At 45.5% G+C, this 57,671-nt stretch carries 52 protein-coding genes and 3 tRNA genes; 23 read left to right on the top strand and 32 right to left on the bottom strand.

All coding sequences use genetic code 11. From position 1 onward, the window contains the following. Positions 1 to 3: 3 nt before the first annotated feature. The 3 genes from ACTXGJ_RS09815 to ACTXGJ_RS09805 form a co-directional block, all read right to left on the bottom strand. Positions 4 to 387: a DUF2147 domain-containing protein gene (locus tag ACTXGJ_RS09815; RefSeq protein WP_439240547.1), complete on the bottom strand. Its 384-nt coding sequence runs from the start codon at positions 385 to 387 to the stop codon at positions 4 to 6. Positions 388 to 664: 277 nt separating this feature from the next. Then, positions 665 to 928 carry a hypothetical protein gene (locus ACTXGJ_RS09810; RefSeq protein ID WP_439240549.1) on the bottom strand — a complete coding sequence of 88 codons (264 nt, stop codon included), beginning with the start codon at positions 926 to 928 and terminating at the stop codon, positions 665 to 667. 128 nt (positions 929 to 1,056) lie between these two features. Next, complete coding sequence (locus tag ACTXGJ_RS09805) at positions 1,057 to 1,941, bottom strand: DNA/RNA non-specific endonuclease (RefSeq protein WP_439240551.1); 885 nt, start codon at positions 1,939 to 1,941, stop codon at positions 1,057 to 1,059. Positions 1,942 to 2,117: 176 nt separating this feature from the next. Here ACTXGJ_RS09805 and ACTXGJ_RS09800 point away from each other — a divergent pair. Next, positions 2,118 to 2,208, top strand: a tRNA-Ser gene (locus ACTXGJ_RS09800). 89 nt (positions 2,209 to 2,297) lie between these two features. Here ACTXGJ_RS09800 and ACTXGJ_RS09795 read toward each other — a convergent pair. Both ACTXGJ_RS09795 and ACTXGJ_RS09790 read right to left on the bottom strand, forming a co-directional pair. Beyond that, positions 2,298 to 2,720, bottom strand: a complete 423-nt coding sequence (locus tag ACTXGJ_RS09795; RefSeq protein WP_439240554.1) for a PaaI family thioesterase — start codon at positions 2,718 to 2,720, stop codon at positions 2,298 to 2,300. Between the two features lie 234 nt (positions 2,721 to 2,954). After that, entirely contained in the window at positions 2,955 to 3,812 is an 858-nt protein-coding gene (locus tag ACTXGJ_RS09790; protein ID WP_439240556.1) for a sterol desaturase family protein, read from the bottom strand. A gap of 242 nt (positions 3,813 to 4,054) precedes the next feature. Between ACTXGJ_RS09790 and ACTXGJ_RS09785 the strand changes: the two genes are divergently transcribed. From ACTXGJ_RS09785 to ACTXGJ_RS09770, 4 genes are all read left to right on the top strand, one after another. Next, on the top strand, positions 4,055 to 4,759 hold the full coding sequence (locus ACTXGJ_RS09785) for a hypothetical protein (RefSeq protein ID WP_443565815.1): 705 nt from the start codon (positions 4,055 to 4,057) through the stop codon (positions 4,757 to 4,759). 214 nt (positions 4,760 to 4,973) lie between these two features. Next, positions 4,974 to 6,746: a potassium/proton antiporter gene (locus tag ACTXGJ_RS09780; protein WP_443565814.1), complete on the top strand. Its 1,773-nt coding sequence runs from the start codon at positions 4,974 to 4,976 to the stop codon at positions 6,744 to 6,746. Positions 6,747 to 6,765: 19 nt separating this feature from the next. After that, positions 6,766 to 7,449, top strand: coding sequence for a DUF421 domain-containing protein (locus ACTXGJ_RS09775; protein WP_439240562.1), 684 nt, complete (start codon positions 6,766 to 6,768; stop codon positions 7,447 to 7,449). Positions 7,450 to 7,694: 245 nt separating this feature from the next. Next, on the top strand, positions 7,695 to 8,111 hold the full coding sequence (locus ACTXGJ_RS09770; RefSeq protein ID WP_443565812.1) for a hypothetical protein: 417 nt from the start codon (positions 7,695 to 7,697) through the stop codon (positions 8,109 to 8,111). Positions 8,112 to 8,212: 101 nt separating this feature from the next. On the opposite strand, the gene ACTXGJ_RS09765 is transcribed toward ACTXGJ_RS09770, so the two are convergent. Continuing rightward, the gene (locus ACTXGJ_RS09765; protein ID WP_439240566.1) at positions 8,213 to 8,764 is read right to left on the bottom strand and encodes a DUF3124 domain-containing protein; all 552 of its coding nucleotides are present in this window, start codon (positions 8,762 to 8,764) and stop codon (positions 8,213 to 8,215) included. 345 nt (positions 8,765 to 9,109) lie between these two features. On the opposite strand from ACTXGJ_RS09765, the gene cls reads away from it, so the two are divergent. Beyond that, positions 9,110 to 10,609: a cardiolipin synthase gene (gene cls / locus ACTXGJ_RS09760; protein ID WP_439240568.1), complete on the top strand. Its 1,500-nt coding sequence runs from the start codon at positions 9,110 to 9,112 to the stop codon at positions 10,607 to 10,609. A gap of 4 nt (positions 10,610 to 10,613) precedes the next feature. On the opposite strand, the gene ACTXGJ_RS09755 is transcribed toward cls, so the two are convergent. From ACTXGJ_RS09755 to rsmH, 7 genes are all read right to left on the bottom strand, one after another. Continuing rightward, the gene (locus ACTXGJ_RS09755; RefSeq protein WP_443565841.1) at positions 10,614 to 11,552 is read right to left on the bottom strand and encodes a putative RNA methyltransferase; all 939 of its coding nucleotides are present in this window, start codon (positions 11,550 to 11,552) and stop codon (positions 10,614 to 10,616) included. A gap of 150 nt (positions 11,553 to 11,702) precedes the next feature. After that, entirely contained in the window at positions 11,703 to 12,821 is a 1,119-nt protein-coding gene (gene mraY / locus ACTXGJ_RS09750; RefSeq protein WP_443565810.1) for a phospho-N-acetylmuramoyl-pentapeptide-transferase, read from the bottom strand. A gap of 3 nt (positions 12,822 to 12,824) precedes the next feature. Next, entirely contained in the window at positions 12,825 to 14,264 is a 1,440-nt protein-coding gene (locus ACTXGJ_RS09745) for a UDP-N-acetylmuramoyl-tripeptide--D-alanyl-D-alanine ligase (protein ID WP_439240573.1), read from the bottom strand. 104 nt (positions 14,265 to 14,368) lie between these two features. Continuing rightward, positions 14,369 to 16,066: a UDP-N-acetylmuramoyl-L-alanyl-D-glutamate--2,6-diaminopimelate ligase gene (locus ACTXGJ_RS09740; RefSeq protein ID WP_443565809.1), complete on the bottom strand. Its 1,698-nt coding sequence runs from the start codon at positions 16,064 to 16,066 to the stop codon at positions 14,369 to 14,371. A gap of 59 nt (positions 16,067 to 16,125) precedes the next feature. Next, positions 16,126 to 18,189, bottom strand: coding sequence for a peptidoglycan D,D-transpeptidase FtsI family protein (locus tag ACTXGJ_RS09735; protein ID WP_439240579.1), 2,064 nt, complete (start codon positions 18,187 to 18,189; stop codon positions 16,126 to 16,128). After that, a complete protein-coding gene (gene ftsL, locus ACTXGJ_RS09730; protein WP_439240581.1) occupies positions 18,186 to 18,671 on the bottom strand; it encodes a cell division protein FtsL in 486 nt (161 codons plus the stop codon). The genes ACTXGJ_RS09735 and ftsL overlap by 4 nt, the downstream gene beginning before the upstream one ends. 283 nt (positions 18,672 to 18,954) lie before the next feature. After that, a complete protein-coding gene (gene rsmH, locus ACTXGJ_RS09725; protein WP_439240684.1) occupies positions 18,955 to 19,944 on the bottom strand; it encodes a 16S rRNA (cytosine(1402)-N(4))-methyltransferase RsmH in 990 nt (329 codons plus the stop codon). Positions 19,945 to 20,283: 339 nt separating this feature from the next. Here rsmH and gltX point away from each other — a divergent pair, with 339 nt between their 5' ends. The 4 genes from gltX (at position 20,284) to ACTXGJ_RS09705 (ending at position 23,829) form a co-directional block, all read left to right on the top strand. Beyond that, positions 20,284 to 21,822, top strand: coding sequence for a glutamate--tRNA ligase (gltX, locus tag ACTXGJ_RS09720; protein WP_443565839.1), 1,539 nt, complete (start codon positions 20,284 to 20,286; stop codon positions 21,820 to 21,822). 183 nt (positions 21,823 to 22,005) lie between these two features. Continuing rightward, positions 22,006 to 22,081, top strand: a tRNA-Ala gene (locus ACTXGJ_RS09715). Between the two features lie 148 nt (positions 22,082 to 22,229). Further along, positions 22,230 to 22,305, top strand: a tRNA-Glu gene (locus tag ACTXGJ_RS09710). Positions 22,306 to 22,767: 462 nt separating this feature from the next. Then, positions 22,768 to 23,829, top strand: coding sequence for a hypothetical protein (locus tag ACTXGJ_RS09705; protein ID WP_439240584.1), 1,062 nt, complete (start codon positions 22,768 to 22,770; stop codon positions 23,827 to 23,829). Positions 23,830 to 23,955: 126 nt separating this feature from the next. On the opposite strand, the gene ACTXGJ_RS09700 is transcribed toward ACTXGJ_RS09705, so the two are convergent. Then, positions 23,956 to 24,876 carry a DMT family transporter gene (locus tag ACTXGJ_RS09700; protein ID WP_439240586.1) on the bottom strand — a complete coding sequence of 307 codons (921 nt, stop codon included), beginning with the start codon at positions 24,874 to 24,876 and terminating at the stop codon, positions 23,956 to 23,958. A gap of 297 nt (positions 24,877 to 25,173) precedes the next feature. On the opposite strand from ACTXGJ_RS09700, the gene ACTXGJ_RS09695 reads away from it, so the two are divergent. Beyond that, positions 25,174 to 25,827, top strand: a complete 654-nt coding sequence (locus ACTXGJ_RS09695; protein WP_439240588.1) for a LysE family translocator — start codon at positions 25,174 to 25,176, stop codon at positions 25,825 to 25,827. Positions 25,828 to 25,924: 97 nt separating this feature from the next. Here ACTXGJ_RS09695 and acnA read toward each other — a convergent pair whose 3' ends face one another. Together acnA and ACTXGJ_RS09685 are read right to left on the bottom strand one after the other, a co-directional pair. Then, positions 25,925 to 28,711: an aconitate hydratase AcnA gene (acnA, locus tag ACTXGJ_RS09690; RefSeq protein WP_443565806.1), complete on the bottom strand. Its 2,787-nt coding sequence runs from the start codon at positions 28,709 to 28,711 to the stop codon at positions 25,925 to 25,927. Between the two features lie 327 nt (positions 28,712 to 29,038). Next, entirely contained in the window at positions 29,039 to 30,049 is a 1,011-nt protein-coding gene (locus ACTXGJ_RS09685) for a DUF3025 domain-containing protein (RefSeq protein WP_443565804.1), read from the bottom strand. 139 nt (positions 30,050 to 30,188) lie between these two features. Here ACTXGJ_RS09685 and ACTXGJ_RS09680 point away from each other — a divergent pair, with 139 nt between their 5' ends. Both ACTXGJ_RS09680 and ACTXGJ_RS09675 read left to right on the top strand, forming a co-directional pair. Then, on the top strand, positions 30,189 to 30,905 hold the full coding sequence (locus ACTXGJ_RS09680; RefSeq protein WP_443565802.1) for a metal-dependent hydrolase: 717 nt from the start codon (positions 30,189 to 30,191) through the stop codon (positions 30,903 to 30,905). 28 nt (positions 30,906 to 30,933) lie between these two features. Beyond that, complete coding sequence (locus tag ACTXGJ_RS09675) at positions 30,934 to 31,473, top strand: YchJ family protein (protein ID WP_443565801.1); 540 nt, start codon at positions 30,934 to 30,936, stop codon at positions 31,471 to 31,473. Between the two features lie 3 nt (positions 31,474 to 31,476). On the opposite strand, the gene ACTXGJ_RS09670 is transcribed toward ACTXGJ_RS09675, so the two are convergent. The 3 genes from ACTXGJ_RS09670 to ACTXGJ_RS09660 all read right to left on the bottom strand — a co-directional run bounded on the left by ACTXGJ_RS09670 (position 31,477) and on the right by ACTXGJ_RS09660 (position 34,136). Further along, positions 31,477 to 32,373: a class II glutamine amidotransferase gene (locus ACTXGJ_RS09670; RefSeq protein ID WP_439240599.1), complete on the bottom strand. Its 897-nt coding sequence runs from the start codon at positions 32,371 to 32,373 to the stop codon at positions 31,477 to 31,479. Next, positions 32,374 to 32,694, bottom strand: a complete 321-nt coding sequence (locus ACTXGJ_RS09665) for a hypothetical protein (RefSeq protein WP_443565800.1) — start codon at positions 32,692 to 32,694, stop codon at positions 32,374 to 32,376. Between the two features lie 203 nt (positions 32,695 to 32,897). Next, on the bottom strand, positions 32,898 to 34,136 hold the full coding sequence (locus ACTXGJ_RS09660; protein WP_443565798.1) for a homoserine kinase: 1,239 nt from the start codon (positions 34,134 to 34,136) through the stop codon (positions 32,898 to 32,900). A gap of 175 nt (positions 34,137 to 34,311) precedes the next feature. Here ACTXGJ_RS09660 and hisF point away from each other — a divergent pair, with 175 nt between their 5' ends. From hisF to ACTXGJ_RS09610, 10 genes are all read left to right on the top strand, one after another. Next, a complete protein-coding gene (gene hisF, locus ACTXGJ_RS09655; RefSeq protein WP_439240605.1) occupies positions 34,312 to 35,094 on the top strand; it encodes an imidazole glycerol phosphate synthase subunit HisF in 783 nt (260 codons plus the stop codon). Between the two features lie 140 nt (positions 35,095 to 35,234). Continuing rightward, positions 35,235 to 35,756 (top strand): 6,7-dimethyl-8-ribityllumazine synthase, encoded by a 522-nt coding sequence (gene ribH, locus ACTXGJ_RS09650; protein WP_439240607.1) that lies wholly within the window; start codon positions 35,235 to 35,237, stop codon positions 35,754 to 35,756. Positions 35,757 to 35,941: 185 nt separating this feature from the next. Beyond that, positions 35,942 to 36,802: a transcription antitermination factor NusB gene (gene nusB / locus ACTXGJ_RS09645; RefSeq protein WP_439240609.1), complete on the top strand. Its 861-nt coding sequence runs from the start codon at positions 35,942 to 35,944 to the stop codon at positions 36,800 to 36,802. A 2-nt stretch (positions 36,803 to 36,804) separates the two neighbouring features. Continuing rightward, positions 36,805 to 37,815, top strand: a complete 1,011-nt coding sequence (gene thiL / locus ACTXGJ_RS09640; protein WP_443565795.1) for a thiamine-phosphate kinase — start codon at positions 36,805 to 36,807, stop codon at positions 37,813 to 37,815. A 3-nt stretch (positions 37,816 to 37,818) separates the two neighbouring features. Beyond that, positions 37,819 to 38,412, top strand: a complete 594-nt coding sequence (locus tag ACTXGJ_RS09635; protein WP_443565794.1) for a phosphatidylglycerophosphatase A family protein — start codon at positions 37,819 to 37,821, stop codon at positions 38,410 to 38,412. A gap of 117 nt (positions 38,413 to 38,529) precedes the next feature. Beyond that, entirely contained in the window at positions 38,530 to 39,894 is a 1,365-nt protein-coding gene (gene glmU / locus ACTXGJ_RS09630) for a bifunctional UDP-N-acetylglucosamine diphosphorylase/glucosamine-1-phosphate N-acetyltransferase GlmU (RefSeq protein ID WP_443565793.1), read from the top strand. Positions 39,895 to 40,065: 171 nt separating this feature from the next. Further along, positions 40,066 to 41,943: a glutamine--fructose-6-phosphate transaminase (isomerizing) gene (gene glmS, locus ACTXGJ_RS09625; RefSeq protein ID WP_439240618.1), complete on the top strand. Its 1,878-nt coding sequence runs from the start codon at positions 40,066 to 40,068 to the stop codon at positions 41,941 to 41,943. Between the two features lie 144 nt (positions 41,944 to 42,087). Further along, on the top strand, positions 42,088 to 42,630 hold the full coding sequence (locus ACTXGJ_RS09620) for a PaaI family thioesterase (protein WP_439240620.1): 543 nt from the start codon (positions 42,088 to 42,090) through the stop codon (positions 42,628 to 42,630). 46 nt (positions 42,631 to 42,676) lie between these two features. Beyond that, on the top strand, positions 42,677 to 43,444 hold the full coding sequence (gene truC, locus ACTXGJ_RS09615; protein ID WP_443565838.1) for a tRNA pseudouridine(65) synthase TruC: 768 nt from the start codon (positions 42,677 to 42,679) through the stop codon (positions 43,442 to 43,444). Between the two features lie 157 nt (positions 43,445 to 43,601). Beyond that, positions 43,602 to 43,934, top strand: coding sequence for a YnfA family protein (locus ACTXGJ_RS09610; protein WP_439240623.1), 333 nt, complete (start codon positions 43,602 to 43,604; stop codon positions 43,932 to 43,934). A gap of 132 nt (positions 43,935 to 44,066) precedes the next feature. On the opposite strand, the gene ACTXGJ_RS09605 is transcribed toward ACTXGJ_RS09610, so the two are convergent. The 13 genes from ACTXGJ_RS09605 to ACTXGJ_RS09545 form a co-directional block, all read right to left on the bottom strand. After that, positions 44,067 to 44,900 (bottom strand): sulfite exporter TauE/SafE family protein, encoded by an 834-nt coding sequence (locus tag ACTXGJ_RS09605; protein ID WP_443565790.1) that lies wholly within the window; start codon positions 44,898 to 44,900, stop codon positions 44,067 to 44,069. Between the two features lie 148 nt (positions 44,901 to 45,048). Beyond that, complete coding sequence (locus ACTXGJ_RS09600; protein WP_443565836.1) at positions 45,049 to 45,561, bottom strand: flavin reductase; 513 nt, start codon at positions 45,559 to 45,561, stop codon at positions 45,049 to 45,051. Positions 45,562 to 45,666: 105 nt separating this feature from the next. After that, positions 45,667 to 46,695, bottom strand: a complete 1,029-nt coding sequence (locus tag ACTXGJ_RS09595; RefSeq protein WP_443565789.1) for a methionine synthase — start codon at positions 46,693 to 46,695, stop codon at positions 45,667 to 45,669. Between the two features lie 36 nt (positions 46,696 to 46,731). After that, on the bottom strand, positions 46,732 to 47,739 hold the full coding sequence (locus ACTXGJ_RS09590) for a DUF1852 domain-containing protein (protein ID WP_443565788.1): 1,008 nt from the start codon (positions 47,737 to 47,739) through the stop codon (positions 46,732 to 46,734). Between the two features lie 333 nt (positions 47,740 to 48,072). Further along, on the bottom strand, positions 48,073 to 48,684 hold the full coding sequence (locus ACTXGJ_RS09585) for a nitroreductase family protein (RefSeq protein ID WP_439240631.1): 612 nt from the start codon (positions 48,682 to 48,684) through the stop codon (positions 48,073 to 48,075). Between the two features lie 167 nt (positions 48,685 to 48,851). After that, on the bottom strand, positions 48,852 to 49,790 hold the full coding sequence (locus ACTXGJ_RS09580; RefSeq protein ID WP_439240633.1) for a pirin family protein: 939 nt from the start codon (positions 49,788 to 49,790) through the stop codon (positions 48,852 to 48,854). A gap of 170 nt (positions 49,791 to 49,960) precedes the next feature. Next, entirely contained in the window at positions 49,961 to 50,668 is a 708-nt protein-coding gene (locus tag ACTXGJ_RS09575; RefSeq protein ID WP_439240635.1) for a pirin family protein, read from the bottom strand. Between the two features lie 197 nt (positions 50,669 to 50,865). Continuing rightward, positions 50,866 to 51,252, bottom strand: coding sequence for a DoxX family protein (locus ACTXGJ_RS09570; RefSeq protein WP_439240637.1), 387 nt, complete (start codon positions 51,250 to 51,252; stop codon positions 50,866 to 50,868). A 268-nt stretch (positions 51,253 to 51,520) separates the two neighbouring features. Then, complete coding sequence (locus ACTXGJ_RS09565) at positions 51,521 to 51,919, bottom strand: roadblock/LC7 domain-containing protein (RefSeq protein WP_443565786.1); 399 nt, start codon at positions 51,917 to 51,919, stop codon at positions 51,521 to 51,523. A gap of 14 nt (positions 51,920 to 51,933) precedes the next feature. Further along, on the bottom strand, positions 51,934 to 52,467 hold the full coding sequence (locus ACTXGJ_RS09560) for a GTP-binding protein (RefSeq protein WP_439240641.1): 534 nt from the start codon (positions 52,465 to 52,467) through the stop codon (positions 51,934 to 51,936). Between the two features lie 3 nt (positions 52,468 to 52,470). After that, entirely contained in the window at positions 52,471 to 53,241 is a 771-nt protein-coding gene (locus ACTXGJ_RS09555) for a BLUF domain-containing protein (protein WP_443565785.1), read from the bottom strand. Positions 53,242 to 53,509: 268 nt separating this feature from the next. After that, entirely contained in the window at positions 53,510 to 53,869 is a 360-nt protein-coding gene (locus tag ACTXGJ_RS09550; protein WP_439240645.1) for a roadblock/LC7 domain-containing protein, read from the bottom strand. A gap of 715 nt (positions 53,870 to 54,584) precedes the next feature. Next, positions 54,585 to 57,671 (bottom strand): YadA-like family protein (locus tag ACTXGJ_RS09545; protein ID WP_443565783.1); only part of this gene is annotated, 3,087 nt, incomplete at its 5' end.

The raw sequence follows: 57,671 nt of genomic DNA, 5'->3' as shown, positions 1-57,671 counted from the left end.
ACCTTATTTCTTTTTCCACTGCTGGCTGCGTGAAAACGGACCAATATAACCTTTTAGGTTTAAAGTGTCGCCGCTCAAGCTAGCTGTCATGCGATAGTCTTTACCTTTTTCTGGATCAGTAATCGTACCACCGCTATATTTACCACCGCCGTCAGCTTTTAGACCAGAGATAATGGTCATGCCAACGTGCTTTTTGCCTTTGGCTGAGTTGGTACCAATAAGCTTACCAGTCAATACGCCGTTAGACTCAGTGATTTTGACCGTGCCTTTAGGCTTGCCATCATCATAAGTTTGCCAAGTAGTATTATGCAATGGGTCAGCGGCAAATGCCATAGTTGCCATGCTAATACCAGCGGCTGCTAAAGCGGTTTTTGTAAATAATTTCATATATCGACTCCCTTCAATGATTGTGCAATAAACTGCGTGTATTGCGCTTGTCCTTAAAAAATCTCTACGACTAGAACTGTTTGTATCCAACATAAATAAAAAAGAAGTTATTTCTGTGAGTTATCTTTTCCACTTATTATTCAGATTAATAACGACTAAAATAGTCTTTATCAAAACAGTACAAGCGCTGTCTGATTACATTATAGGCAAAAAAAACATTTTGCCTAGTAATTTTTTATAAAGATTTCTTTCTCTAATTCATAACTATATCAAATAGTTACAAAAACGGATTATCAATATTGTCATCTGACCAGTCATCATTTGATTTTGACACTTCATCTATATATGTGTACTGACCAGTTCTTTCAAATTGCTTTAATATCTTATTGGTAAGCTCGTGTAGCTGCTTTGCCTGCTCAAATCCAGCTTCAGTCAAGTATAAATCCAAATCACCGTAGATAATAATCTTGTCTTGTTGATTTTCGATAACCAATTCACCAATTTGCATACTTTGATGATTATTTGCAAAAGGATCGATCATAAGTTACTCCAATTATCAAAAATAGTGATCAGCAACGATCATTTATATTCATTAAGCAATCTATACCACCAGTATATTCTTATAGTGCCTGTTAATGCCTATGATTTAGATCGTACGACTTATCGTAATTACGCTTGCAGCTGTGTCAACAGCCAATCCACTAAAGCTAAAACGAATATTAGCCATAATGGCTCTTCGCTAGGCTCAGTAGGGGCATCTATCTTTTCTCCCGCTTTTAATGGCAATGCCAAAACTTGCTGCTTTACCGCGCTATCTAACACAGGGAGCACTTCCACCCCTACCTGTTCGCTAAGCTCATCAAGGCTAATCACCTCAACGCGTTCGGACTCATCATTAGGCGCGTAGTAGACGCCGGCTTGATTGAGAGCTGGAATATAAACCGCTTTAAAAAAATGACTAGGTACGAGCACTTGCCTATTTAAGCGCTTCGTTTTTTTATCCGTAAAGGCCACTCCTGTCACGGTATAAACTTCGCCATATTGCTGCGTGAGATAGCGCGTAGCGGATTCGATATTGCGCCAAATGTAGCGGTTATTGCGCGGCGACTGCGGCGCGATATTAGCGAGACTAAAGCTATCGTACTGCTGCGAGCGCGTGGCCATGTCGGCATTGGGCGCAAGATGTCCTCTATCATAGCCTGAGCCTGAATAATCGTCTAATGACGCTCTAGCAGATTCTGGCAGACGGCTCTCTTCATGAAAGCTGTCTTCACGATCAATCGTTTTGGCCTGATTGAGACGGGTTCGAGTCAGATGTTCTGCGGACCATAAAGGTGTGCGCGTCACCCCTGAGTACATGACCGCAAAGCCATCCATACATAGCGCTTGGGTGTTAGCTCTGAGCTTATCATTGATAAATTCAGGATAAACCCCGCCATAAAATGACTCATTACACTGGCTTAAGTCATCGGCATAAGCAGGCGCTATCGCGAGTAGCCATACCGTTATCATCGCTCCTGCACTGGCTGTTATGCTATGTTTGACACGACTCATCGCCCTACTATTTATTATTGCAAAACTCATCACGTTATTTTGTACCCTTCGTCGATATAATCGATGCTGCTGTCCTCACTAATGCGCTATCCTAGCAGGCACTTATTAATAAAGAAAGATAAAGCGCAAACCGTGACAATTCAAATCGTATCCGTTATACTAAGCCGTCTAAAAAAGGTGACGTGGGTGAGTGGCTGAAACCGCACGCCTGGAAAGTGTGTATACGTTCATAGCGTATCGAGGGTTCGAATCCCTCCGTCACCGCCATTTCTCTTCTGTTAAATCAAGCTTCCTTGATTGGCACTTTTTCTAGCCTTTTTAAACATTCCTGCACTACTCTTCAAGCAAAGCCTTTTTCATTTTAGCTCGTCACGCTTAGGCGGCACCGAATAAGTCCCAACCACATGGGCCACCATATCCTCAGAGCCTTTGGAATAGAGAGATACTTCGCCTACGATTAATGCGCGTCCTACTTTTATTAAGCTGCACTCAGCAATGATGCTCGCCTCTGCTACTGGTCTGCGCAAAAAGTTAATGGTTAGGCTAGTGGTTACCGCTAAGGGTACGATACCGATTTCACCCAGTATCGCTATATAAATCGCGACATCTGCAATACTCATCAATACCGGGCCGGAAACGGTGCCGCCAGGTCGCAGCTCGTCGCTACCAACAGCGAGTGACAAAGTGGCTTTGCTATCCCCTACTGACTCAATCTTATATCTAGATTTCGGAAACTCTGAGTGTATAAAGGCAACGATTTCTTCTTTAGTGGCTGACATAATTCTCTCCATGTTTTCATTATTATCGTTGTAAGCTTCCTGCTTTTTTATTGAAAATGTATTAGGGTCTGTTGAAATTTAGCTTATGCTTATATAGTCGATTCACTTTAAAAATGACATAGCGCTGTTGGGATGAATTTTACGCAGCATCGAAGGAACGCAGCACGCAAGTAAAACTTATACCAGTAGCGCACTTAGTCTCATAACAATTTTACTTTAAACTGACTATAGCAGCTAACCCCGCGCCTGCCGTTTAAGCGCCTGAGCCTGTCGTTTTGCCAGCTTCGTACTCTCCTCAATCTCAACGGGTGTCAGACCTTTCTTCTTTTCTTTTAGATAATTCAAATAGGCCGGAATATGAGTCTTGCCTAAATATTTATCCAAATACGGCAAAAATCCCGCGTAGTTGCCTTTGAATTTGGCATGATGAAAATCGTGATACACCGGCCCTTCGTAAACTGGCAGTAGATGGGCAGGATTCCACGGGATATCATAGCCGATATGACCATCCGCGCCTTCAATTTGCCGTAGTATCACCCATAGATAGACCACGTAAATGTGCGCGCCAAGCACGATAGGCCCGACCAAGGTGAGCGTCGCGGTGAGCGAGTACTCGACCCAATGCATGTAGTTACCGTTGATGCCGCAAGTATTATGAATCCGGTGATGGACGCTATGGATGTGCTTGAGTAGCCACTTATTCTCATGCATATAGCGGTGCATCCAGTAGTACAAAAAGTCATCGAGCAGCACAAAGAACACCAGCTGCGCGATAATAATGTACCACGCAGGTAGCGCGCCATTATGTACGCCGGTGAGCTTAAGGAGTGGCCAAACCAGCACTAATAAGGCCGCTAAGATAATATTATTGATGATGATACGGCCAATGGACGGCAGTAAGAACTTCTGCATCTCAAAGGGCTTGGATTGTATTTTATATTTACGCAGCGCAATAGGATCACGCCAAGCGATAATCGTCCACGGAATCGCCACCACCAAAAACGCTGTCATGCTGATGGCTAGCGTCGCCATCGGAAACTGCCAAAACCAAGGATCGTTGTAGAAGCCTTGCCAGTAAGAGAACACATCCATATGTCACCTATTGCACTTACCATGAAATTTATGAAACTTAGTCTAGTAGAGTAATAAAACTTGTACAGATTAGCCAGACATTAACTATTCAGTCATCACTATAGCGCTGATGATGCTAGTCTTATAGCTGTAGCGCTATAAATAACGAATGTCAGACGCGAGCGCTACAAAATTCGATTATAGTAGATAGCAGCGGTCGATATCGGCTGAACGTCAACGCAAAATAATAGCAAGGATGAACGATGAAAAACTTAGCCTTAGCAGGACTAGTAGGACTGAGCTTAAGCGCTTGTGTAACCATCAACGCGCCGATGGATGGCATGGATAACGCTAATGATAGCGTCGTCACTCAATATCCGATTGAGACCGCATTGCTCAATATCTATACTCGCGAGCGTACTGAGACTCTATATGCCGTCGATGAGACAAAACCTTTAGTGTCACAGATCAAGGTTGTGCCTAAGGGCTTTATGAGCTTTGAGGGTAGACAATTGCAGACGGCGCAGATGACGACTCTGACCACGACAGAGGGAAAAGTGGTAGGCAATGCGATAAATCTAAATTATTATAGCTTGAACCCTTTGAAGTTCTACGGATTTACCAATAATTTAGGCCAGTATTCAGTAGCGACGCAAACGGCTACCTTGCCTAAACGAGCGCAAACGGGCGCTGCTAGCGAGCTACTCACTGAGACGGTCTACACCGATAGCAGTAAGCGTCAGCAAGTGAGCCAATTCACTCAAGCATGGACACTATCGCAAGCTAGTAACCATACCGCTTGGTTCTGTCTAAATACCTCTGAAAACCAGCTGACCAATGGTAAGCATAAAGGTAGCTCGTCACACTGTTATAACATCGATGCCAAAGGTGACATACTAGATAGCAAACTGACCGTCAACCAGCCAACTATCGACGGAACTAAGACCATTCATTATCTTAGTAAATAACTATTATCACCAGTGCCTTGTCCCTACTACTTCAGCACAAAACAGGCTCTTTTACTCCAAAATAAAAGAGGTCGTCAACAGCACTCTATTTATTGACAGAGCTAATTATTGATCTTGTTAATTATTAGCAAAGTTAAGTTTGACGCTGAGGCTACTGTTGTGAATAATGACGCAGACGAGCCTTTTGACGCTCAGTATAAATAGGATAAAAAAGATGGATACTTTAAACGTCCTATATTTAGTAGGGGCATTATTGATCTTTGCTAGCATTATGGCTAGCACCTTATCGGCACGTTTAGGCGTGCCTTTGCTGCTGCTGTTCTTAATAGTAGGAATGCTCGCGGGTGAAGAAGGTGTGCTGGGTATTGAATTTTCACAGTACAATATTGCCAACTTCATCGGTCAAGCTGCCTTAGCTTGTATTTTGCTCGATGGCGGCCTGCGTACCTCCTTTCAGTCGTTTCGAGTCGGACTAAAGCCGGCAGTCACCCTAGCCACTTGGGGCGTTTTTGCGACGGTAGTAGTTTTAGGACTCTTCGTTACTTGGCTCCTCGATGTCGACTGGCGCGTGGGTATGTTGATGGCGGCTATCGTAGGCTCGACCGATGCGGCGGCGGTGTTTTCGCTACTTCGTAATGGCGGCGTCAAGCTCAACGATCGGGTGCAAGCGACACTGGAGCTTGAGTCTGGCGCGAACGATCCTTTTGCTATTTTGTTAGTCACCGGCCTGATCGCGCTAAACGTCGATCCCAAAGGTCAGACGGTGCTTGGCTTTTTGGGTTTACTCGTTCAGCAGTTGGGTTTTGGCTTACTATTAGGCCTGCTTGCCGGCTATCTATTATCCAAGCTACTGCCCAAGATCAATCTAGCGGCAGGGATGTACGCTATTTTGATCCTCTCTGCGGGGCTGGCGGTATTTGCCGCTACTAACCTTATTGGTGGTAGCGGGTTTTTGGCAGTCTATCTGGCAGGGGTCATCATTGGTAATAATAAAGTGCGCTCCACCGAGCATGTGCTGCGGGTGATGGATAGCTTTGCTTGGTTATCGCAAGCGGTGCTGTTTGTGGTTTTAGGGCTATTAGTCACGCCCTCCAACGTGCTCAATGTTTGGTACTATTCGGTCGCGATTACCGCCTTTATGATCTTGGTTGCGCGCCCTATCGCCGTCTATTCTAGTGTCAAACCCTTCAAATTTAAAGATAAGGAGATTGGTTTTATCTCTTGGGTTGGCCTGCGCGGCGCGGTGCCGATTACCTTAGCTATTTTACCGGTCATAGCCTTGGTCGAGGATGCGTTCTTATTGTTCGATATCGCCTTTGGCGTGGTGGTGTTATCGCTGATTTTGCAAGGCAGCACTATTCCTATTATGGCTAATCTATTTAGGGTGCGTATTCCCAATAACAAAGAGCCCAAAGAGCAGCACGAGGTTTGGGTCTCTGATAGGGCCAAAATCACGCTCTATGAGTTTGAGGTCAATGACGGCGCCTTCGCGATAGGTCGCCATCCGCAAACCATCTCTACTAATATTAATGCTAACGAGATAAAAATTTTTGCGCTTGTGCGGCGCCAGTATTTGGTCGTGGTCGATGACAATACTGAGCTCAAACGAGGCGATCATGTCTGGTATGCGCTTAGAGGCAAACATGCCAGCAAAATTGCGCAAATATTCAATGATACTAGCCTCAATAATAAAGAGATGGATGACTTTTATGGCGACTGGCTATTATCGCCTAGCGCTAAACTTGGCAGCCTGCCTTTTTTCGATGAACTGATGCAAACAGAGACCGTCAACACTAAACCTAAAACGAAAAGAGAGACGCCTGCTGTAGATATGTGGCAGCAAACCGTGGCCGAGTATATCATCGAGAATTTAGAAACGGCTCCGGTCTCAGGCGATACCGTGGCGATCAATAATGACTGGTCTTTGGTGGTGAAAGAGATAGATGAAAAAGGCGCTTTTAGAACGATTGGCCTAAAATACAAATAGTAAAAGTTAAGGTTATAAAATGGATTGGGCGAGCATTTTTATTCACGATACCACTTGGAGTTTTGCGCTTGAGGTCGCCCTGCGCGCGGCGATCATGTTTATCATGATTATTGTGTTTTTGCGCTTCACCGGTAAGCGTGGCGTGCGTCAGCTGTCTATCTTTGAGCTGACTATTATCCTATCGCTTGGCTCTATCGCAGGCGATCCGATGTTCACTGAGGATTTACCCATTATCCAAGCGGTGATCATTATGAGCGTGGTCATCGGCCTGTACCGCTTATGCACTTGGTTTATGATGAAGTATCAGCCTTTTGAATATCTGTTAGAGGGCAAGCCGGTTTATATCGTCGAAAATGGGCGCTTGGTACTAGAGAAAATCAAAGAAGGCAAGATGTCGCACGATGAGTTTTTCTCTGAGATGCGCCGGCAAGGCGTTGAGCACTTAGGGCAAGTGCGTATTGGTCTGTTAGAGGTCGATGGCAATTTCAGTCTCGTGCTCTATCCACTCGATGATACCCGTTATGGTTTGCCGCTATTTCCTAAGCCTTATCAAGCGGTGCAGCAAGTCGAGCCCAATTATCACTACGCCTGCATGTACTGCGGTAATGTCGCTTATCTGACGCAGGCGCATGAGCTCTGCAATCGCTGCCATAATAAAAGTCGGCGTTGGGCGAAAGCCATCAATAATGAGATTGTGACTTAAGCTATCGATAGAATATAAAACACCTAGTTATAAGCAATTCATAATACCCTTATTCTAACAAGGATTTACTAAAAGGCTCATTAGTATACAATTCATGGATATTGATTACCTTTATTAAAGTCTTCTAAACATTAGTGACGGCAATATCCTTTACACTGTAGATAATTTCAATATTTATAGAGTATTTAAGAATATAATATAAATTTTTACTAAAACTAATTTATTACTAAAAATAGGAAGCTTTTATGAAAAAGCTATTGATAAGCGCCACGCTAGCACTATCAAGCCTAACAGCGATTAGCGCTTGTGCCAATACGAACGCTCGTAACACTATGCCTCATAACAATATGCAGCAAATACATCATAATAACAGCGGTCAACATATGCGTAACAGCATGAACACTATGATGGCTGAGCTGGACTTGACAGCCCAACAAAAAGCGCAAATTCAAGCGTTTAAACAGAACAAGCGTGGTGATCACATGCAAACCCGTGAAGCCATGATGAATATATTAACCCCAGAGCAACGCCAGAAGCTTGCGACAATGCGCGCGCAGCACATGAAACAAGGCGGTCATATGATGAAACGAGGTCATATGAATCAAGAGGGCCACATGATGAACAAAGGCCACATGAATCAAAACAGTCATATGAACCAATGAGGCTCACTTTAGCTTTAACCATAGAAGCGCAGCCGATATAGCTCGGCTGCGCTTCTTTTAGTTCAGTGTCTTTTAAGCTCAGTGATAAAAACAAGCAAATGCTAATGAGTCACGGGCGTGCCTTGAGTACTAAAAGCAAAGCCTTTATTACTAAAATTACCCACCATCACCGCTTCAATAACTGGCGTGAGCGTATCATTAATGCCTTCAACCTCAATGATAAAATTCGCTCCAGAGCCCCCTTTATCTTCTTCTTTTTCGACGATATAGTTCAGCGTGCCCATCGCTGGCAGCTCGATAGGACTATTAACGTATGATTTTACAAAGGTGCCATCCGTACTATAATAATCAATTTTATTGATATAAAGAGAGTTTTTTAGCGCGGTATTACGGACGCTCAAAGTCGCTGAGAGCAACACTTTACGGTTGTCTTTATCAGTATAGATATCCGAATAGATGGGCACATAGAAGGTTTGTTTATAAGTGAATTGACTGCGATCCACCTCTGAGCTCATCTCCAAGTTTTCGATTGGATCTAGATGCTCTTCTGAATAGACGATGTTCGGATCTTGGGCCTCATTATTACAGCCGGACAATGACATTGATAAGGCCACACTAGTAAGCAACAGCATAGATAAATGACAATTATTCATAACCTTCTCCTATGTTAGACGCCGTGGTAGGTCTATCTAGGCGCTGCGTACGACCAAAGTTATCTTTATCATACTCATAGTGCAGGGTATTAAGCAATCAAATCGCTCGCAATAAAGCCTTAGCAAGCAGCAGCAAACTCTGACTTACGTTTTGATATATCTAACGCTATAAAATACGGTATAGTCAACGGATATCTACAAACGAAACGAGCTTTTATTTGCTCGGAGGCTATACAGATTCTATGTAAAAGTTAATTAGACACTAAGTAGAACCTGTGTAGATACTTATGTAGAAATAGAGTAAAAGACTCGCTACCAACGATAAAAATAACAACGGACCGCTTTATGTTTCTAGACATTCTCCTGACTATTCACTTTTTACTGCTGCTGCTGATCTCGGTTCGAGTGCTCGCCCGCCATGACTTGACCGCTCCAGCTCGATTGGCGTGGATAGTTATCCTCTTCGTCTTGCCTTATATTGGCGTTGTGGTTTACTGGTTATTTGGCGAGATTCACTTGGGGCGCAAATTTACACAGAACTATGAGCGCATCAAACATGAGCTGTATCATAATCATCCTGAAGTTCTTGGTCATGACGTCGACTTAGTAAAAGCGGTCAAACCTGAATACCAAGCGGCTTTTGCTTACTCTGCTGAGGTTACCGGCTTCCATACTACTGTCGGTAATAGCGCTGAGCTGATGGCGGATGCTGCTGAAACCGAAGCGCGAATGATTGCTGATTTCGATGCGGCGACCGATCATATCCATGTGCTTTACTATATTTGGTTGATCGATGGTATGGGGATAGATACCGCGCAAGCACTCATGCGTGCAGCCAAGCGCGGGGTGAGATGCCGGGCGATGGTCGATGGCATGGGCTCGCGTAAGATGGTACGCTCCAAAATATGGCGCGAGATGAGAGAGGCTGGCGTGGAAGTCAGTGTGGCGCTGCCCATTCGCAATATCATTAAGGTGCTGCTCTTTAGCCGTATCGACTTACGTAATCACCGAAAAATCACTGTCATCGATGGTAAGATTAGCTACAACGGTAGTCGCAACTGCGCTGATCCTGAGTTTCGAGTCAAGCCTCGATTTGCGCCTTGGGTTGATATTATGCTGCGCTTTGAGGGGCCTATCGTCGCGCAAAACCAGATGTTATTCGCTAGCGACTGGCTAATGAAAAACCCAGAGACCCCGTTAGACAGCTTTCCTTATTTTGTTGAACCAAAGAATCAGGCTCAAAGCAATTCTCAAAATCAGCAGCAGCACCAGCCTAAAAATATTGCTGCAGCATACGGCATAGCGGCGCAAGTTTTCGCTGACGGGCCGACTCAGCGCCGCGGCACGACGCCACAGTTTTTAAACACTTTGATTGGCCAGACCAAGCGCACTCTAACGATCTCTACTCCCTACTTCGTCCCTGACTACTCTTTAGTTAGCGCCTTATGCGCGGCTTCCTATCGAGGTGTCGAGGTGACGATGATATTCCCTAGACATAACGATTCTTTGATCGTGGCGGCCACTTCTCGCAGCTACTATTGGGAGCTATTACAGGCAGGAGTGAATATTTATGAGTATAAGCCGGGCTTGCTACATGCTAAGACTTTGACCGTCGATGGTGAAATCAGCTTGATCGGCTCAACTAACTTAGATCTGCGTAGCTTTGATTTAAACTATGAAAATAACGTAGTGTTCAGCGATAGAGAATTGACTGAGCAAATTATCGAGCGTCAACAGCAGTATATTACTGATTCTGATCATGTCAGTCTTGAACAGGTAGAAAATTGGCCGTTATATTATCGAATTTGGCATAATATTGTCGCGACAATGGGGCCCGTACTATAATAGGCTATAACGGGCGTTTTTTTAAGACATAAACCACAAATTTTGCCTCCGTATTAAAGCTCGCCGCTGCCGCTTTTGCCAATAGCGCTTGCCGCTTTTCTGGCTGAGCTCGATAAGCATAAGGGGTCATGGTTAATAAATCCGCTAAGTCTGCTGCTGGTAAAGTCAACTCAGTACTTATTCGCTGAGTATCTAATACTTCAAAAAGGGGCGCAAGCTCGGTCAAAAACTTATCCGAATTATGCTCACGTACTTCATCAAATAAGGCCTCGCGCACGCTAGTCAAATGTCCTATATCGGGTTTAGCTATCACTAAATAGCCACCCTCTTGCAAGACATCTGCAAACGCTGTCGGCAATATCGGGCTAAAAATACTAGTAATGCCAGTCAAACTATTGGCGCTCAGTGGTAGATGAGCGGCGCTAGTGACGATAGGATAAATAGCTTCCTTGTTGTCATCTTGCTTATCAATATCTAACCATAAGCGCTTAGCCGCTTTGCTAGCCTTAGCGACTTCTATAACCGCAGGCTTGCTAATATCCGCGGCGATTAAGCTATTAATGCCCTTAGTTTGCGCAATTGCCCCAGTATAATACCCCTCGCCGCAGCCGATATCTAACCAATCGACGGATGATTTGTCTGTTTGTCCAGTACTGTGCTTTGCTGATAGTAAAGCGTTGATTTGCGCACAAACTAGATCACGCAGCGGCTGGTAGTGAGCGTTTGCTAAAAACCGTTGCCGGGCAAGGATAGAGTTGCTACTGTCGCCGGGGGATTTGGATTTTTTTTGATTGACCGGTAATAGGTTGACATAGCCTTGACGCGCCACATCAAAAGGATGAGAAACATTTTTAGGGTTTAAGCTACCATCACAGCGCCAAGTGTCTGCTGCTGGAAATAGTGGTGATTGGCAAATAGGACATATAAATAGTGACACAAGTATCTTAACCTCTTCTAAATTTGCTCATTATTTTGACATTAGCATCTTAACAAAAGTTACTACGGATAAGCGATAAAAAAGCCACTCTAAAATTATCTAGAGTGGCTTTTTGGCTTTGTTATTAAGGGGTGTTGAACCTTGTAAAGCTAGCATTTAACGCAGTTTTAAAGTCATCAAGCCAAGCACTACTAGCACAATAGCAATAATCCAAAATCTTGCCACCACTTTTGTCTCTTTCCAGCCGATCTCTTCAAAATGATGATGCAAGGGTGCCATGCGAAAGATACGTTTTTTGCGTAGTTTATAAGAGCCCACCTGCAATATCACTGATACCGCTTCAGCGACAAATAAGCCGCCCATAATCGCAAAGGCAATCTCTTGCCGCGTCATCACCGCGATCGTACCAAGCATCGCGCCTAGTGCTAACGCGCCAACATCGCCCATAAACACTTGCGCGGGATGAGCGTTAAACCACAAAAATCCAAGTCCTGCACCCACCATCGCCCCGCAGACGATAATGACTTCAGAGTTATAGGGAATATAAGGTACATGCAAGTATTCTGAGAAGCGCACGTCACCTGAGACATAAGCCATAGCGCCAAGGCCTGCGGCGACTAATACTACCGGTAATATCGCTAAGCCATCTAAGCCGTCGGTCAAGTTGACCGCGTTAGAAGCGCCATTAATCACAAAATACGTAAAGACAATAAAGGCAATGCCAAAAGGCACCGCAGAAAAAGGAATGTACCAATCTTTAAATATAGGCAGCAGTAGATCCTGCATCATACGAGTGGTTGCGATATCAGACTGTAAAGTGGCAATATAGTATAAAGAGACCCCGACGAAGATAGCACCGACCGATAGCCAAAAATACTTCTTACGCGCAATCAGCCCTTTGGGATCTTTGTATTTAATCTTCAACCAGTCATCTGCCCAACCGACCGCGCCAAAAATAACCATGACAATAAGTAAAATCCAAACATAAGGATTATCTAAGCGCGCCCATAATAAGCTTGCCACACCGATAGAAGTGAGGATAAGCACCCCGCCCATCGTTGGCGTGCCAGTCTTGGCCAAATGCGACTGCGGACCATCATCACGAATAGCCTGTCCATATCGAAGCGTACGCAAATGACGTATCACCCGCCCGCCCAAGAGCAGACTAAACCCTAAGGCAGTAATGACGGCTAATAGTGCGCGCAGCGTCAAGGATGAGACCGCGGAAAACGGAGAATAATACTGGCTAAGCCATTCAAATAACCAAACTAACACCGCTTACTCCTCGATTAGCGCATTGATGAGGGTTTCCATTTCCATAAAACGAGACCCTTTGAATAGCACAGTACAAGGATGTGCTTGCTGCGCTTGTAAATACTGCTGTAAATACTGTAATAAGCTGTCTTTATCTTCAAAATCATGCGCAGTAATACCGCCGATCTCTTCTGCTCCGGCAACAGTGTATTGAGCGTATTCACCAACGCAAAGTAGCACATCGATACCGCTAGCCGCAATGGTACGACCTAAGCTTTGATGCTCGCTAACCGCGGCGTCGCCTAGCTCACCGATGTCCCCGAGTACCATCACTTGCGTACCCGTTTGCGCGGCTAGTACTTTGGCAGCGGCACGTACGGCATGCGGATTGGCATTGTAAGTATCATCGATCAAGCGATGATTGCCTAATAACTGACTATCAAGGCGGCCTTTCGCCGGACGGGCGTTTTCTAGGCCGATGACAATATCTTCAATATCAATAGCTAACGCATAAGCGCAAGCTGCCGCCGCTAAGGCGTTATTGACATTATGCTCACCGGCGAGCGGTAGACAGATATCTTTTACCTGTGTGCCGATATGCAATTTAAACTCGCTGCGCTCAGGCTCGACATCGAGATGGCTGGCGCTGACATCGGTATTACCAAAACCGATTACTTTTGCGGTATTTTTCTCAGCAGTGCGGCGTAGCTGATTGGTAAAGTCGTCTTTGTCCGGCACAATCGCAAACTGGTTATCGCTTAGGGTGTGGTAAATCTCAGATTTGGTCTGGCAAATACCTTCACGGCTACCAAACTCGCCTAAGTGCGCGGTACCGATATTGAGAATACAAGCCACATCAGGACGCACAATTTCAGTGGTATAAGCGATTTCACCGATATGATTGGCCCCAAGCTCCATGATGGCATAGCGATGATGATCGGATAGCTCAAGCAGCATCATCGGCACGCCCAAATCATTATTCAAGTTACCGCGGGTAATCAGCGTCGGCGCTAGGCGACCGAAGATACTGCCGAGCATCTCTTTGCAAGTTGTCTTACCACTTGAGCCTGTAATTGCAATAACGGTTAGATTAGAATGCTGCTGACGGCGATAAGCGCCTAATTGACCCAAAGCCAAACGCGTGTTATCAACCACTAACTGCGGAATGCTCGTTGAAATAGGACGCGAGACGATAGCGGCGATAGCGCCTTTAGAAGCCGCAATGTTGATATAATCATGACCATCGAAATTATCGCCACTAAGCGCTAAAAATATATCACCTGCTTGAATGGTGCGCGTATCAGTGGTGATACGATTGCTCGTCACCTCCAGCTCTTGACTGTCTTGCGCTGCCTGCGCTTGTTGCCAATGTCCACTAAGCGCTGCTGTCGCTGTCAGCAAGTTATCCGCTTGCCAGACATACAGTCCTTGCGACTGAATAGTATTGTGGTGGTCAGCTGTCATAGTGAATACCTTTTATATTAATTATTAACGACTACTTTTTATGAATGGTCTATTGAGGCTTATTAGCTAGACGCCTGATATGCGCTCAAAGAAAGCTTAATGAGCTAGGCACGCCCTACTTGATTAAGGGCCTGTTGCAAGATCACACTGTCATCAAAGTCATAACGCACCCCTTTGATCTCCTGATAAGTCTCATGACCTTTACCAGCGATGACCACGATATCAGCAGCGTTTGCCTGCTCAACTGCATACTCTATCGCCTTTTGCCGGGCAGGCTCGATATGAGTACGCTGATATTGCTCATCCGTCATGCCCGCTTGCATATCTTGCAAAATAACATTAGGGTCTTCACTACGTGGGTTATCCGCGGTTAATATGACTCGATCAGCGCCCGCCAGCCCTGCTTGCGCCATAATAGGACGCTTGCCAGCATCACGATCACCGCCACAGCCAAATACCGCCCACAGCTTACCTTCACAATGCGCTTTGAGGCTTATCAACACTTGACTGAGCGCGTCCGGCGTATGCGCGTAATCAACGATAAAGCAGCCCTCGCTCGATGGCACACGCTGCATACGTCCGACTGCGCCGTGCAATTTAGGAACCAACTCGCCGATGCGCCCAATATCTATCCCGAGCGCCACCGCTGCTGCAATAGCGGCCAATAGATTGGCGACATTGAAGTACCCTAAGAGCGGACTGACCATGTCGATATTGCCAAATTCGCTCTGCATAGTTATCATCACGCCTTGCAAGCTTGGCTGAATACTAGCGGCACTAAAGGTGGCTTTTTTGGCAGTATCTAGGCTATAAGTCCACACGCTCAAACCACTCGCTTGCGCGATATCTAGCATAGTTTGTGCGTACGCATCATCGATATTAATAATGGCATGAGTGAGACTGGGGAAATGCTGCTTATCAAACAGCTTGGCTTTAGCCGCGACATACTCATCCATATCCGCATGATAATCTAAATGATCACGAGACAGGTTGGTATAAATAGCGACTTTAATAGGTACGCCTTGCAAACGCTGCTGATCGAGACCATGCGAGCTAGCCTCTAGCGCTAACAAATCCACTTGCTGCGCACCCATTTGCTGCAAAAACTGCTGCACTGCTAGCGCATCACCAGTAGTGTGGCTGGCTTGCACCAGTGACTCTAATTTACCATTACCTGCCGTGCCCATAACCGCGCTACTCATGCCCGCTAATTGCGCTAACTGGGCTACCAATTGGCTAATCGTGGTTTTGCCATTGGTACCAGTAACCGCGGCTACCGTGGGTAGCGTTGTGGGCTGCTCGTACTGCAGACGCAGCTGCACCAAGTCACCGAGAAAATCACGGATATTAGGCACATAAACGACGGGACAAGGAAAATTCGATAGCTGCTGCTCAGCAGGCAATTTATTATCATTTGGCTGAATATTAGCATTGGCTGGTACGTTAGCTTCGCTAAGCAGGGCTTGCGGGTCTATTTCAGATAAAATAAAAGCAGCGCTGTTTGCCGCTTGTTGTAGGTAGTGACGGCTCTGTTGGCAGTTCGGTGTCTGGCTTTTTAGCAGTATAAAAGCATCGTTTTCGGCCATTTTCCGGCTATCTAGTCGTAACTGTGCAAAAGAAATGCCCATCACTGGACTCAGGGCAGTAATGGACGTTAATTGTTGTGACAAACGCTTGCTTGCAGGAGTGCTGTCTTGGTGTTTATTGTTTAGTAGCTGCTGTAAGGTCACGGTACTGGTTTGGTTATTCTTGTTTTGATCAATACTGTTTTGATTAATATTAGCCTGATAAGCGTCAGTCATGAAAAATCCTAGAGCTTTAAAATGAAATAAAAGTTAAAAACTTCGCCTCAAGCGAGCGACTACTCTTGCGTTTGTAACGGCTTATCAAGCGGCACATTATACAGGCGTAGCGCTTCTTTCATCACGTTATGAAAGACCGGCGCGGCGGTCAAACCGGCATAATGCAGCCCGCGCGGATCTTCCAACAAGATAACGCTGACTAGCCTTGGATTGGACGCTGGCGCCATACCGGCGAAGATATTACGGTACTGATCGGTATAGTAACCGCCATCAGGGTTAATACGGCGCGAAGTACCGGTCTTGCCAGCCACGCGATAGCCATCAATATTAGCAGCTTTTGCGGTACCACCCGGCAGCGTTACCGACTCAAGCATCTCGACGATGGCCATCGCTTGCTCATGCTCCATGATACGCTTGCTTGGCAGCGGCTTATCGGTTTTAGTCAACGTCAGAGGATGCATAACCCCGCCCGCTGCTAGTGCCGCATAAGCTTGCGCAACTTGCGCAAGCGTTGCTTCCATACCATAGCCATAACTGACAGTGGCACGGCGCGCGGTTTCTTTCTCTTCGGGTGTCGTGACATTACCACTACCTTCGCCTGGAAACTGTAGCGGGGTTTTTGCGCCAAAACCAAATTTCTTTTGCATACTAGTGATGCCATTAGCAGGCAAAGAGAGGGCGATTTTCGTTGAAGCCACGTTACTAGATTTTTGTAGTAGGGTCGCAAGATTAATCGTACCTAAATTATTATGATCACGAATAGTATAACCACGGACGCGGATAGAGCCAGGATTAGTATCGATCAAAGAGTTGGCGGTATACTTTCCTGAATCAAGCGCTGCTGCTACGGTAAAAGGCTTCATCACTGAGCCCGGCTCGAAGACATCGAGCAGTGCCCGATTGCGCTGATTCTCGCCAGTCATCTCATTGAGATTATTAGAATTAAAAGAAGGCCAAGTCGATAAAGCTAGCACTTCACCGTTTTGGACGTCTACTACCATACCCGTTGACCAACGCGCTTGCTGCAAGCGTCCGGCTTTTTCTAATTCCTTGTAGAGCAAGTACTGTAAGCGCGAATCGATAGTCAAAGCCACATTTTTACCTGCGACTTCTGGCTTTAATTGTTTAATTTCTTTGAGACTGTTTTGTTTGGCATCTTTTAGCACTAGGACTTTGCCGTCCTCCCCTGCTAATATTTGCTCAAACTGACGCTCGATACCCGCGCGGCCTTCATAACCGCCCTCAGGGTCATTGGCGTTTTGACCCATAAATCCAAGCAGCTGCGCGTTGGGCTGCGGCTGCGGATAATAACGCTGAAAGAAATTTTTCTCATATACGCCCGGGAAGTCAAGCGAGCTGACGCTTTGGGCGATCTCAGGGGTGACTTTATTGAGTAGCGGCATATAGTGCGACCCTGGACCTGAAGGTAGTGCTGCTTTGACCGCCTCATCATCGGTGACATCGACGCTCTTGTCGATAGCAGCAGCCTTTTCAAGCTCAGTCACCGGAATGTTGGCCGCTGCTGCTAACACAGTCAGATCCATATTATCCAAGCGCTTTTGCATCCGTGCTCGTAATACCGGTTGACTGGGATTTTCGATGATGACTCTATTGAGCTCATAGTATTCACGCGCATAGTCATGCGGACTAAAGGAAACAGTCGCTAATGGCGCACTGACCGCTAGCGGTAGCTGATTACGATCGGTAATCATGCCGCGATACGACTTTTGTGTACGCTCGCTGGTGATCAGCTCATTGCCTTTGTCTTGATAAAACTGGGCGTTGGCGACTTGTAGATAATAGGCACGGCCTATCAGTAGCACCAAAACTGTTAAGGCGATAGCCCACACCATCCGAAAGCGGTTTTTGTCATATTCAAAGCCACCACGCGAAGACGCGCCTGAGGCCTTACTCATAATGGTGCGTTTAGATTTGCGATTCTTTACACTGGTATAAGCGCCTTGCGAGTCACTCTTTTTCTTACGAGAGAATATTTTTTTACTCGCGCTAGTAGAGTTACCTTTAGCTTCTTGCTGAGCTTTCGCTTTGCTAGCAGGACGTAGCGGCTTTATCACTTTACCGCTAGCTGATTTTTTATCGGTTGATGGCTTTTTGCTACTCATTGTCCATCCCCTCTAGAGTCTGCAGCGGACGGGTTTTCTGGGCTCAGGTCAGTGTTGGCAACATCAGTGCTACTATTATCGGTATCAGCGCTAGCAAAAGTGTCACCCGCTATCACTGGAGCGCCTGGCTGAATAATGAGTTTATCTTTCAGCGTTGGCGAATACATGCCTAGTTCTGCGACTGCGCGACTGGCAATCTGCGGTGTCGCACTAAAGGTTTGCTGCTCAATGAGCAAGCGCTGATGCTCAACTTGTAATTTACGCTGCTGTTTTTTCATATCTTGCAAGGTCTTATAGTCCTGATGGTATTGCTGTACCGCTTCAGCCGTTTTGATACCACTCCAAACAATACCCGCCGCCAACAATAACAGCACCATCACATAGATATTTATTACACTAAAACGCTGCGCAAACATCTCGCCCACATCGCTATGAGTTGAGCTTGCTACGCGGCCGGATTTAGGTTTGCCAGATATTGCCATGACGATCTCAAAAAGGTGGACTTAAAGATAAAGAAAAACTAACAGCTACTTTTTAATAAAAAGCTAATAGTCAGTAAAAACCATTAGTTAGTAAAACCTAAAGGTAACTAGCCGGTTAGTTTAACCGCTATTACTTACGGCTTTTTAACGGTTACGTATCCGTTGAAACATTATACTAAGCAACAGTGGCTGAAAAATTTGTGTTTTTACAATTTTGTATTCTTACTATAATCAGTCTTAGCTAAATATTTGCTCAGCGTAAAAGCTGATAGTAACTCAACTCTCAATCAGATTTTTGCTCATAAGCGATATCAGTACGAGTCGCCGCACGCAGCCAAGCACTACGTGAGCGCGGGTTCTGAGCGATCTCAGTTTTGCTAGGGCCAATGCGTTTGGGCTTACTAAAATAGCGCGGGCGCTTAGGCGGCATCGGTAAGTTTTCATCCTCAGGATACTGCCCCTTACTATGACGCTGCAAAAACTGCTTGATGCGGCGATCCTCAAGCGAATGAAAGCTGATCACCGATAGCTGACCGCCCGCCTTTAACACCGTAAGGCTCTGCTCCAAAAAGCTATCGACATCGCCAAGCTCGTTATTGATAAAGATACGCATCGCCTGAAAGCTTTGGGTCGCTGGATGTTTGCCGCGTTGCCAGTTGGGATGCGCTACTTTGATAACCTCCGCTAGCTCTAATGTCGACTCATAGCTCTCCATTTGCTTGATCGCCCGCGCAATACGGCGACTGTGTCGCTCCTCGCCAAACTCATATAATACATTGGCCAAAGTCTCATCATCGACTTGCGCAAGCCACTGCCCAACCGACTGTCCACGGCTAGTATCCATGCGCATATCCACTGCGCCATCCCGCATAAAACTAAAGCCGCGGCTGCCATCGTCGATCTGCGGTGAGGAGATGCCTAAATCTGCCATGAGGCCATCGACTTGGCTAATACCAAGCGCGGCTAAGCTGTCAGTTAAAGTGGCAAAGCTGTCATGCACCACTTTGATCCGGCTATCTGCAGCCGCCAATTCATTAGCTACAGCAATGGCAGTCGGGTCTTTATCAAAGACAATCAACTGCGCATCGTTAGCTAATTGCGAGAGTAGTAGGCGGCTATGACCACCGCGCCCAAAAGTCGCATCGACATAGATGCCGCGCGCTTGTAGACTGTTGTCGCTATTCGCTTTCGGCAGGGATTTGACGCCGAGTACAGCTGCGACCGCTTCTTCTAGCAGTACCGCTTCATGACTAAACTCTGCTTCATTAGGAATAGCAGACTGCGTCGCTGCTGGAGCATCTAATTTTGGACTTGGTTTTGGCTTCGATAATGACACAAATAACTCAATAGATGACGACCCTATGGGCCAGTAATGTTATAAAAAAAACAAGATAAAAATAAACAAGTTAGGCTCCGCTAGCGTTATTATCGCAAGGATACACAGCTAGTCAAGCACCAACTGGGCTTTTCACTAAAAATATCTTGGCTGTCTGTTATACTAGCGCTCTATTTTACGCTATTTTTTGCGGTTAGTTATAACCCTCTTGACTCAATTTTTAAACAGACCTGTTTAACCAAAAACTTCTTAACTGATCATTCTATGTAAGGCGACCTGATGCAAACCACTTCAAACAACCCAGCTCCTTCCACTCGTCCCGTGCGTACTCGTATTGCGCCCTCGCCTACTGGCTTTCCGCATGTCGGTACGGCTTATATTGCGCTATTTAACCTAGCCTTCGCCAAGGCGCATGGTGGCGAGTTTATCCTGCGTATCGAAGATACCGATCAGGCGCGCTCCACTGAAGCTTCCGAGCAAATGATCTTGGACGCGCTACGTTGGGTGGGACTTGATTGGGCAGAAGGTCCTGATGTCGGCGGACCACATGCCCCTTATCGTCAAAGCGAGCGCGCGAATATCTATAAAGAACATGCGCAAAAGCTACTCGATAATGATCACGCGTTTCGCTGCTTTTGTACACCCGAAGAATTAGATGCGATGCGAGCGGAGCAAATGGCTCGCGGCGAGACGCCGCGCTATGATGGTCGTTATGCTGATCTGCCGCGCGCTGAGTCGGACAAGCTTGTCGAATCGGGTAAACCTTTTGTCATCCGCATGCGCGTGCCTACCGAAGGCGTTTGTAAGATTGAGGATATGCTACGCGGTACGGTTGAGATTCCGTGGGAGCAAGTCGATATGCAAGTGCTGCTAAAAACTGATGGTCTGCCGACTTATCATTTAGCCAACGTCGTCGATGATCATTTGATGCAAATCAGTCACGTGATGCGCGGAGAAGAGTGGCTAAATTCTGCGCCTAAGCATCAATTATTATATGAGTATTTTGGTTGGGAGATGCCAGTGCTATGCCATATGCCGCTACTGCGTAATCCTGACAAATCAAAGCTGTCTAAGCGCAAAAACCCAACCTCTATCACTTATTATCGTGATGCTGGCGTGCTGCCAGAAGCTCTGCTCAATTATCTTGGACGTATGGGCTACTCGATGCCGAATGATGAAGAGAAGTTCACCCTTGAGGAGATGATAGCGAGCTTCAATATTCAGCGCGTCTCCTTAGGTGGCCCTATCTTTGACATCGAAAAGCTCAATTGGCTCAATAGCGAATGGTTACGCGAGCTGACGCCTGAAGAATTAAAAAACAGAATTCTCGACTGGGCTAATAATAGCGATAAGCTCACTGCAATGGCAGCCGCAATTCAGCCGCGTATTGAACTGCTCTCTGATGCGGTCAATTGGGGTGGTTTTTATTTCCAAAACCTACCTGAGATTACCAGCGATGACTTTGAGCACAAAAATCTCACACCTGAGCAAATCATGGAGATTCTCCAGTTAACGCTATGGCAACTTGAGTCATTGCCTGAATGGTCTGAAGAAAATATTTATGCCACTATCAAAGGCTTGTCTACGGCGCTCGATCTCAAGATGCGCGACTTTATCGCCCCTTTCTTTATCGCTATTGCCGGTAGCTCCTCATCCACGCCAGTGATGAACTCGATGTGGATCATCGGTGCCGATATGACCTTAAATCGCTTGCGCCACGCGGTTGAAGTACTAGGCGGCCTTGGTAAGAAAAAAATGAAAAAGCTTGAGAAAAAAGCCGCAGATCTGCCTGATTTTTTGGCTGATGCTGAATAGTTGACTCAAAAAGCTACTCTTTTTTGTCTGGTGAGATTCGCGCACCGGAAGTTTAAGGTCTTGACCAATAGTGCGCGAGGCTTACCCTACATTTGGCTTTAGTAGATAATTATTTATCACTATTCTAAAAATAGCTATTGACAACCATCCTGCTATTCCCTAAAATACGCTCACTCTTAACGAGGGGCTATAGCTCAGTTGGTAGAGCACTTGCATGGCATGCAAGGGGTCAACGGTTCGACTCCGTTTAGCTCCACCATATTTTTTATCGTTAGATTCTTTTATCTTAGATAAGACAGTTAAGAGGCAGTATCAGCACCTAGGCAAGGCTTGTTTATATAGAATAAGCGCTCTGATATTGTGCAGTACCGTTATAGCCCTATTTATTAAGCTATAACACTCTATGCGTCCCCATCGTCTAGAGGCCTAGGACACCGCCCTTTCACGGCGGTAACGGGGGTTCGAATCCCCCTGGGGACGCCACTATACGGCGTCATTTATTAGCGATTTTGCTGTAAAGCACCTGGTAAGACTAATAAATACACTACTAAAAGCTCAGTCATCGAGGATGACTGAGCTTTTTTTATGCTTCTATTTTATAAATCTCTTTAACTAACCGCGAAGCTATTAAGATACCATTCATAAATGATCAACATATTTATGAATATCAATACCTTATAATAAATTAACTTAGTATCAACACAACTTTACATCTGTCTGCTTCTTTCACATTGTTTAACACTCCTATACACGATAGCTTTGTTTTTATACTTAACTGTATTATTAATATTACTTTTAATTCCTTATGCTTGGCTTATATTTATAAAAGGTCTCTTTTTATTTAAGTTATAGATAAACCTGTAGACAACTAACACTGGCTAGATCATTTCGATGGTCTAGTCACAGAAACCTATTAGCATTTAGAATAAAATATAAGGAATAGCTATGTTACCTACTACTTACTCCCCTCAGCGCCGTCCGTCTTGGCGCGGTGTGCTAGCAGGTCTCGTCATGGGATTGATCGTCGTTATGGCGATGGTTGCTTTAGCGCTAGTGTTAAGCTCGTTCTTACCTTTTGATCTAAAAGGAACTAGCATTGCTGGCGGAATTTATGCCGCTATCACCGCTCTAGTCAGTGCCTTTGTCGCTGGCTACTATGCTATCAAATTCTCAGCGCCAGAAGCTATCTTTGGTGATGGCACAGAAGTCGACCAAAAAGATGCGTCTTTAACTGGTATGTTGACTGCTGCTTTAATCGTACTATTTACCACCTTTTTTGCTATGAGCGGTGCTACTAGTATCTTGGCAACTGCAGGCAATGTGGTTGGCGGTACGGTGAGTACGGTTGCTAAAACCGCTGGCGGTGTTGCCGCAGCTGGAACTTCAGCGGTAGGAACGGCAGCAGTTGCCGCACCTGATAGTGCTATTGAGCAGATGCAGCAAAAAGCCCAGCAAGCTTATCAAACCGTTTCAGGTAATATTAGCCAAGAAGATCTTAATGCTTTAGTCGCTAAGAACACGCAAGGCCTGAACGAAACTCAAATCGCAGCGACAACTAACGTATTAGAAGAGATGATCAATAATACTCGAGGTGATGTTGCTGATATGGACTTCACGAATATTGATACTTGGCGTAACATTGATGACTACGCAAAACAGCGTATGGCATCAATCGAACAAACGCTAAAAAGTGATGAGCTTATCACGCGTCTGCAGGCAGAAGGTCTTACTGAAGCTCAAGCGCTAGAAGTACGCAATGAAGCTACTCAGTCGTTTAACGAATATAAGATGAAAACTGAGCAGTATATCGCGCAAGCACAGCAAACTGTCGACCAGAATTTACAACAAGCTGAAGAGGTTGCTCGTAAAGCTGCCCTATACAGTGGTCTATTTTGGCTGATTAGTGCCTTGCTAACCTTTGTAGCTGCTATAGCAGGTGCAAAAAGCGCCGCTACCAGTCATCGCTTAGAGCGTCCTATCGTCACTTATGGTGATAACGTTCGATAATCGATTACACTTATTTAATAAGTTAAAACTTAGCTACTAAAGCTAGCTACTAAAAAACAAAAGCTCAATCCCAGTAAAATAAGGGATTGAGCTTTTTTATGCGTCAAGACACTTTGTATAATGCTATTAACGCTCTACGTCTAATGACTGCGAGGACTTAGTAAAGCTAGCCAAAGACAAGTTCAAAGATAAATAAGTGCCGATAAGTATCACCGCTGAGCCTATAATAGCGTGCATATCTAAGGCCTCACCTAATAAAATATAACCAAATATAATGGCAAAGATTGGAATCACTAGCGTAATGCTAGTCGCGCGCATCGGCCCAATACTTTTTATTAGCTCATTGATAAAGATAAAAGCGATAGCGGTTGAGAATACGCCGATACAAACGACAGATACCCAAGCCTTAACACTAATACTCTGACCGTACGGAAACTCATAAATCGCCACTGGTAGCATTACCACACTAGCAATTAGCATAGCGCCAATAGTAATAGCGACAGGCGAGGTGTCTTGCAAATAGTTCTTGGTGACGTTTGCCCCTACTGCATAACCCACACAGCCTAATAGCGCATAGCCCATCGGTAACAGCCCTGAGCTTAATTCCGTAGCCGCACCGCCAAACAAGCTTTCACTCATTAAGATCACGACGCCTACGATGCCGATAAATAAACCTAAGGTCTGCTTTTTTGAGAGCTTATCATTGAAGAATGTACTGGCGATAAAGCCGCTCATCATCGGAACCGCGGCATTGAGCACCGCGAGCACGCCAGCATTAACGGCTTGAGCGGCATAAGAGAATAAAACAAACGGAATCGCTGTAGAGATCAGGCCCACTACGGTAAGCAGCTTCCAGTGCTGTCGGACCGCAATTAAATGGGAAGGATTGAACGCAACAAAAGCGAGCATCGTGACGCCGGCAAATACAACTCGTAAGCTGGCAAACGACATAGAGCCAAACTCAGGTACGCCGACTCTATAAAATATAAAGGATAGCGACCACATAAAGGATAAGCTAATAAAGATAATAAGATCGCGTCTACTCATAAGCTACTCAGCTTGGCGGTTGTCTGATAGGATAGATGGACAATATTGCTAAAGAGAATTTAAAGCAATAAAAATAAGTTGATGATAACTTTTTAAGCGTATAAAGGGTGGTTTATCTGTGGATTTAGCGTCAGTATTTGCTATTTTTAAGGGATATCTAACACACTGTTTGACTGCAGCCGCTAGCGTCCTTCAAAAGTATCTTCTTAATCATGTCTATAATAAATCATTTGTATAATAAATAAGCTGACAGTGTCATAGACTAAAATAATAACCATAAGCAAAAGGTGTTGTGCTATGTTTGGTATCGAAAACTACTGGGGATTTATTCTGACTGGTATTTTGTTAAATATTACCCCAGGCACAGATACCATGTACATCATCACTCGTAGTGTGGCGCAAGGCAATAAAGCGGGACTCTATTCGGTGTTAGGTATCGTCTCTGGCATTCTGGTGCATACGGTACTAGCAGCACTTGGCTTATCCATTATCTTGGCCAATTCCCCACTAGCCTTTACCATTGTCAAATATATCGGCGCCATCTACTTATGCTATCTAGGGATTAAAATGTTAACGCAAAAGTCGGATGCTGTCATAGCAGACGGCTTGCTCAATAATGACAAAGCCGCGCAAGTAAAGTCATTAGATTATGGAAAAATATATAAGCAAGGTGTACTAACCAATACCTTTAACCCAAAAGTCGCGCTATTTTTCTTGGCTTTTTTTCCGCAGTTTATCGATCCAAGCTACGCGCATAGCACGCTATCGTTCTTGATCTTGGGTCTCACCTTTGCTGTCACCGGTCTAGTTTGGTGCTTATGCTTAGCACTACTGGCCTCAAGATTTAGTCAGCGCTTGCGCGAAAATCCAGCGATTGAGACTATCTTAAATAAGATCAGCGGGGTTGTGTTTATTGGTTTGGGAATTAAGTTGTTGACAGAGAGGGTTTAGAGTTAGAAGAATAAGCGCCACCACCACAAAACGACCAGACAAAAAAAAGCCCAATCGTCAAGATTGGGCCTTCTTTCATTCTAACTCTATTTCACCATTAAGCCGCGTCTTTACTCTCGCTTGCTAGCTGACGTAATACATAATGTAGTACGCCGCCATGACGGACGTATTCGCGCTCTTTTGGCGTCTGTAGACCGACGTTGACCTCGAAGTTCTCAGTTGAGCCATCAGCACGAGTAGCAGTCACTTGAGCAGTTTTGCTCTCGCCATTGTCGAGACCTGTGATACTAATGACCTCTGAGCCATCAAGCTTGTAAGTCTCTGCGCTTTCACCCTCTTTAAAGGTCAATGGCAACACGCCCATGCCCACTAAGTTTGAGCGGTGAATACGCTCAAATGAAGTGGTTAATACCGCTTTTACACCAAGCAGAATGGTACCTTTAGCTGCCCAGTCACGGCTTGAACCTGAACCATACTCCGCACCGCCAAGCACAACGAGCGGACGCTTATCTTCTTTATACTTCATCGCCGCGTCGTACATGGCCATCTCAACACCATCTGCTAAGGTCGCTTTGTCGCCTTCGAAGTAATAAGTATAACCGCCCTCTTTACCATCCATCATTTGGTTTTTGATACGGATATTAGCGAAAGTACCACGGGTCATAACCGCATCGTTACCACGGCGCGAACCATAGCTGTTAAAGTCCGCTTCCATGACGCCGCGCTCTTGCAAGTATCTGCCTGCAGGAGAATCAGGATCGATATTACCAGCAGGTGAGATATGGTCGGTGGTAATCGAGTCACCGAACAAACCTAATATACGCGCGCCTTCGATATCGGGGATACCTTCAGGCTCCATGGTCATACCATCGAAGAATGGTGGGTTCTTGATGTAAGTTGAGCCTTCATCCCATGGATATAACTGGCTATCGGCTGAGGTGATTGCGTTCCAAGCTTTACCGCCGTCGAATACTTCGCCGTAGTTTTTACGGAACATATCAGCATCGATGTTATTGGCGATCAGCTCATTGATCTCATCTGACGTCGGCCAAATATCTTTGAGATACACATCATTACCATCTTGGTCTTGTCCTAATGGCTGCGTAGTCAAATCGATATCGACCGTACCTGCTAGCGCATAAGCGACAACAAGTGGTGGTGACGCAAGATAGCTTGCCTTGACATGCGAGTGAATACGGCCTTCAAAGTTACGGTTACCAGAAAGGACAGCAGAGGCAACTAAGTCGTTCTCTTCAATGCCTTTTTCGATAGACTCTAACAGTGGTCCTGAGTTACCGATACAAGTGGTACAACCATAACCGACCAGATAAAAGCCCGTCTTTTCAAGCTCATCCATTAGGTTGGTTTTTTCTAGGTAATCAGTGACCACTTTTGAACCAGGTGCTAGTGAAGTCTTGACCCAAGGCTTGGCTGTAAGACCTTTGGCCGCCGCTTTTTTGGCGACGAGTCCTGCACCAATCATTACCGCAGGGTTTGAGGTGTTGGTACAAGAGGTAATCGCGGCGATAACGACTGAACCATCACGCAGTTTGTGCTTTTTGTCATTGATATTGACGTCGGAAAAGACATTGGGCTTGGCATAGAGTCTATCGGCTTGCTCTTGCTCGCCGCCCTCTTGATCGAAACGGACTTTACCTTTAACTTCGGCTTCTCGATCTTTAGTCATTTTTTCTAGAGTCTCGCCAAACTTTTCATGCATATCAGATAAATTGATACGCTGCTGCGGTAGATTTGGACCCGCTAGTGCCGGCTGGACGGAGGATAGGTCTAATTCTAATTTGCTAGAATAAGTCGCTGCAGGGGTGTCGGCATCATGCCATAAGCCTTGCGCTTTAGCATATTCTTCAACCAGCTTAATCTGGCTCTCTTCGCGGCCCGATAGACGCAGATAATCAATTGCCATTTGGTCAATGGGGAAAATACCACATGTCGCACCATACTCTGGTGACATATTGGCAATCGTCGCACGATCGGCAAGCGGCATGCTATGCAAGCCTTCACCAAAGAATTCAACAAACTTACCCACGACGCCATGAGCACGTAGCATCTCGACCACGCGTAATACTAAATCGGTCGCGGTAACCCCTTCATTAAGCTTGCCGGTTAATTCAAAACCAACGACTTGTGGAATCAACATAGAAGACGGCTGTCCTAGCATCGCCGCCTCGGCTTCGATACCGCCAACGCCCCAACCGAGTACACCAATACCATTAATCATCGTAGTGTGACTATCGGTACCAAACACGGTGTCAGGATAAGCGGTAAGCTCGCCATCGACATCAGCGGCCATGACGACACGAGCCAAATACTCAAGGTTGACCTGATGCACGATACCCGTGGCTGGTGGTACTACTACAAAGTTTTCAAAGGCGTTTTTGCCCCAATGTAAGAACTCATAACGCTCGTTGTTACGCTTAAATTCTATTTTTTCATTCAGATCTAGCGCATCTTCGCGGCCATAAGCATCAACCTGTACCGAGTGATCGACCACTAATTCACTAGGAATGAATGGGTTAATTTGCTCGGCTTTTCCGCCAAGCTCTACCACTGCATCACGCATCGCGGCTAGATCGACGACTGAGGGTACACCAGTGAAATCCTGCAATACTACTCGCGCCGGCATAAAGGCGATCTCTTTTGACGCTTCAGCACCAGCGTCCCAATTAGCGACCGCTTCGATATGATTTTTGCCCACAGACTGACCATCATCTTCGTTGCGTAGTAGGTTCTCTAATACGACTTTCATGCAGTAGGGTAGTTTATTAATATTGTCATAAGTCTCGGCAAGTTTAGGCAGGCTATAATAAGCATGCTCCTTGCCATCGACGCTCAAGGTGTCTTTTACATTAAAAATATCACTCATGGGTAGCTTCCTTATCTACAGAATAGAAATTATGAATTTATTGTTATCACGGTGGCTAATGGGTTGATCGGGTTTATCTGTTGATTACGCTATTAGCAGCCAAGAGCAGAGCTATAGAGTTTCGTAAAAAAGTATCATTCGTTAAGACGGATAACGTGCTGACTTAAAAATCTGATGGCAAACGTCTTGCTAGTAATAGCAGCGTTCTTTTACCATAGCAAATAAGCAGGCGTTTGTTAACGCCTAGGCGTAGGCAAATGGTGGCAGAATCGTAACCAGAGGAGTCCTATATCAAGGCGCGCGGCGGCTTATTATTTACCGCTACCATCATTTTTGCCGATGGCGACCACTGCGAAACACAAAACTATCATCATAAAAGCCTACCTCGCTATTGTCAGACCAAAAATGCGGGACACCTAAGATCGGTAAAGGCGCAAGCTGACGCGGGGTGATATTCTGCTGAGAGAGCAAATCATCCATATAATCGCTAAGCTTATTATCTAGATAACGGATACGTTCATCTGTTGATAAGGTAAAGAAGTCTGGTTCAACATTAATGATCACGCTATGTGCGCATAAGGGTTTACGTGGCTCGATCAATTGCTCAAGTAACGCGTGACCGAATATGTAAACTGCAGCTTTAGCGTCTTTATTAGGAGCATCCGGCTTATCCCAACTCCTTCTCGGTTTGACCAAACTATTTTGCCAATCGAAGTTAATCAAAGCCTTGCCAATGCTAGCATCAGCGGTGACTAAAACTGCGCCATTCTCATCGAACACCGTGATAGTATCGCGCATGCGCCCCCGATTTTTGCTGTTATTAGGTTCGCTGTTATCATTAGTGATCTCGAGCATATGATGATAATTGAGTAATGCTTTGGTCTTGGGAAAGGTCAGCCAAATACTACCATTAAATAAATCATGCAAATTATCGCGAGTCGGAATCTTGCCGGTCGTACCAATAAACTGCTCGTAGCCTTGGCCTTCTAGTAAAGCGTCTTGCGAGACAAACTGCAGCTTATGAGGGTGGTTATCAGCGCTAGGCTTAGTCGTTACTGAGATTTGCCCTTTGTCTTTGGCTGTGCTTTGTCGTCTTAACGCTTTATTGAGCACTTTAGCGATAATATCTGTTTGATTAATATCATTAATATGACTATCAGAATCGGCCTGTCTATCAGGCGAGTGACTTAATATTTTTATCGTTTCACTAAGATAATTAAGCTGACGCAAATGACATAGCCAAGGCGCTTGCCATTTGATATTAGCAAAGCTGGCCTCTAGTTGCCGCTCAATATGAGCGCTAGCAAAATCGTGATTTATCGGAGCAGAAGTAGTCATAGTAAGCATCGTCGCAGTAATTATCTTAGAGCCTATCGTAAATTGGCCTATGCTATCATAGAGCGCTTTTTTGGCGCTAGGTAAACGCCTGCCAAACTAGCCTGATAACTTTTATTAAGAGGATGGATAGTAAAGAAACATGGCAAATTTTAACACCCATCTAAACGGCGCTTTTGCCGTAAGCGGTATCATGGCGCTGACCGTTTATAAAGCAGGGCTCATTGAGGATTCAGGTTTTTTATTGTGTGTAGCGCTCGGGACTGTGGGCGGCTTGCTCCCTGATTTGGACTCTGATAACTCGACCCCGATTAAGCTTGGTTTTAACATGGCGTCTTTTGTGTTTGCTTTTGGGCTAGTGATGCACTGGCGCGATGACTTGAGCTTAGTGGCCTTGATAGCATTATGGCTGGCTGGTTATGGCTTTATGCGCTATATCGTCTTTAATTTGTTTACCAGTATTACCGTGCATCGCGGTATCATTCATTCGGTGCCTTACATGGCAGTATTGGGTTTGGGCATGGTGAGTTTGAGCTACTATGTTTTGGGCAATGCTTTGACAGCCAGCTGGTTCTTTGGCTTGTTTTTATTCGGCGGGGCTATGGTGCATCTGGCTTTGGATGAGCTTTATAGCGTCAATCTAATGGGTATGAGAATGAAGCGCTCATCAGGTACGGCGATGAAGTTCTACCAGCATAAAGACAAATGGTGGTATCTGTTATTGTATGTACTCATTGCGCTACTGGTCTATTTTGCGCCGCCCGTTACCGAGTTTTGGCAACAGCTACGTGATCCTGCTCCTTGGGCACAATTAAAAATGGGGATATTGCCTGCTTTGTTAGAAGATTATTTACGTTAGAACCAACCAATACTTATTAGAGAAAACTATGACTTTATGCCCTTGCCGAGTCTCAAGCAATTTAAGTTTTTTGAGCCAAGCTATCGCTTATAGCGACTGTTGCCAACCGTATCATGATAGTTTGCTTGACGACAGTAGTGATAAATTAGATAGCATTAAAGCTGAGACCGCAGAGCGGCTGATGCGCACTCGTTATAGCGCCTTTGTACTAGTAAAGCCCGAGTATATCGTCAAGACTACCGTGCCCGCGCAGCAAAGTTTGCTTGATGTTGCAGCGATTGAAGAATGGGCAAGGCAGACGCCTTGGGCGGGGCTGGAGATCGTCAGGCACACGCCAAAACTTGGTAAACGTCACGCACAGGTTGAGTTTAAAGCTTACTTTGATACGCCCGATGGGCAGCAAGCACATCATGAGCGCTCTACTTTCGTAAAAGTGAAAGAAGAATCTAATAATGAGCGCTGGTGTTTCTTAGATCCGACAGTAGCGATGACTGTTAGTCAAAAACAGCCCTGCATTTGCGGCTCTGGAGAAAAGTTTAAAAGGTGTTGTGGTGGTTATTTACCATAAACCCTAAACACTCGCCCCAACCGACCTTGCAATCGCTATTCCCTCCTCAATGGTCAAAAACTTACGTAGGCTAGGACTGTCCTTAAACAGTATCTCACCATCTTGGAATATCAGGCATTCATTCACCGCAATCTGTTGCCATTTTTCATTTTCTGTTAAAGGCACCGTCACCAGTATCGTCACCTTATCCGTATCGGTCGTGACATCGCCGAAGTTAATGGCTAAATCATCGTCGGCTAATTTCGCTTCGCCAAATGGCGCTTGACGAGTGAGATAAAACAATAAGCTTCCGGCATAAGCCAATTGCCAGCGTCCGTTAGATATTAAGCAATTAAAAAGCCCATTGGCAGACAGATAACGGCACTGAGTAGTCAAAAAATTAAATAAAGTTTTATCATCGGGACGCGACTTAAAGCTGCTTTTTAGCCGATTAATGAGATAACAAAACGCCATTTCAGAATCAGTCGAGCCGACAGGTTGGCAGTGCTCGGCGTTACCATTATCTTGTAAACGCTGACAGCGCTCGATAAAAGCCTTATTCATCTGACCATTATGGGCAAAAACCCACTGCTCGCCCCAGACTTCGCGCGTGAACGGATGCGTATTCGCTAAGCAGTTCTGTCCTTGCGTCGCCTTACGAATATGAGCAATCACATTCATCGCTTTTATCGGATAATTATTGACTAAGTCGGCAACGGGAGACAAGTGACTCGGACGATTATCATGGAATAGACGTAGGCCAGTAGAATCGTTTTGCACCGCGCATTCACTACGCTCAAAAAAAGCAATGCCGAAGCCATCTTCGTGGCTGTCAGTCATGCCGCCGCGCTTGCGAAATCCGGCAAAGCTAAAGCCGATATCGGTTGGGGTATTACAGTTCATTCCTAAAAGCTGACACATTTATCGATTACCGCCCTGATTATCTGAATTTGTACTACTTATCGCCGTATCTGAGACGATGCCTAATTCTGCATCGCTCATAGTATTGAGTAACGCCTCGCCATCACTATCGCCCTCGACGCCGCTTAAGATACGTTGAGCCTGCGCCAGATCGCTCATTTCTACCCACAGCACGACGCCAGAATTCATCCCGGGGATGGCGCTTAGCGGTTGCAAGGACACGGTGATACCATTATTGCGTAGCAAGTTAGCGTGCAGCTCGCCTTGCATATTGGTATCGTAGCGCGCTAGCTTATGCCAGTTATCGACTTGGTCGGTCATAGAGTTATCCTTAGAGGGTGCCGCGTGAAGGGTTGAAGAATTAGGCAGTGTAGGGCTTGCGACCACGCGCTTGCTTATGGGCCGAACCGCCGCCTTATTGACATTTTTTGTGATCAAAGCTTGGATAACTAGTAGGGTCACGTTAGCTACGCCTTTGTCCTAGAGCTATTTTTATGAGCGGATAAGGGTTTATAAACTAGGGTTTAATAAACCACAAACCCTGATGACCAGTTGATTTGACCTAGCGGATATTCGTCGATATGAAAACCGTTAGGATAATCTTTAAAGCCGGGCTGAGTGCTTAATTGCGCTATCGCTGCTTGCGCTTGCTCTAAACTTGCAAACACGCCGATGAGTTTAAAATCTTCGATGTCGTTATCGCTATTATCGTCCTCATAGCGGGTATGCTCTAGCACAAATACCGAATCTTGCGCTTTTTCGACCTGCGCCCAGTGATAAGCGGCTAAGCGCTTCATGAGATCAGGGTTTTTGACCATGATGTTGTCGCCGGTGCGTCCCTCAGAACGATTGTAGTAGATGACGTTGAGGCGCAGTAGCCAAAATATCACTGCCGCTTTGGCCAGCATCACTGGCATGGCTTGCTTTTCATCATTAGTCAGCGCACGTTTTGACTCATAACCTTGCAAAAAAGCGCTCATTTTTTGGCGATCAAAGTCTACTGACTCGCCCTGTTCGGCATCGCCCCACGTGGTACAAAAATCATTGATAGTAATGGCAATATCCATTACGTAATGCTCGACACTGACCTCAGTAAAGTCTAGCAGACCAGTTAATGTCTCATTATCTTTCGCTAAATTCCATAAGGTATTATCAGCGAACATATCGAGATGACACAAACCTTGCGGCAGCTCAGCTAAAGGTAAATCGCTATAGGATTGCCAGATATCATGCATCAGCTTGGCTTCATCACTTGGCATAAACTGAATTTCGCGGTCGCGCACCTCATCCCACGGATATAAAGTTACACCATAATCATGCGCCGGTTGCAATTCTTGCAGCGTCTCATGCAGCATCGCTAATGCCGCGCCAATCTCATGACACATCGCTGGCGTGGTCTGCTTAGGATGCTCGCCTGCTAAGCAAGGGACGATAGTGATCGCTTTATCTTCATAACGAATGACATAGCGTTTATCTTCACTAGTATCAGTACTGTCCTCAACGAGAGCTAATGGCGCCGCGACTGGTAGTTTGCCGTCTAACTGATTGAGAATGACCGCCATCTTTTCAATATCTTCCGGTGGACGCTCTTCGAATAACGTGAAAACGTAAGAGTAATCGCCCTCAGTATCATCGGTAGTCTGAATAAACCAGTTCGAGTTTTTGATCCCTTGAGTAATAGGAATAGCGCGGACAAAGGACACGCCAAAGCTTGCGCAAAAGGCCGCAAATTGATCATCAGTTAACTGGGTGTAGACAGACATGATATCTCACTTGTGCAATAAAATAAGGTGAATTTGGCAGATAATGCCAGTAATTATACGCTGTCTGAGTCAACAGTCACTAAAAGCAGATAAATTTAGCGAAAACCTGCCTGATATGGCGGCGATTTTGGTAGACTAGCGTCTTGGATGCATTGATTATAAGGTGAAAGGCCCTATGTTAGCAAAGCGTATCATTCCTTGTTTGGATGTGGATAATGGCCGAGTGGTCAAAGGCGTACAATTCGTCGATATTAAAGATGCCGGCGATCCAGTCGAAGTCGCTAGACGCTATAATGAGCAAGGCGCAGATGAGATTACCTTTTTGGACATTACCGCTACCAGCGATGCGCGTGATACCACTTATCATACGGTGGAGCGTATGGCGGAGAGTGTCTTTGTGCCGCTCACTGTGGGCGGCGGCGTGCGTAAAATTAGCGATATTCGTAATTTGCTTAATGCTGGCGCTGATAAAGTGGCGATCAATTCCGCGGCAGTTTTCACGCCTGAGTTTGTTGGCGAGGCGGCGCAAAAATTCGGTAATCAATGTATCGTTGTCGCCATCGATGCCAAGCGCGTCGCCGACATCGACGTTAACGGTATCAAAATGCCACGTTGGGAGATTTTCACTCATGGTGGTCGTAAGCCTACCGGTATCGATGCCGTTGTCTGGGCGCGCAAAATGGCGGAGCTCGGCGCAGGCGAGCTACTGGTCACCTCGATGGATGGTGATGGCACCAAGCAAGGCTATGACTTAGCGCTAATGAAGCACATTACCGATCAGGTCAATATCCCGGTTATCGCTTCAGGCGGTGTCGGTAATCTACAGCACTTAGTCGACGGCGTACTTGAGGGCGGTGTTGATGCGGTGCTCGCGGCGAGCATCTTTCACTTCGGGGAGTACAGCGTACAAGAAGCCAAGCAGTATATGGCAGCGCAAGGTATTAAAATGCGTTTATAATCGGCGCTTAAGTAAACCCTTAACGCGAAAAAATGCTATCATAGTCAACCACTTATTTTAGCTCATTCTACTTTTAAAAAATTAATAAAAAGCATAGTTAACTTATTCTATAACTTCTACTAAAATCAAAGGATATTTTTATGTCAAATCTACAGCAGCAGCGCAATGATGTGACTCATATCGATGGCAATTTGCATCAGAATGAAGACGCGCGTATCGGTATCGTCGTCGGTCGTTTCAATGGCTTCGTTGTTGAGTCCTTAGTCGATGGCGCGATCGATGCGCTCCTGCGTCATGGTGTATTAGGTAGCAATATCACGGTCGTGCGCGTCCCTGGTGCTTTTGAGCTACCCTTGGTCGCCCAGCGCGCCGCAGAGTCTGATCGTTTTGACGCCATTATTGCCTTAGGCGCGATCATTCGTGGTAGCACTCCGCACTTTGATTTTGTCGCGAGTGAATCTGCTAAAGGCTTAAGCGCTGTCGCGATCGACTATAACATTCCAGTCGCTAATGGCGTACTGACCACCGACAGCATCGAGCAAGCGATTGAGCGTGCAGGTACTAAAGCTGGTAATAAAGGCTCTGAGGCGGCAATGGTGGTGCTAGAGATGTTAGCCGTATTATCACAATTAGATATCGATGACGATAGCGATGATGCTTAGTTTTAGATGACTTAATCTAGCAAAACTAGCTCGTTAACTAAATTATAAATAACGCTATGATAATGGATCATAGCGTTATAGCTCTAAAACTGACTGGCTATCTTGGCTAGTCGACTACTATTTAACATTCTATTGGCTATTTTTTAACTTAGTTAAACTTTTTGTTTAAACCTTAGGTATTTTTCATGACTGACCAACTCAAACGCGCTATCAATGAAGCAAAGACGGCAAAAACTACTATCAATTCTACTGATCACGCGGGTACTAGCAGTGATGAACAAAACTTCGATATGAGTGAGTCGACTTATAAGACTAGCCATACTGCAGTTCGTAAAGCTCGTCGCTTTGCCATGCAAGGCTTATATGAGTGGCTAGTAACTGATCGCCGTTTTGAGACCACAGATAAGCTTGGCTGGAAAGACAACGCTCCGCATGATATCGCCGCGCGCACGCGTGCGACCAATGCTATGCATACCGTGCACATTGGCTACTATCATGAGATGATGCGTGATATCCCAGAGCAGATAGAAGCGTTAGACGCTTTGATTGAGCAACATCTAGATCGCGAAGTCGATAAGCTCGATACCGTAGAACACGCGATTTTACTGATTGGCGCTTATGAACTACAAAACCGTCTTGAGATCCCATATAAAGTGGTGCTTGATGAAGCGATGAAGCTCAATAATCACTTTGGCGCGACTGACGCGCACAAATTGATCAATGCCGTCCTCGATAGACTCGCAATTGAGTTACGCGCGCTTGAAGTTGACGCCGATACTAAGGCCAATAAACGCACTGCGCAGAAAGCTGCCGCTCAGCCGCAAGCCGTGTCGCAAGCGGACACCGATACCGAGTTAGCTGCCAGTCCTACCGATAAACCTACGGCTTCTAATAAGCCGCGGATCAGCGCCAATAAAACGAACGTTAAGCGCGACCGCCCGAATAAAGCCAGTACTGCGACCAAACAAGCTATTAAAAAAGCGGCTGTGCAACCGTCAATCTCTGATAATGACGCAAAAAACACTGAAGCAAATAATAAAGACTAGCCATGAACGAGTTTGAGCTGATCGAGCGTATATTCCGAACTCTGCAAGCTGAGTCGCCTTCTGCTGGTATAGAAAAAGCCATCGGTGATGATGCGGCGGTTATGAGTCTGCCAGCAGGCGCACGCTTGGTCAGTTGTATCGATACCTTAGTACAAGGCCGCCACTTTGGCGCTGATTGGAGCCAAGTCAAGGAGCTTGCCTTTCAGATTGGCTATAAAGCCGTCGCGGTCAATGTCTCAGATATCGCCGCGATGGGCGCGACGCCGCATAGTATTTTACTAGCGTTAGCACTACCTGAACGCTTAGCAAACGAGCCATGGCTGAGCGACTTTGCTAAAGGTTTGTTTCATGCCTGCCAACAGTTTGGCGTCACCTTAATCGGCGGCGATACCACGCGTAGTGATACTTTAGTATTAAGCGTAAGCGCGCAAGGCCTATTGGCGGCCGATACGAAAGCTATCTACCGCTCTGGTGCACAAGTCGGTGACAAGGTTTATGTCTCAGGGACGCTTGGTGACGCCGCTTACGCCTTAAAGCACACGAATAATGAGACGGGTCAACAGCTAGCGCATCGATTGCACATGCCGACACCACGCATCCAACTTGGAGCCGCCTTGACAAAAACTGGTGCCAATTCGATGATAGATATCTCAGACGGTCTTTATCAGGATCTAGCGCATATCTGTCAGCAAAGCGGTGTCACCATGCGTATCGATATAGAAAAGCTGCCAACTAGCGAGCCTTTATTACAGGCGGATGAAGCTGAGCGCTTATTATGCCAGTTGGCAGGCGGCGATGATTACGAATTGGCGTTCACGATGCCCGCTGATATCGCACCGCCTTTTGAGCATACAACCAATACACCAGTGACCTGTATCGGCGAAGTAGCCGCGACTGATTCGGCGCGACCACAGCCGCAGTTATTTTATAATGGACTAGCCGTCACCGCAGCTCATCCTGCCCCTTTTTCTTCGCTGCCCTCATTTACGGGTTATCAACATTTTATAGGTTAGCCCATGACTGATGATTCTTCTAATCCCCACCATCATAAGCCTGACATTAGCAAGGCCAATGACTGCCCGCCTCTGCCTGCTAATGCCAGTCTGCTCGATACTATCGTCTACTGGCTCGGTTTAGGTTTAGGCAGTGGGCTGCCGCGCCGGGCGCCGGGCACTTGGGGCACCGTTGGTGGGCTGATTGTCGCTATTCCTTTATTGAGCTTAGGGTTTACCACTTTTCTGATAGTTACTATTTTATCCTGTGTGATTGGAGTTTGGATCTGTGATCGCAGCTCTAAGTTGATGGGCGTCCATGACGATCCGCATATCGTTTGGGATGAGTGGGCAGGTATTTGGATTACCTTACTGCCCTTCTCTTATTTAGGCGTCAGTACCACCAGCTTTTGGTCAGATATTAGCCAACCTATCGCTATCTTTGCGCTCATTATCGCCTTCATCTTGTTTCGCTTCTTTGATATTATCAAGCCGCCGCCGATTGGCTGGGCGGATAAAAAAGTCGCTGGCGGCTTAGGCATCATCCTCGATGATATTATCGCCGGTATCATGGCTGCCGTGGTCTGGCTGATTATCATGGCTGGGGTGCTGCTATAGTTTCAATGAGATGCCTCCTGCAAAATTTGAAGCCAAACCCATACAAAGCTTATGTGATTTTTATTCAGCTTTAAGCTATAATCTAAAAATACATTTTGTTACAACTGTAGAGTAATTATGACATCTTCTCTTTCTGTGATTATCCTCGCTGCCGGCAAAGGCACACGTATGCAGTCGGCTAAGCCCAAAGTGCTGCAGACCCTAGCCGGCAAGCCCTTACTTAGCCACGTACTAGATACTTGTCATCATTTGACAGTTGACGAGACTATCGTGGTTTATGGCTTTGGCGGTGAGCAAGTTAAGGAAGCGATGAGCACTTATAACTTGGCTTGGGTAGAGCAGACTGAGCAGTTAGGGACTGGTCACGCGGTAAAAGTCGCTTTGGATAAATTACCACAAACAGGCCAGAGCCTGATTCTTTATGGTGATGTACCGCTAGTCAGCCGTCAGACGCTATCAGCACTACAATCCGCTAATACCGATGGCATGTCGATGCTCACGTTGAGAGTGAATAATCCGTTTGGACTTGGCCGGATCAAGCGCGATGATGCCGGTAACATCGAAGCTATCGTCGAGCAAAAAGACGCCAGCGACGCAGAGCAACAGATCACTGAGATCAATAGCGGTATCTATTGCGTCGATAATGCCCTACTACATAAATATCTGCCTAAGCTGTCGAATGATAACGCGCAAGCAGAGTACTATCTCACTGATATTGTCAAAATGGCAGTCGCTGATGGCATCGCTATTGCCGCTATCGAGCCTGAACATGCGTTTGAGATTGAGGGCGTCAATAACCGTCAACAATTAGCTAGTTTAGAGCGCTCTTGGCAGAATAAATTAGTCCATGACCTGCAAGTGGCTGGCGTACAGTTTGCCGATCCTACCCGCGTCGATATTCGCGGTAGTTTAACGGCGGGGCAAGATGTGTTTGTCGATGTCAATGTGGTATTCGAAGGCGACTGCGTGTTAGGTGATAACGTCTACATCGAAGCCGGCAATGTGATTAAAAACTCGCAAATCGGTAATGCTTGCTATATCAAGCCAAACTGCGTCATCGATCAAGCAAAAGTCGGTGCAGGCGTGGATATCGGTCCCTTTGCGCATCTACGTCCTAATACGGTGCTCTCTGACCATAGCAAAATCGGTAATTTCGTTGAGATTAAGAAGTCCGTCGTCGGTCAAGGCAGTAAGGTAAACCACCTAAGCTATATCGGTGATACCACTATCGGTACGGATGTCAATGTCGGCGCAGGGACGATCACTTGTAATTATGATGGCGTCAATAAGTCGCAGACTATTATTGAGGACAACGCCTTTATCGGTTCTAACTCAAGTTTAGTCGCGCCAGTGACTATCGGTCATACTTCGACAGTAGCAGCCGGTTCAGTCATCACTAAAGATGTCGATGCTAATGCGCTAGCACTGGGCCGAGGACGCCAAGTACAAAAAGACAATTTCCAACGTCCGACCAAAAAGTAGCAGTAGCTAAATAGTCGGCCTGCAACACGATACCGGCCAAAAATAAGCAGCGCGACAACACTTGTGGTGCTGCTTACTGCTATATGGTTTTAAAGAAATTTACCAGAATAGCTATCGAAATATCAAAGTATTGTCACTTTAAAATGAAAACATCGAATTTAAGGAATCACTATGTGCGGAATCGTAGGCGCGGTCGCTGAGCGTAATATCGCTAATATCTTACTAGAAGGGCTTAAACGCTTAGAATATAGAGGCTATGATTCTGCCGGTCTAACGGTGATTCGTAATAACGAACTACATCGTGAGCGCCAAGTGGGCAAAGTGCAAGAATTGGTCAATGCCGTGGCAGTCAATCCGCAGTTCTTTGATGGTCATATCGGTATTGCACACACGCGCTGGGCAACGCATGGCGAGCCGGCACAGCGCAATGCTCATCCACATATTTCGGGTAAAATAGCTGTCGTTCATAACGGCATCGTTGAGAACTACGCCGAGCTTAAAGAAGATCTCATTGCTAAAGGCTATGAGTTTACCTCACAGACTGATACTGAGGTGGTGGCTCATCTTATCAATGATTTATATAGCCAAAACGAGGACTTACTAGCAGCGGTTCGCGCCGTCATTCCTATGCTGCACGGCGCGTTTGCTTTAGGTATCGTTCATGTCGATTGCCCAGAGGAGCTTGTCGCGGTACGCCTCGGCTCGCCATTGGTCATTGGTGTCGGTATCGGTGAGAATTTTATTGCCTCTGATCAGTTGGCACTATTACCTGTCACCAATCGCTTTATGTACCTAGAAGAAGGCGATATCGCTAGCATTACGCGTGATAAGGTTACCGTTTATGCCGATGGCGCAGAGGTCAATCGTCAGATCAATGAGATTGACGCCCAGCAGCACAATGCCGATAAAGGCGAGTTCAAGCACTATATGCTCAAAGAGATCTATGAGCAGCCCGATGCCGTATCACGCACTTTAGAGATGGCGCTAGAGAGCAGTGTCACAAGCGAGCATACAAACCATGAAGCTCAAAATAGCTACCAATTAAAATCAGACTTTCTGCAGCGTCACGAGTCCAAGCTTGCCGATATCCGCCACATTCAAGTCATCGCTTGCGGTACGAGTTATCACGCGGGTATGGTGGCCAAATATTGGTTTGAGAACTTAACGCGCCTGCCTTGCTCGGTCGAAGTGGCGAGCGAGTTTCGTTACCGCAATCCGGTCGTCGTTGATCACTCTTTAGTGATTTGCATCTCACAATCGGGTGAGACAGCAGACACACTATCGGCACTGCGCGATACGCAAAAGCAAGCGCCTACCGGTCTTGTCAGCTTAGCTTTATGTAATGTACCGACCTCGTCGCTCGTGCGTGAGACTGATATTTATCTGCCTACGCATGCAGGCCCTGAGATTGGCGTCGCCTCGACTAAGGCATTTACCACCCAATTGGTGGCGTTGATGCTACTGGTGCTCAAGATTGGCGTTATCCAATCGCGTTTAGACGATGAGCGCTTAACGACTCTACTCGGCGCGCTACACAAGCTGCCTAGTCAGCTGTACGCTAGCCTCCATCTTGATGAAGATATCAAAGCGATGAGTACGAACTTCGAAGATAGAAAAAGCTGCCTATTTTTAGGCCGCGGTCTCCAGTTCCCGATTGCGCTTGAAGGTGCACTCAAGCTCAAAGAAATCTCCTACATTCACGCGGAAGGTTATGCTGCAGGCGAGCTAAAACATGGGCCATTAGCGCTAGTGGATAAGGACATGCCTATCGTTGTGCTCGCGCCAAAAGATAGTATGTTCGATAAGCTTAAAGCCAACATGCAAGAAGTGCACGCGCGTCACGGCGAGCTGTTTGTCTTTGCTGGCGAATCAAGCAAGATGGTAGCGGAAGATCGTCTGCATGTGGTCTATGTTCCCGATGTTTGCGAGGATCTTGCGCCTATCGTCTATAGCGTGCCTGTACAATTATTGTCCTATCATGTGGCAGTAATGCGCGGAACCGACGTCGATCAGCCAAGAAACTTGGCAAAATCAGTGACGGTCGAATAGTTCAAATCATAAAAACCGAGCGTAAAAAAGCCTCGCTACTGTCTTAATAGTAGCGAGGCTTTTTAATATATAGTATATGAGCAAGTTTTTAAGATCATAATAACCACTCATTTAAATATAAACATGATAAAAAAGGATAGTAAAATGGATGATGTAAAAATAGACGCTACCGATGTGACAGCCACTTGGGAAGCTGACGAGTTGCAAGTACGGGCTACGTTAGGTTCTGCAGGAGTAATAACACCTAATAAAATGGTCAGTATCAATGGTAAAGCATTTTTTGATGGTATGTTTGCTGGTCACTTCCCTTCACCACCAATAGGAGAGACGCTTGATTTTATTCCCATCCATATAGCAGATGGTAGTGCCATTTTTCAAGGTCGACCCGGTCAACAACATTACAATCCATTAGGCAGCGTACATGGCGGTTGGTTTTGTACTATTCTTGACTCTGCTGTTGCCTGCGCTATTCACTCAACCCTACCTGCTGGCAAAGGCTATACCACACTTGAGATCAAGGTAAATATGATTCGTGCCTTAACTAAAAATATCCCATTAGTACGTGCCGAAGCCAATACTATCCATGTCGGTCGGCAGACAGCGACTGCTGAAGGTCGCATCGTAGGGCCTGATGGCAAACTCTATGCTCATGCCACAACCACTTGTTTAGTATTTGATATGAAGTAGGCAAACTATTATGGCGACCTCTGCTAAGATTAAAAGCACTGAAAGCATGAATATAGAAAATGACACCACCGACCAAATAAAGATCATCTATGAAGATGAGTTTCTAGTAGCGATAAATAAAGAAGCGGGTCTACTCGTGCATCGCAGTTGGCTGGATAAAGGCGAGACACGCTTTGCTATGCAGCTCACTCGTGATGCGGTAGGGTGCCACGTGTTTCCCGTACATAGATTAGATAAGCCAACATCAGGCGTCTTATTATTTGCCAAAAGCTCTGAGGTGGCGCGTAGTCTTAGCGAAGCCTTTACTGCACATCAAGTTACCAAGCAATATTTAGCCGTAGTGCGCGGCTATCTACCAGAAAGTGGTACGGTCGATTATGCACTGAGCTTTAAGCCTGACGCCATCGCCGATAAGTTTGCCAACTTGGACAAACCCACGCAAGAGGCCGTCACCCATTGGCAATCTTTGGCTCAGATTGAGCTGCCCTTTGCGGTGTCAAAAAAGCATGATACAACGCGCTATAGTCTCGTGCGCTTAATCCCAGAGACGGGACGTAAGCATCAGCTGCGTCGGCATATGAGACATATCTTTCATCATATCGTAGGTGATACCAGCCACGGCGACGGACGGCATAATCGATTTTTTCGGAGTCAATATGGTTGCGCGCGTATGCTACTGCATGCGCAGACGTTAGCGCTTAGCCATCCTGTTACGGGTGAGCCGTTACTCTTAAAAGCAGGATTGGATGAGCAATGGATGAACGTTTTGGAGGAGTTTTCTTGGGTTGAGAGTGCTGAGGATTCAAGTCCCTAGTAAGGAATTGAAAATTAGGATACAGGCTACTGATAACAATAGCCTATATTATTTATAGCAGCTCAGTGTACATAGCAGTGTATTTTTTGAGGATGTTTTTTACATTGAGATGATAAACTCTAGCGCTACATTATGAATGACTAAAGGGGTAAGTTTTTTGTCTGAATTAAAAACCGTTGGGCTTTTTGTCATTACTGCATTAGCAGAGATTGTAGGTTGCTATTTGCCATACTTATGGCTGAGAGAGGGTAAGTCAATATGGCTGCTTGTCCCAAGCGCGCTTAGTTTGGCCGCCTTCGTTTGGCTGCTGACTTTACATCCAACCGCCGTTGGCAGAGTTTATGCCGCCTACGGTGGCGTATATGTAACGATGGCAATTCTATGGTTATGGGCTGTCGATGATATTCGACCAACGACATGGGACCTATTAGGTACATCAGTGGCACTTTTAGGCATGGCTATTATTATGTTTGCACCGCGCAATACATAGGCTATAACTCAACAGAACCACCTAATTAAGGGCATTAATCAATCAATAGACCATTCAAAATAGAACGCTTACTGGAACCCGTTTTACGAGACCTTAAGGCAATGAGCTTCATCAATGACGCCTAAGCTACCCCTAAACCAAACCCTTATAAAGAAAATAAATCCCCACTACAAATAATAATACCGAAAAACACTTTTTTAAAATCTCTGGCGATAAGATATGCGCCACCTTTGCGCCAAGCTTAGCGGTAAAAAAGCTCATGCTCGCAATACCCAAGAACGCATAAATATGCACAAAGCCAACAGTATTAGGCACATCAACTTGCTGCTGCATCCCAAAGAACATAAACCCTAACGCGCCAGCTATGGCAATCGGCAGGCCACACGCTGCTGAGGTGCCCACCGCTTTTTGCATGACGACATTATAGCGAGTGAGATAAGGCACGGTTAAGCTGCCACCACCAATACCAAAGATGGCAGACGCGATACCGATAACGCCGCCTGCCGCGAGTTGCTTAGGTTTTGACGGTAACTCAGTCTGAGCATATTCAAGTCCATCAATATTATCAGTCTGACTAGCGACTTTCTTTTTGACACCGAAAAACATCTTATAGGCGACCCACAGCAAAAACACCCCAACGATAAGCTGAAGATATAGCCCAGATATCTGCCCTGCTATCCCAGCGCCAAAAAAACAACCCAAGGCTAAACCGGGTGCTAGGTTTTTAAAGACCGGCCACATGACGCCGCCCTTTTTATTGTGTGCCATTAAGGAGCTGATCGAGGTGACGATGATAGTCGCCAGCGATGTACCTAGCGCGAGATGCATGATGTTGTCAGGGCTATAGCCCATTTGGGTAAAGACGATAAATAACAGCGGTACGATAATGGTGCCACCGCCCACGCCAAACAGTCCGGCTGCGAATCCTGCTAGCGCGCCTATAATTAAAAAAATGAGTAGTTCCACGGGATAGCATCTTCTTAGTTGAATGGTGATTAATGGAGTAATTATTAGGGGCCAGTCAGAGTCATCGTATACGCAAATGCTATTTCAAAAATATTTCGTGCGCAGCTATAAGCTAAGAGACAAAAAGAGTTTGGAAGACCTTCATACTTTAGACGGGTTCTACTTGACCGACGTAATGATAAGCGCGGTTAAAATATACCAAACTCTCATCTTGCCCACTTTGCGATTCTGGAGGTTTAATGGCGACCAATCGGCATATAAGCACACTATGCGTCCCTACTTCTTGAATGTGCTCAATCTCACAATCAAAGCTGACCAGCGCATCTTCTAAAATAGGCGCGCCTGTCGCAAGCTTAGTCCAAGACCCCTGCTCGAATCGCTGATCTGAACACAATTTAGAAGCAAAGGCGTTGGATATGTGTTCATGCTGGGCGCTGAGTACATTGACGCTCAAGACTTTATTATCTACAAAATGCCCGTGTGAGCGCGCCGCCTGATTCATGCAGACCAGCAGTGTCGGCGGGGTATCGGTGACGCTACATACCGCAGAAGCGGTAAACCCATGAGTTCCAGATGGGCCGTTTGTGGTAATCACATTGACCGCCGTGGGTAATAACGCCATGGCATCTCTAAAATCAGTGGCTTCAATCCTATCTTTCATCATTGCTGCAATTCCAAATTTTAAGTTGATAAGCATATTTGTATTAGTATGCTTATAACTGAGGCCACGCGCACGCTTAAACAAGCTCGTAATTGTTAAGTTTTGCTAAACGCTCAGCTCTTGCCGCACGATTGCCGCGCCTGCGCTCAGCGCTGCTAGCTTGCCGCGCGCCACCTCACGAGACAATGGCGCCATGCCGCAGTTGGTCGACGGATAGAGCTTATCAGCATCGACGAATTGTAGCGCTTTACGTAAGGTATCCGCGACTTGTTCCGGAGTTTCAATCTCGTTGGTGGCAACATCGATAGCACCGACCATCACTTTTTTACCACGAATAAGCTCAATCAGCTCCATCGGCACGTGCGAGTTTTGACACTCAAGCGAGACGATATCGATATTAGAGTGTTGCAGCTTTGGAAAGGCTTGCTCGTATTGACGCCACTCTGAACCCAGTGTCTTCTTCCAGTCATTATTGGCTTTGATACCATAGCCGTAGCAGATATGCACCGCCGTCTCGCACTTTAAGCCTTCGATAGCGCGCTCTAATGTGGCGATACCCCAGTCATTAACATCATCAAAGAACACGTTAAACGCCGGCTCATCGAACTGGATAATATCCACGCCCGCCGCTTCTAATTCGCGCGCCTCGGCGTTAAGGATTTTGGCAAACTCCCATGCGAGCTTTTCACGGCTTTTATAATGGCTATCATACAGCGTATCGATCATGGTCATGGGACCAGGTAGCGCCCATTTGATTGGCTTATCAGTTTGTGCCCGCAAAAACTTGGCGTCATCAACGAAAACGGCTTTGGGCCGGCTCACCGCATCCACCACTGTCGGCACACTGGCTTCATAGCGGTCACGAATTTTGACGGTTTTACGATTCTCAAAATCCACGCCATCGAGATGCTCAATAAAGGTGGTGACAAAATGCTGACGGGTCTGCTCGCCATCACTAACGATATCGATGCCAGCGTGTCTTTGCTCCTGCAACGTCAGACGTAGTGCATCCTGTTTGGCCTCGACTAATTGCTCGCCTTCTAGCGCCCAAGGCGACCAAATCTTCTCAGGTTCGGCCAGCCAAGAGGGTTTTGGCAAGCTGCCTGCGGTTGAGGTGGGTAATAATAATGTCATAATATTCACTGTCTCTATTTTTTGTTATTTAAATCATTAAGCCGCGCGTTTTTTCACGCTATCATTGTCTAGCACAAAGCTTGCTGCCCACTCATCAAGGATAGTTTGATACGGTTTGATAAAGTCATCTTGGGTAAACTTGCCTTGCTTCACCGCCATTTGACTGCGCTCCTCGCGATCATAGACAATCTGCGTTAGCGAGTAATCTTGGTACTTTAAGCTTGGCTGATATACCTGAGCTGCTGTCGAGTTGGCATTATAAATCTCCGGGCGATAGATCTTCTGAAAGGTCTCCATCGTGCTAATGGCGCTAATCAGCTCAAGATCACTGTAGTCGCTGAGCAAATCGCCGGCGAAATAAAACGCCAATGGCGCAACGCTGCCCGCTGGCATAAAGTAGCGCACGGTCAGACCCATCTTATGAAAATAGTCATCGGTGAGCGAATACTCGTCCTGCTTGTATTCCACACCTAATACCGGATGCTGATTGCCTGTGCGCTGATAGGTCTTGGTGCTCGACACACTCAAGCAAATCACCGGCTGCTTATCAAACTGCTCGAGGTACACCTCTGAGCGCAGTAAATGCTGAAATAGCTTGCCATGCAGCACGCCAAACTCTGCTGGCGGCGGCAATGTTGGGTGGCTATCAAAATGCTCTGGTAACACAATACTAAAATCATAATCGCGCACATAAGAGGAAAAGCTATTACCGATCATCCCATCGATACGCTCATTAGTCTTATGATCGACAATAGTGGTTTTTAAGGTTTCAATAACGGGGAAAGTGTCGCCATTGCCCTCAACATCCAAATCAGCGGAGATGATATCGACCTCTACCGAGTAACGATCGGCGGTTGGGTTATCCCAATGCGCTAGATCATTAAAGCGATTGTTTATCATAGTTAAGGTCTTGCGCAGATTCTCTTGACGATTCTCACCGCGTGCTAAATTGGCAAAGTTCGTCGTCAGCCGCGTGCTATCTGCTGGCTGATAGTCTTCATCGAAGCGAATGCTGGATATAGAATAGGTAAATGGCTGAGTCATGATTGTCCCCTTTGCTACTCTGATGGGCAGTCTGCCAAAGCATCAGATAAAAGCTAATTTGTGTATGGGATGAATCATACCTAAAGTACAACATGAATAAAAACGATACTATTTTAATATAAGATGAAAAAAATTCAGGTTAATGGTTAAGTTATAATACAGATGAAATAGTAGAGGTTTATATCAAGATTTAGAGAAGCCGTTATTAAGCTAACTTATCTACAAGAATTTATTGTGACAAATAAAATAGCCCTACATAAAAACCCCGCTACTGTAAGCAACAGTAGCAGGGTTTAGATATTGGTAATTTTTAACTATTAAACCATTCTAAAATTACGCACCAAAGACTTTCATACGCTCATCTAAGGGCTTAAACTCTTTGTCGCCTGCTGGCTGCTCAATGCTACCGAACACAAGCTGCGCGTTCAACTCCCAGTCATCATTTAGGTTCCAAGTGCTACCCACTTCCTTATCGATAACGGGATTGTAATGTTGTAAGTTGGCACCAATATCTAGGCTAGCTAGCGCCGTCCAGATTTCATACTGGTGCATTGCACTAGTTTGATGAGCCCAAATAGGGAACTTATCAGCGTATAAAGGAGCTGCCGCTTGCATATCACGGACGACACTATGATCTTCAAAGAACATCACTGTGCCTGCACCTGCTCTAAAACCATCTAGCTTTTGCTTTGTCGAAGCAAATTGCTCATCATCATTGACGATAGTACGTAGCTTGTCTTCAGTGATATCCCACAGCTTTTTGTGATCATCACCAAATAACACCACGACGCGTGTTGATTGAGAATTAAATGCAGAGGGCACATGTAGTACTGCATGTTCAACGAGTTTGACGATCTCATCGTTGGAGACGGGTAACTCGCTACCTAAAGCATAGATAGAACGGCGTTTTTCAACTAGTTTTTTTAGCGTTTGTAAATCTGACATATATTTTCTCCAATAAGAATTTGATTAAAAATAAAATATGGAACTTAATTTAATGAAGGTATTGTAAAGAAGTTTGGACTCAAGCCATATTCTCTTTTTGTAATTGAACTAACCAATACCTTACAATTTAGAAGTTAATTTAACAAATTGTATTTTCTAGCTTTTCTTTAGCCCTTAAAACCTTCTGGTAATTCAGGGGCAGGCAGACGTTTCATATCTGAGTCAACGTTACCAAAGCGCTCATGGCCGTTGTTCCAGTCAATAATAGATTGCTCAATCTCTTCTTTATTGTCCGCGACAAAGTTCCACCAGAGCAGCACTTGATTATTGAGCGGCTCACCACCGATAAACATCACGCGAGTGCCTTTTTTGGCGACTAATTTGATGCTGCTGTTATTCGCGACATCGCTATCGTGGAAGCGAAATAATTGATCTTGCTTACAAACGTTACCTTCAGACTCAATCTCACCTTCTGAGACTAAGATGCCGTACTCAAAACCCGGCTCTAACGTTAGCGTCACTTCACCGTCCTCAAGCCAATAGACATCAATACCGACCATTTTTGAGTACTGAATAGTAGGCGCCTGATGACGATCGCCTGCCGCTGTAGTATAGCTACCAGTCGTCAGGATCATCTCGACATTACCCTCTGTCCAAGTTGGCAGCTCAGGATAATGATGAAAACCGCGCTCGATTTTTTGATCGGTAGGCAGAGCGATCCATAGCTGTACCATGCTCAACGCGCGCGCTGCATCCGGTGAGCCGCCCGTATCGGGAAATACGCTTTGTTCGGTATGGCTAATACCTTGATTCAGACCTGTGCCTGCGGTCATGACGTTGACTTGGTTTTTGGTGATGACTTGCTCATTACCTAAGCTGTCTTTGTGCAGCACCTCACCATTGAGCATCCAGCTGAAGGTTTGCAGATTAGTATGGGGATGACGACCGACTTGCATGCCGCTCTCATCAGGACCGAATTCGGCGGGGCCAGCATGGTCCAAAAAGCACCAAGCACCGATAGGTTTTTTGCCCGTATTAGGTAATAAACGGGCGATAGGAATACCGCCAACGTCTGCTAGTCTTGGTTCTAGGGTTTGAATACTCATCATCCACCTCTTATTATTCGTTGTCGATTATTAAGATAAAATAGCTATAGACGTGATATAGCATATAGCTATTTTAATGACATCAGTTGTGAAGTTATAATCTAAGCTGCCGCATAAGTACGCTGCCCCACGAGGCACCACAACATGGAGCATTACTACACGGGGCACTATTACATGGGCACTTCCATAAGCAGTACGCGAGCGTCTTCATTGGCATCCATCGTAAAGCTCTTAGTATCCCAAATACCGAGCCCATCACGAGTATCTAATGTGTTACCGTTAATGGTCACTTGACCTTCTAGTACTAACACATAGACCCCGTTATTGGTATCTTTTAGCTCATAAGTTTCGGTGACGCCTTTATCGAAGCGACCCATATGAAACCAAGCGTTTTGATGAATCCACACGCCAGCATCATCTGCATTAGGTGACAGCACTTGATTAAATTCGTTGTGCTTTGGCTCTTCGTCTATACGTAGCTGCTGATAGCGTGGCTCAACGCCGCCCTTGTTCGGCATGACCCAAATTTGTAAAAACTTCACAGGCTCATTATTATCAGCATTCATTTCACTGTGCGTGATACCGGTACCCGCTGACATCACTTGGATCTCTCCAGTCTCGATGATACCGTTATTACCGATATCATCACCATGTCCAAGCTTACCCGCTAGCGGGATACTAATAATTTCCATATCGCGATGCGAGTGCTTACCAAAGCCTTGACCGGCGATCACTTGGTCGTCGTTGATGACGCGAAGAGCACCAAAGCCCATACGCTCAGGATTGTGATAGTTAGCGAAGCTAAAGGTGTGACGGCTTTTGAGCCAGCCGTGATCCGCATTACCACGAGAGTCTGCTGCATGATAGATGGTTTTCATAAATTATCCTTATATTTGTGTGGCTTGTTTAAGCTATGGGTCTATTATAATTGTTAACCATAGGCAGATAAACAGCACTAACAACAAATAACTATTCTTATAATAAGAACAATAGATAATTTTTATAAAGACACCGCTGCTAGCACTTACCTGTTTTTCGGTCTATGCTATTTGCTGTCTATAACTAGCTATCTATACTAGTAGTATTTATGATTATCGACCGAGTAAGAGCCTGCTCCGTGCGCAAATAATAATAAAAAACCACCAGCAATAGCGATATTTTTCATAAACATCGTCATCTGTGTCTGATCGCCAAAATCGCTGTGAAATAAGAGCGCGGATATCACATTGAACCCTATAAATAAGATAGCGACAATTCGAGTCTTAAAGCCAATAAGAATAGCAATGCCGCCGAGCAGCTCAAGTATAATGACCAACGGTAGCATCAAGGCTGGTACTCCCATAGACTCCATGTAACCTTGGGTTCCAGCATAGTCAGTGATCTTATTAAATCCCGACACGATAAAAATTAGCGATAAGAACACCCGACCTAACAACATACTAATATCTTGAAATCTTTCCATAATGGCTCTTCCTCTATTTCGATATTGATTTTATACCTTGATTTATAATACACCTTATATAAGCCGCCTAATACCAGAATGTGACGCCCTTATATTTACCCTTTAGATTAGGGTTTGTTATGATTCTTATAATATTTCTATTTACCAAGTATAGCACCTAACTTACAGCACTTAACTTATGCCAGCCAATAAAAAGCGCTGACTGATTATCATATCCAGTCAGCGCTTTTTATTGGCCGTATTATTTGAAGATATCTCTCAAATAACCTTATTCACTTATAGTCGATATCTCACTAGCGAGCCTTTTGGTCTTATATCTTGCTTCAGCTAACGTCATCTTGCTTTGAGCAACCACAGTCAGCACGCACGGCTGACTCAGATAGTCCGTTTTGACAAAGAGCATGTTGCCCGATGTGGCCTCTACAATGGTAATCTCACACTGACCTTGCTGCATCTGACTAGCAGATGAATCGCTGAGCGCCGAAAGCGTACTACTCATCGCTGCAAACTTATCTGCTTGATTGCTCAGCTCGTTGACAGAAAAACAACTAATAGGAAAGCCATCAGTGGTACACAAAGTCACGAGCGCAATCTCTCTATTCGTCTCACAAAGATCTTTGATACAACGTGAGAGTGCCACTTTTGCTTGGGAGTTTTCATTTGCCATAATCGTATCTAACATTACTGTTCATTATTGAGAGTATTAAAAAGTTGCAACAGACCAATAGCTGACTCTCGGCTTCTAGGGTCGGTATTGATGATTGGCGCGACTACATTATGATGCATGAGTACGGCTCTAACCTCTTGTCCTAGTGCCGCTAAGCTTATAGCGTCAGCGTCCTCACAGTGGGTGACCCCTACAATACAAGTGGTCTGGTTTTTCTCTGGAGCAAAAAAAGTAAGCAGCTTGTCCAAATTATTATAATCAGGGATGTCGCCGTACTTAATCAAAATAAGCAGACCCCATAAAGAGCGATTGACAAATTCCCATAAAAAAGAATAACGCTCTTGCCCTGGTACGCCATAAATACCTAATGCCATATCATCGGCTAAGGTGATACGTCCATAGTCGATACCGACGGTCGTATATTCTTTACCTATATCAATACTGGACTTTGCTTCGGTTTCAAGAGGACTTATCTCGCTTAAAGTCTTGACCAACCGAGTTTTGCCAGCACCTACTTCCCCAATTATCGCTAGTTTCTGATAGTCCACTTTTTATCCCATTCCTAAAAATCTTTTAATCGCACCATAAAACCTGCTCGGTTTTTTGGTTGGTGTCTCTTGCCGCTTTGCAGGCTTCGGCGCAGTATTAATCGCAGGCTCGCTCACCGTTAGTATTCCCGTTGACTCAAAATCTTTGATAATGTCAGTGATCTGCTGATAAGTCCCAAACTCCCCACTTGTGACTAAGCTGTCGAAGGGATAAGGGCTTTTGGTCAATTTGACGCACAAACTCATGATAAGCTGAGGCTGATCGGTACGATTGAGATCCGGCCATGCCAGTAGTCTGAGGTGCTTGCCGTCGTAATGGTGAGTCGCTACAGTATTGGTTTTATCTAAAGTGATAAAATCTTGCAGACGTCTTTTTTGCTCATCTGTAAAAGTACTCAGCGTCTGTTGATGATGTTCGATAAATGTCTTAAAAATAGGGCCTTGATCGATAAAATCAAAGACACTGACTCTCCAACTATCAAAGCTACGATTCGTCACTTGTTCGCTGACAAACACCCACAGATCTCTATGCCGAGGGTCAGCCGCTACCTTTGCCATTAGATTATCTATCTCAATAGCAGGCCCTTCTAACACTTGCACGTATTGGCCGTGGCGATAAGATAAAATACCAGTGATTTGCGCGGCCGGATTGCGTTTGCGAGACATCTGCACGATGTTTGACAAACCCGCAGGTAGAGTGATACCGCGCTCGTTAGCAGTCGTTCTACTGACATACGCAATACATTTCATGTTGCCCTCACTTAAATAAGGCATATAAAGTAGCTCGGTCAGTTATGTCGCTAGCTACTGATAGTTAAAGGGTAAGTATTGAGTCATCACTTTTTGAAGTATAAGCAACAAGCAATGACTCAATAACGAGAAGCGTGGTTCTATAGCCCATTCATGATATAACGGTCATCCATCAAAAACGCTACAAGGATAAACTTTTCTGGCGTACTGCTGGTGCGAGGCTGCACAACAATATTAAAAAAGCATCCTAGTAGCGCTGTAACCTGTTTACATCGGATCGGCTATCGCTTATTTATACTTCCAGCTTAGCTTCGATGCCTTGTACTTTACGACGAGCCAGAGCTAGGTTTGATTTGGCTTTATCAAGCACTAAGTACAAAAATAGACCTTCGTGCTGCGCCGCTGGACGAATGATATGAATCTGCGAGCTTAGAGTGATTAAGATATCGTCAATCTCACCTTGAATATCTAGGGATTTCATCGTTGCCATTTTGGCTTTGACCACTTGCGAGTTACCTGCAGCTGCTAGCTCTAAATCAACACCGCCACCAGCCATACCTAGTACCATGCCTGACATGTAGTCGACAATACAGGTACCCATAGCGCCGTCTACTTCCATTAATTCTTTTAAAGATTGATCGATATTTGACATTTTATTTTCCTAATTACTTACGATTTATGAAGCACATATGCTTTATATTTATAATAAAGTGATTTTTTGCGCCGTATTTTGTCTAAAATTACTATTGTGAGCTGCTCATTGTTCGTTAATAATAAGTCTAGACTTTGGTTAATTTTCCTAAACTATCTTGCCTTACCTATTAGGCAATTTACATGGTAGCTTTAGTGCCTGCTATTATAGTAACTAAGTCAACTATTAGCATCCCTATAACTAACCAGTCATCGTTAGATGACTACCGCTTAGAGAAAAACTCAATAATTATTGGCTTTTTATAACCTTTGAGAGGCGTTCTAGTAGCCGAATTAATTATCCAAAACGGCTAAATACGTTTTACTTCTAATCAACTATCGCTCGATAAAATAACTAAATAGTGGTTGGCTAAACCATGAAAAATGCTCGACTAGCGACTCATAAATATCTTGTCGATTAGATAAAGAATGCATTTTAGATTGCTGTAGCCTAAAGCAAAGCCATATGGAAGAAGCAATGGAGGAAAGTACAAGAGACTTTCACTGAAACGAAGGTGTTTGAACGTGCATCTAATAATGAAGCAGTTAATAAGGTAGTTGAAGCTTATTACTCAGGTTTTCTACAAAACGATAGAGGCGATCTATCTCGTAGATCGCCTCTATTACTTTTATTCTTCTGCTAGAGTTGATTCCTTAGCTAATGAATCAATTAACACTTAGTTAATAACGCCACTGACACCAACGCGGACACTTGCACCGCCCTCGGAGTCTGCTGCGACACCACCGGTCAAGCTCCATCTACCACTAACCGCAGTATGACGTAGCGAAGCACCGACTGCGTTTTCGCCTCTATGGAAGCCTGCTCCTACCGCATAAGTGAACTTACCCGGCACGTAAGGCGCTGACTCTAGTGCTAAAGTCGCAGCAATACCGGCTCTAGATTCTTTTTCGACATCATCGATTCTATAGCCCAGCTCATTGAACGCACTGCCAAAGTTACTCTCAACGGCTCTGAGCTGACCGACGTTGACCGCATCTTTAGGCGCTATACCATCTGCAACACCAGTGACCGTTTGACCACCAGCATTAATACCCTGATCGGCAGTAATACTAGGCCCGTTGACAATGGACAAGCCATTATTATTCACTGTCGTGTTGCCTGCGGTGAGGGTGTTCGCCGTGACGCTAGTGACCTTTAGGTTTTGAGAAGTGGCGACTTTAATACTGCCATTATCATCACTTAACACGATATTGTCTCCAGTCACAAAGTTGGCGGTATTGCTACTTTGATTGACGGTCTTGACGTTCTTACCATCGATTTGAGTGACAAGGGACTGCATAGCACTATCGGCTCTGACTAAGCTTGCTTTGGTAATGTCGCTAAGATCAACCGCATAGTTGGTAATGTTATTGTCGTCTTTGAGACCTGCGGTAACCGTCATAGCAGTAGAGCCAGCTGAGGCACTAGCTCCATCAGCATGAATGACATAAGTATCTTGGCCATCAGCACTTAAGGTTTTTACTACTGGTGCTATATTAGTGCCATTAACAAACACTGGTTTGGCACTAGCGACGGCGGTTCGTACATCGTTGATATTTGCCGCGTTGGTGCCGACTATACCGCCACTTGCTACGTTGGTGATCTGAGTGCTGCCAGCATCGATACCACTCGCTGTAACGCTAGGCCCTGTTGACCCATCGTTGCCTGTAAAGCTCAAGCCGTCTTGGTTAATTACCGTGCTATTACCCTTGTTATCACTGGCGCTTAGACCATTAGCGCCATAAGAGGTACTACCCTCGGCATTAGTCACCGTACTGCCTGCGGTAGTAAGCGTGGTGCTATTGCCTTTGCCATCATCAACAGTGACACCGTTAGTGCTAAGCGAAGTGTTACCTGCTTTAACGCTAGTCACATTGAGGTTGTCGGCTGTGGCGACAATGTACTTAGTAGAGCCGTCTTGGTTTTTGTCTTGAGTCACGGTAATATTCTTACCCTGCTCTACTGTAGTTTTTGCTTGGACAGCAGCGGTATTCACTGACTTGATAGCATCGTGGATATTGTCTTTGCCAGTATCTCCTATGTTGGAGGTAGTGATGATGCCGCCGTTATTGACCGTACTGCCGCCCATAACGTTAGTTAGTGCATTGGCCGCATTATACAGCTGACTACCATTGACAACCTCTGTACTACCTGCGGCGATATCACCAGCTGCAACATTGCTAATCTTATTATTACCGTTATCTAGACCGTTATTGGTCAGTCTAACGACTTGATTGCTACCACCCTTGAGCGTAACACCACTATCATTAAGCAAAGTATTGCCAGTAGTCACGCTACCTTTACTCCCTAGATCGAGAGTATCGCTCAGTACTACTTCAACCTTACCTTCGTTTTCTTGAGTGGTGATGTTAGCGTTAGAGCCGATCACCTCTACTGCTTCGCCTAGGTTTTTTTGTACCGTTTTGCCATCAGCAGCTTTGATACCGAAACCTAGGGTAGTGACACTGCCGCTAAGCTGACTTAACTGTTCTTGGGTTGCTGCGACGCCGCCAGTATAAGTAGCGCCAGCATCAAAGGTGGTGTTAGAGAGGTTAGACACTGTGCCAGTGTTACCATTAATTTTGACAGCACTAGCCTTAGTACCCCCTACATTAATGGTGTCAGCTAATTTAAGAGTGATACCATCATTTGATCCAAGCGCGGTGGTGGTTAGGTTAGCGTCAGTATTAAACTTAATCTCTTCGCCTAAAGCGAAGGTCTTTTTAAGTTTGTTGTTGACGTTGAAGTTGATGCCTTTGGCGATATTGGCAGTGTTGCTAATAGTACGACCATCAAGGTTGCCTAATGCCGAGCCTACGTTATTGAAAGCAGGAGCATTCGTTCCACTATTAGTGCCATCATCTAACACATAGCTTGGTGGGGTATAAATGTCGGTGTCCGCATCATAGCTGCCGCCTAATGCAGTAGTGTTACCGACAACGTTTTGGTTGGTGTCAAACAGCTGGCTGCCATTAATGGCATCGGTTGAGCCTGCTTCAACAGCTCCAACGCCTACGCTTGTGAGCTTGTCGCCGCCGACGTCAAGACCGTTAGCGCCGCTGGTGAGAACGGTGTTGTCTCCTGAGGTATCGCCAATAGTGACTTGGGTGAATTCAACTTCGTCTTTGGTGGAGACGGTTAAGGTGGGGACACCTTCTGTGCTATCTACAAGGAAGTTGATGTTTTTGCCTGAGTCAATCGCTACTCGATCTCCCGGCCCGATGTTGGTAGTACCACCATTAAAGGTGGTGCCGCCGTTTTGTCCAACCGTGATACCCCAACCTGCATTGGCGACATCACTGACTGATTTTAGCTGGTCTTCTGTCGCCGCTTGGCCTGAGATGAAGTTACTTGGATCAAAGCTTTGATTGGTTAGACCACTGACAGTGCCTACACTACCGTTGATAGTGATAGGGTTATCCGTTGGTGCACCTACGTTAATAGTGTTGGCAAGTCCTAGGGTAATGCCATCATTTGATCCAAGCGCGGTGGTGGTTAGGTTAGCGTCAGTATTAAACTTAATCTCTTCGCCTAAAGCGAAGGTCTTTTTAAGTTTGTTGTTGACGTTGAAGTTGATGCCTTTACCAATGTCGCCCGTATTCGTTGATACTTGTTTATCAACCGCCCTTAACTGACTAACATTGACCGCATCCGTATCCGCGCCGCCCGCTGCTACATTGGTTAAACGCCGCTCATTACCAGCGCTGCCGACACTGACGACATTGCTACCCGTGGATGTTCCTACTACAGAAGTGGCACCAGT

It is taken from the genome of Psychrobacter sp. 1Y11, assembly GCF_052259045.1.
Classification (GTDB): domain Bacteria; phylum Pseudomonadota; class Gammaproteobacteria; order Pseudomonadales; family Moraxellaceae; genus Psychrobacter.
This window is presented reverse-complemented; position numbering and strand designations above follow the sequence as displayed.

Bases quoted from the DNA above. Each gene is read 5' to 3' on its own strand.
- ACTXGJ_RS09780 (WP_443565814.1), top strand. From the start codon at position 4,974: ATGGATACTTTAAACGTCCTATATTTAGTAGGGGCATTATTGATCTTT.
- ACTXGJ_RS09810 (WP_439240549.1), bottom strand. From the start codon at position 928: ATGATCGATCCTTTTGCAAATAATCATCAAAGTATGCAAATTGGTGAA.
- ACTXGJ_RS09815 (WP_439240547.1), bottom strand. From the start codon at position 387: ATGAAATTATTTACAAAAACCGCTTTAGCAGCCGCTGGTATTAGCATG.
- ACTXGJ_RS09680 (WP_443565802.1), top strand. From the start codon at position 30,189: ATGGCAAATTTTAACACCCATCTAAACGGCGCTTTTGCCGTAAGCGGT.
- glmU (WP_443565793.1), top strand. From the start codon at position 38,530: ATGACATCTTCTCTTTCTGTGATTATCCTCGCTGCCGGCAAAGGCACA.
- cls (WP_439240568.1), top strand. From the start codon at position 9,110: ATGTTTCTAGACATTCTCCTGACTATTCACTTTTTACTGCTGCTGCTG.
- ACTXGJ_RS09555 (WP_443565785.1), bottom strand. From the start codon at position 53,241: ATGCCTTATTTAAGTGAGGGCAACATGAAATGTATTGCGTATGTCAGT.
- ACTXGJ_RS09585 (WP_439240631.1), bottom strand. From the start codon at position 48,684: ATGTCAGATTTACAAACGCTAAAAAAACTAGTTGAAAAACGCCGTTCT.
- thiL (WP_443565795.1), top strand. From the start codon at position 36,805: ATGAACGAGTTTGAGCTGATCGAGCGTATATTCCGAACTCTGCAAGCT.
- ACTXGJ_RS09635 (WP_443565794.1), top strand. From the start codon at position 37,819: ATGACTGATGATTCTTCTAATCCCCACCATCATAAGCCTGACATTAGC.
- ACTXGJ_RS09790 (WP_439240556.1), bottom strand. From the start codon at position 3,812: ATGGATGTGTTCTCTTACTGGCAAGGCTTCTACAACGATCCTTGGTTT.
- ACTXGJ_RS09735 (WP_439240579.1), bottom strand. From the start codon at position 18,189: ATGAGTAGCAAAAAGCCATCAACCGATAAAAAATCAGCTAGCGGTAAA.
- nusB (WP_439240609.1), top strand. From the start codon at position 35,942: ATGACTGACCAACTCAAACGCGCTATCAATGAAGCAAAGACGGCAAAA.
- acnA (WP_443565806.1), bottom strand. From the start codon at position 28,711: ATGAGTGATATTTTTAATGTAAAAGACACCTTGAGCGTCGATGGCAAG.
- ACTXGJ_RS09805 (WP_439240551.1), bottom strand. From the start codon at position 1,941: ATGAGTCGTGTCAAACATAGCATAACAGCCAGTGCAGGAGCGATGATA.
- ACTXGJ_RS09675 (WP_443565801.1), top strand. From the start codon at position 30,934: ATGACTTTATGCCCTTGCCGAGTCTCAAGCAATTTAAGTTTTTTGAGC.
- ribH (WP_439240607.1), top strand. From the start codon at position 35,235: ATGTCAAATCTACAGCAGCAGCGCAATGATGTGACTCATATCGATGGC.
- ACTXGJ_RS09600 (WP_443565836.1), bottom strand. From the start codon at position 45,561: ATGAAAGATAGGATTGAAGCCACTGATTTTAGAGATGCCATGGCGTTA.
- ACTXGJ_RS09775 (WP_439240562.1), top strand. From the start codon at position 6,766: ATGGATTGGGCGAGCATTTTTATTCACGATACCACTTGGAGTTTTGCG.
- ACTXGJ_RS09575 (WP_439240635.1), bottom strand. From the start codon at position 50,668: ATGAAAACCATCTATCATGCAGCAGACTCTCGTGGTAATGCGGATCAC.
- ftsL (WP_439240581.1), bottom strand. From the start codon at position 18,671: ATGGCAATATCTGGCAAACCTAAATCCGGCCGCGTAGCAAGCTCAACT.
- ACTXGJ_RS09795 (WP_439240554.1), bottom strand. From the start codon at position 2,720: ATGTCAGCCACTAAAGAAGAAATCGTTGCCTTTATACACTCAGAGTTT.
- ACTXGJ_RS09785 (WP_443565815.1), top strand. From the start codon at position 4,055: ATGAAAAACTTAGCCTTAGCAGGACTAGTAGGACTGAGCTTAAGCGCT.
- truC (WP_443565838.1), top strand. From the start codon at position 42,677: ATGAATATAGAAAATGACACCACCGACCAAATAAAGATCATCTATGAA.
- ACTXGJ_RS09595 (WP_443565789.1), bottom strand. From the start codon at position 46,695: ATGACATTATTATTACCCACCTCAACCGCAGGCAGCTTGCCAAAACCC.
- ACTXGJ_RS09665 (WP_443565800.1), bottom strand. From the start codon at position 32,694: ATGACCGACCAAGTCGATAACTGGCATAAGCTAGCGCGCTACGATACC.
- ACTXGJ_RS09580 (WP_439240633.1), bottom strand. From the start codon at position 49,790: ATGAGTATTCAAACCCTAGAACCAAGACTAGCAGACGTTGGCGGTATT.
- ACTXGJ_RS09620 (WP_439240620.1), top strand. From the start codon at position 42,088: ATGGATGATGTAAAAATAGACGCTACCGATGTGACAGCCACTTGGGAA.
- ACTXGJ_RS09765 (WP_439240566.1), bottom strand. From the start codon at position 8,764: ATGAATAATTGTCATTTATCTATGCTGTTGCTTACTAGTGTGGCCTTA.
- ACTXGJ_RS09550 (WP_439240645.1), bottom strand. From the start codon at position 53,869: ATGTCAAATATCGATCAATCTTTAAAAGAATTAATGGAAGTAGACGGC.
- ACTXGJ_RS09685 (WP_443565804.1), bottom strand. From the start codon at position 30,049: ATGACTACTTCTGCTCCGATAAATCACGATTTTGCTAGCGCTCATATT.
- hisF (WP_439240605.1), top strand. From the start codon at position 34,312: ATGTTAGCAAAGCGTATCATTCCTTGTTTGGATGTGGATAATGGCCGA.
- ACTXGJ_RS09740 (WP_443565809.1), bottom strand. From the start codon at position 16,066: ATGACTGACGCTTATCAGGCTAATATTAATCAAAACAGTATTGATCAA.
- ACTXGJ_RS09705 (WP_439240584.1), top strand. From the start codon at position 22,768: ATGTTACCTACTACTTACTCCCCTCAGCGCCGTCCGTCTTGGCGCGGT.
- ACTXGJ_RS09700 (WP_439240586.1), bottom strand. From the start codon at position 24,876: ATGAGTAGACGCGATCTTATTATCTTTATTAGCTTATCCTTTATGTGG.
- glmS (WP_439240618.1), top strand. From the start codon at position 40,066: ATGTGCGGAATCGTAGGCGCGGTCGCTGAGCGTAATATCGCTAATATC.
- ACTXGJ_RS09670 (WP_439240599.1), bottom strand. From the start codon at position 32,373: ATGTGTCAGCTTTTAGGAATGAACTGTAATACCCCAACCGATATCGGC.
- ACTXGJ_RS09660 (WP_443565798.1), bottom strand. From the start codon at position 34,136: ATGTCTGTCTACACCCAGTTAACTGATGATCAATTTGCGGCCTTTTGC.
- ACTXGJ_RS09695 (WP_439240588.1), top strand. From the start codon at position 25,174: ATGTTTGGTATCGAAAACTACTGGGGATTTATTCTGACTGGTATTTTG.
- ACTXGJ_RS09565 (WP_443565786.1), bottom strand. From the start codon at position 51,919: ATGGCAAATGAAAACTCCCAAGCAAAAGTGGCACTCTCACGTTGTATC.
- ACTXGJ_RS09570 (WP_439240637.1), bottom strand. From the start codon at position 51,252: ATGGAAAGATTTCAAGATATTAGTATGTTGTTAGGTCGGGTGTTCTTA.
- ACTXGJ_RS09745 (WP_439240573.1), bottom strand. From the start codon at position 14,264: ATGACAGCTGACCACCACAATACTATTCAGTCGCAAGGACTGTATGTC.
- ACTXGJ_RS09770 (WP_443565812.1), top strand. From the start codon at position 7,695: ATGAAAAAGCTATTGATAAGCGCCACGCTAGCACTATCAAGCCTAACA.
- ACTXGJ_RS09590 (WP_443565788.1), bottom strand. From the start codon at position 47,739: ATGACTCAGCCATTTACCTATTCTATATCCAGCATTCGCTTCGATGAA.